The following is a 57,671-nucleotide window of genomic DNA, read 5'->3' on the forward strand; positions in this document are numbered from 1 at the left end:
GAGAAGATGGACTTGCTTATATATGCAAATTATTGATTTGCGAAAAACGCTTCAGCTCTTTCCAAATCTACTTCCTGTTCAGGAGTTAGATCATATTCTTCCTCTATTGCATCTACTGGGCAGACAGCTTTACAAGCCCCGCAGTCGATGCAAATGTCGGGATCGATGAAAAATTGGTCCGGACCTTCTGCTATACAATCAACAGGGCAGACAGTCAGACACTCTGCAGCTTTTTCATCTTTACATGGACTCGTGATAACAAAAGCCATCGAGATATTCCTCCTTATATATGAAGAATTCTATGTTCAAGAATTCTATAATTATATTTAATAACACCCAGGCGTCTTTGGCAAGGAAAGGAACCCGAATGTCGTTCAGCTTTCCATCCTATATTAACACAAGCCGAAAAGGTAGAGTAACCCATATGCTATCGCTTTTACTGATTTATTAAAAGAAAAAACCCTTGCCTTAATTAGCAAGGGTTTTCAGATTAAAAATTAAAATTATCGGAAATGGCGGCATAAAACTAGCAAGACATCCAGACGATATCCAGATTGGTGAGGTAGTCCGCAATACTGAAGAAGATTTCTTTGTAGTTGAATGCTTTGACGACTCCAAGAATACTTGTTTAATTAGTGACGCCTGCCGTTTGCAGGGAGTGTTGGGAAAGGCTTTGACAGCATTCATGGAAACATTAGATCAATATAAACTTGGTGACCTGATTATCAACAAAGACCACTTACAGTCTTTGATGACTCATTCAGCATCTGCAGACAACAAGCCCTGAAAATTTTCAGGGCTTCTTTAGTAAAAAAAACACCTTATCCGATTCCGAATAAGGTGACAGCAAATTTTATTTGTTTTCAATTAAGTTATTCTTCTTCGTTAACTGGCTTTCCATTGGATAAACCAATGTGTTGTTCTTTGCCAAGTTCACGTGCAATCTTGACTGCGTCCCATAGTGTGGGGAGCATCAATAAAGATACAGGAACGGCTGTGACTACAATGGAGTTCTGGATAGCCGTAACGCTTCCCGGATCGATCGCTAATAAAATAGTCGATAACACACCGAATAACAATACCCAGAAAACGCGAATCCATTTTTTCGGCCGGTCATTACCCGTTAGCGTCACTGCCACTGTATAAGAAATAGAGTCTACGGTCGTCGCGACAAATACCAGCGTGACAATTAAGAAACCAATTGCCAGCCATAAACCTAGCGGCATTTGATCCATGATCGCCATAACGGCAGCAGGCATTCCGCCATTACTCAAAGGATCAGAAATCACGCCGGGGTTACTCAGCTCAGCTTCGATGCCGCTTCCGCCTACAACGGTAAACCAAAAGTTACTCACGAGCGGTGCCACAACTGCAACTGCCAGTACTAATTCACGGATAGTTCTTCCACGGGAAATGCGGCTAATAAAAATTGCCATCATTGGCCCGTAACCGAGGAACCAGCCCCAGAAAAAGACTGTCCAGGCTCCTAGCCATGCCTGGTCGCCCTGGTATGTTGACATTGTCAGCAGGTTTTGCAAATGGAACCCCTCTGCTGAGATGAATTTGTTAATGATAAACATCGTTGGTCCGACAATCAACATCACGATTGCCAGGAAAACAGTCAATCCTACATTCATCCGACTTAAAAACTGGATCCCTCTGTCTACGCCTGTGGCTACTGATATAGCCGCTATCACAACTAACACAGCAATAACAATGATATTGGTAAATAGTGTATTAGGCACACCAAATAAAGAGTGCAATCCATAGGTAAGCTGCATTCCCAGGAAACCGATAGGTCCCATTGTTCCCGCAGCCACCGCTACGATGGAAATAATATCAGCAATGCTGCCTACAATACTTTTACGGAATATCTTTTCTCCAAATAGTGGATATAACATAGCTCTAGGTTTCAGCGGAAATCCTTTATGGTAATGGGCATACATTAAAACAATGGTAGCCAGAGTTCCTAATATTGACCAAGCCATGAATCCCCAATGCATGAAACTTTGCGCTAAAGCAGGTTCCACCCCTGCCATACTTGAGGAATTATCGTTAAACAACGGGGGGTTATTGATAAAGTGATACATTGGTTCTGAAGCCGCCCAAAAAACGCCGCCACTGGCCATTAATGTACATAATATCATCGCTACCCAGCGGTAATAACTATTTTCTGGTTTAGCTTTGTTTCCCAACCGCACTTTACCGTATTTAGAAACTGCCAGACCTAACCCAATAAGCAAGTTCGCCAATAGCAGCAGCTGCCAATACGATCCGAAATACTTGGCAGAAACGTTAAAGGATGCGGTGATCCAATTTCCTACCCTGTCTAAATCCATTAATGATAAAAGGACAAATAATATTATTAATCCTCCACTTACTATAAAAACGGGGGTGTCCGTCTTGTTTGTCGATATCTTCTTTTCTTGTCGCACTTTTTTCCTCCTGAATGTAAGGAGCAAGTGCCTACAATAATGTTCCCTCTCTCTCTATCTATCATTGCAGACCATTTGATGGGGAATTATTCTCTTATAGTTATAAAGAAAAATGCTATTTAAAAATCGAATAATTTTTCAAGTCCGAAAACCATCGGCTTGCTCTCTGTATTTTTACTACGAATGAAGTTACATTAAATTATTTCGATTTTCAACCATACAGGAAAACGGTTCACTTCCTTTCTTATCTTGCCAAATACATTTAATATTATAAGTTTATTTTAGAATTAACGTCAAATAAATAAATAGGTAAGGGAACAGTCTTTTTGAATGAAAGCGGATTAATTTAGTCAATTATTAAGATACCGCTACCAGAAAAAACTTATCCAGCAGTATTTGCCGGATAAGTCTTCCAGGTCAAAAAGAAATCGAATTGGATGCTTGCAATGCTTTTAATTCTTCCTTCAAGAACGCCGCCATTTCCAACATGCCGTATTTTCCTGCTTTGGCTTCTGCCTCCGAGTTATAATTCGTATTTGTGTTTACATCATAGGTGAAAATCTCACCGTCCTGGTTATAGATGAATTCAATACCGGCTATGCGGATGTCGTTTTCAGCAAGGAATTGCTCGTACCTTTCAATCACTGATTCGTTAAAGTTATCAACAATTTGAAACTTCGCCTTTTCCTCAGCTTCTCCGCCGGCAGGGCAAAACAAGTCATTCACTTTGCACGCATCAGCTGGGCACAGTTCAAAACCTTCCGAGGTATCGACCTGAACCGCATATAAAAATTTTCCGTTAACAAACTCGCACCTGGTAATATACGGATCGGGAGCTTTTATATATTCCTGGATCAAAGTAATTCCATCTACCGGTTCATCAAAATCCGGGCCTTGCACATAGTTTTTTAATCCATCAATCGAATGGAACAACTGGACTCCAAGACCTTTCCCTGCCCGGTTATGTTTGGTGATAAAGGAAGAGGCACCCAGCTTTTCGGCCGCTTCAATAATCTGCTGTTTGCCGACAGCTGCCAACGTTTTGGGTGTGCGGATTCCTGCTTGATTCAACGCCATGTACTGATTAATCTTACTAAGTTCAAGACGTAATGCCCTGCTTCCATTAATAACCGTTCGCCCGTGGCGTTCCAGCCAAGCAAGCACACCTTCTGTCAGTTCTGGCGCATAACGATGATTGCGAGTATGGGAAGAAGCACTGATTCTGCTGTAAAAAATCCCCTCCGGAGGTTCTTCAGTTAAATCAAGCACCCCTTGGTCAAGAAACCATTCTTCATAGGGAACATCAAGCTCTTCCAATCTTCTTGTCAAATGCTCTGTCCACTCATTGTTTTCATGGATAACGTAAACTTTGCTCATTAATGATCTCCTCACTTTTGTTTGTCCGTTGCTCTATACCTGCCAAACGCCTTTTTCGCTATTCTTGTTACGATAATAATTGTTGTCTTTTTTCTTCAACGAGAGGCATGACTTGTTTAGAGAATCGTTCCATCTCTTCCAGCTGTGGCGAAAATTGTAGCAACAACAAGTCTAGCCCGGCTTCCTCATAAGCAGCAATTCTTTCTGCAATTTGCCCGGGAGTTCCAACTAAATGAGGGCGCAGTCCACGGTTGGATACCGAATAGTCATTCCATTTAACCTGCTGTTCCAGCTGTGACTTGCTGACAAAATCTTCGTAGCCTGCATAACCCGCTGTTTCTTTCACATCAGTGATTCGCTGCCATTCCCGAAGTGCTTCTTCCTCCGTATCACGGCAGATAATGTAAGCAGCCATACCGAAAGATTGAAATTCCGGCTTTCCCGCTTCTTCGCGTTTAACCTTCATTTCGGCAATCTTGCTGGCAATTTCATCGATAGTGCCGCCATGCATTACGTAAGCATCACAATTATCAACAATTGCCTGCTTGCCACGGTCGCTTTCCCCGCCAGCATAAAGGATCGGATATGGCTTTTGCACTGGCTTAGGAGCAAGCTTTGCGTTTTTCACCTGATAATAATCGCCCTCATAAGAGAACGTCTCTTCCTGCCACATGCCCTTTAGTACCTCCAAAAACTCCTCGGTCCGATCATATCGTTCATCATGGGCTGTAAAAGCTCCTCCGTATTGTTTGGCTTCCTCTTCCCACCAGGCAGATACAACATTCAGTGTAAAACGGCCGTTGCTAATATGATCAATATTGGCAGCCATTTTAGCGGTAACAGCCGGATGATGGAATCCCGGCCGGACAGCTGTCATGATTTCTATCTTCTCGGTAACAGCCGCAAGACCGGCAGCAGTCGACCATGCCTCCAATGAATCTGCATCAGTGCCTTTGATATCGTTTAAATATAATTCAGCAATCAAGGTAGTATCATAGCCCCACTCTTCTGCTGATTGAACTACTTGTTTTGTATACTCAAAAGTGGGAGGCATGCCTTCATCTTCCACATTTCTTAACCATCCACCAAATACCGGCAGCCAAAATCCATATTTCATCTTTTCTCTCTCCTCTATCCATATACTGTTCTGTTTTATCCACCAAGATCGATTTGCCTTGAATCATTGTGATTCCCCACATATAAAGGGTTCCGCTTCTTAAAAAAGCCTTCTTCCAGAGAGGAAGAAGGCTTCTTGTCGATCTGCTTCTTATCTCTCAGAGTCATCCAACTCTGCAGGAATTGGCACCTTCCTGATTAAATCAGTGGGTTGCCGGGCTTCATCGGGCCTTTCCCTCCGCCGCTCTTTATAAGAATAATTATTTGGTTAAAGTAATCTTATCAAATAACTCGGGTTTATGGCAACTAGAAACTTTGTAATTTCTTTAGTGAAGGAAAGAAGCAGTCTACACAGCAGCTGCTTCTTTCCAGTACTTACACAGACCGGTACCGATTTTTAGGCTCTTTCGTATAAATCCGCTGGTACCTGATTAATAAACCTGCAGCTATCTCCTAAGGAAAAAACAGCCAAGTGGTGCATCGCTCTCGTACAAGCCGTATACAATAAATTTCTTTCTAAATCCCGACTGTATTGAGTTGCAGAAGCGTTATAGATAATTGCCGCATCAAATTCTATTCCTTTGGCAAGGTAGGCTGGAATGACAAGTATACCCTTTTGGAAGGTGTATGCTTCCTCATCCATCAACTTGATATCGAAAATTTCTTTTAGCATTTGATACGCTTCCCGGCTTTCCTGCATTGTCTTACAAATAACGGCTATCGTTTGATAGTCTTTATCCACATATCGTTTCAATTGTTCCCTGATTGACTGGTGGAGCTTGTCTTTGTCAGCGACTTCTGCAACGGTTGGCTTCTCTCCTTCTCTATTGAACGCTTCGATAATATCGCCGCCAGGCATGAATGACTTGGTAAACTCTGCAATTGGTTTGGTGGAACGATAGCTTCTCGTTAACGTGATACGTTCATGGTGCTCTTCCATATCTGCAGATAACAAGGTCGGCTCCTCACTAGCATGAGCATAGATGGCCTGGTTTATATCGCCTAACAGGGTCATTCTGCTATAAGGAAAAATCTCCTTAAAATAAGCAAACTGAAACGGAGAATAATCTTGTGCTTCATCAATGAAAATATGTCTTATCGTTCGGTTTACTTGAAAGCCAATCAGCTTATTATAGAAGTATAAGTAAGCGGCGGCTTCCTCCCAGGTTAACGTTTTCGCAGTCAAGTAATCTAAAGACTGACGGCAAATCTCCGCCCAATTTTCTGGAAGGTCCACTTTTCGCCTGCCGCTCTCTCTTTCCATGAATAGCTTTCTGTAAGTCTTTTCCGGATTAACAAAGCGCATACGCTTGATTTTCGCCTTAAGAGGATAGAAATTGTCATCAATGATTTTCTTACGTAATAACTGTTCTTCCCTGACAAAGTCATAATACGGATCATCCGACAACTCATCTTCTTCCTGTAATTTTTTATAGACTTCGAGAAAATCTTCTTTTTCAAGAAGCTGTCCTTCTTCCAGCACCCAATCCTCTGAAAGCTGTTGCCGGCTATATTTATCCACTTCCTGTAACAGCCATTTGGCCGTTTCCTCCATTTTATTGGGCAAGGACATAGCTGCATCTAACTGATAAAAATGATCAGCTATGGCCTCCTTGAGAATGATTACTTCTCCACGGAAAACAATGTTTCGGAACTCCACCCCATCTGTCTGTAATTCAGCGACAAATTGGTCAATTAATTTCTTGTATCCAAGACTGGCCTTAAAAGTCATGGCAGCTACCCGGATATCATACTCTTCTTCATCCATTGCCGATAAATAGTATTCCATCTGGGCAAATGGTGTTTCGATATCGAACCTGCCGCCTAATCGTTTTTCCAAGTATTCGTGGAAGGTAGTCTGCTGCATATTTTCTTCGCCCAGCTCCGGCAAAACAGTGGCTACATAGCTATTGAAAAGCGGATTTGGCGAAAACAGCACCATATTATCAGATGATAATACTTCGCGATAGCGGTACAGCAAATAAGCCACCCGCTGCAAGGCAGCTGACGTTTTACCGCTGCCGGCTACCCCTTGAACAATCAATAAATCATTCTTTTCATTGCGGATAATTTGGTTTTGTTCCTTCTGGATCGTAGCCACAATGCTTTTCATCTGGGTACTGGCATTATGGCCAAGCACCGACTGCAGCAAATGGTCCCCGATTGTCAGTCCCGTATCAAACATCCCTTTTAGCTCACTGTTTCTTATAATGTATTGTCGTTTTAGTTCAAGTTCGCCAGTTATTGTCTCATCCATTGTTTGATATTCCGCTCGTCCAGGTGGATAGTCATAATATAAGCTGGAGATAGGCGCACGCCAGTCGTAGACCAAAAAGTCTTCTTCCTGTTCATCCATTAGCGATGCAATCCCTAAATAAATTTTGTCTGTCTGACTTTCGCCGTCTGCCTGAAAATCAATCCGGCCGAAATAGGGAGACTCTTTCAACCTGGATAAGGTTTTCAGTTGTTCGCTAAGCTGTCCATGGCTTCTTTCTCTTTCCGACAATAGCTCAGCCTGTTGTTTTAAACTGGCTTGTGTTTCAATAATATCGTCCGGTTCATCCAGATTTACCGTAACGTCTTCCCAAAAGTTTTTGCGGAGATCAAGTACTCGATCTTTGATACCGCCCTTTCTTTCCTCCAGCTCTTTTGCGGTCGACGAAATGACCGCTATCACTTCATCAAGTCGCTCTCTTTCCTGCTTCCAATCTTTTTCATCCAAGACGGTCACACTCCTATTGGCATTCCCAAAATTATACTTGTTCCATTCTTCCCTGTTTTCTGCCTACCATTCTAACGCACCTGCTAATAGCTGATAACCCTCTAGCTTATCTTCAAAATAATAACTCATCGCTGCCAGCATGAATTCTTCTGTGCCGTACTCATCGCTTAATTGCTGCAGCTGCCGTAAGATGGTATGAGGCGAACCCACCAGCATTCGCTTGCGGTTTTCCCTAATATGCTGCAGTTCATATGGTGAGAATTCGTATTGGGCAGCTTCTTCTGGAGGAATAATCCCTTCACCAGCTTCTCCTCTAGCTATCCGCAGCATTTGCAAGTCCATGCTTCTGGCCTGCCACTCTGCCTCTTCATCCGTTTCAGCACATACCATAAAAAAGGCTGCCAGCGCTTGAGGCTGTTGTTGAATCGTCGAGGGCCTGAACTGGCGTTGATAGCTTTGAACAACTGACCCTCCATGCTGCCCGCTGATAAATTGGGCAAATGCATAAGAAATCCCTTGGCCTGAAGCAAGACCGGCACTGCCCCCGCTTGAACCTAACAGCCACAGTTCCGGAACAGTGTCAATTTCCGGCATTGCTTTTAATCCGCGATAGCGGTGGTTTTCATTTGTTGACCCGGTCAAGTAATGAATCAGATCTTCAATTTGTTGAGGATAGCTATCCCCATGAGAATGGTTATTTTCCTGCAACGCCATGGTTGCTAATGGTATTCCGCCTGGTGCCCTGCCAACGCCTAAATCAATGCGTCCTGGATAAAGTGCTTCCAACAGACGGAAGTTTTCGGCCACCTTGTAAGCACTATAGTGCGGCAGCATCACACCACCGGAACCTATCCTTATAGTAGAAGTGTTAGCAGCAATATGTGGGATTAGCACCTCAGGGCTTGAGTGGGCAAGTGTCTCTAAATGATGTTCCGATATCCAGAACCTGTGGTATCCCAATTGTTCGGCTGCTTGGGCTAATGTAACCGTATTGGCTAATGCCTCCCTCGCATTTCCTCCACGGGGGATAGCAGATTGATCTAATATGCTTAAACGTACCAAGTAATCTCCTCCAGTCCTAATAAAAACAAAAGCGGAAACGGCAGTTTTGTTATATATCCAGCCATTCTTTCACAGGAAAAATTTTTGCCATAGTCAGTTCCTGTTTCTTTTGGTAATAAGTATTAGTTATTGTAATATCGTACAACTGAAAATATGTATTTTCTAATTTCTTGCACATACTTCCTCTATACGCTACCGCCATTAGAAATAGCAAAGACGGCTGCCTTTTTATATTTAGCCACATATGAATGAATTTCCTTCATCGATTTTCCTCCGTTTTTTGCCTTGGGGTTATTATACGTTATTGCGGGAATCGTTAGGTGGGAAAATATTCTATTTTGCTGTTTAATTTAGGAGTCCGCTTACTTTTTTTCAGGATAATCCTGCTGTTATTGCAAATTTCTTTCTATTTGATGGTCCATCCGCTAATATATTTAGTGTTACGAAATATTTGGAAAGAAGTGATTTGTCATCACCAACCAAGAGAAAACTGCGAAAAGAAATTTAAGCATCATGTGGTTTGCCAACTTTTTTATCGCGGGAAGTATCACCATGGTGTTACCGTTTATCTCGTTATATATTGAAACGCTTGGGAATTTTTCTAGTAAATACGTGCAGAATTGGTCCGGCTGGACCTTTGGAATAACCTTTGTAGCCGCTTTTATTTTTTCGCCCATCTGGGGGAAAATCGGCGATCGTTATGGAAGAAAACTAGTATTGGTCATATCAGCTGTCGGTCTATGCGTTTCCGTATTCCTAATGGGATTTGTCACAACTGTTTGGCAGCTGTTTTTTTTGCGGTTGTTTATGGGGGTCTTCACTGGATTTATTTCCATGTCCCAGGCACTAATTTCCACCCAAACACCTAAACATATAGCTGGAAGGGTTCTGGGCACCCTGCAGACAGGAAGCATCACCGGCAGTTTGATGGGACCCTTGATTGGCGGATTGTTAGCTGATTCCCTTGGCTATGCTGCTACCTTTAAAAGCATTTCCATTGCACTGCTAATCTCTGCCGTGCTTGTTTTAACAGGGATTAAAGAACAAAGAATCAAAGAAGCCGGCAAGCAAACGACCTTTTCCAGCAGGGAAGTTTTGCTGCATATCGTCCGCCACCCGATGCTATTAATTGTTATGCTGATTTCCATGTTTGTGCAGATTGCCCATTTCAGCATCCAGCCAATCTTGTCTCTATATGTAGGGGAATTACATGGACCGGTTAATTTAGCCCTTTTTTCAGGTATTGCTTTTTCAGCAGCAGGTCTTGGCAATTTGTTAATGGCGAGAAACTGGGGGAAAATCGGAGACCGTGTAGGTTATATAAAAATTCTTGTGTTTTTACTATTCATGGCAGGAATCGTTTATTTCCCGGGAGCGTTTGTCACAAATATTTGGCAGCTGGTCATTTTAAGATTCTTCCTTGGCGTCGCCATCGGCGGAATTATACCGGTGCGCATCGCATACATCCGGCAGGAGGCACCTATTTCTATGCAGGGAGAAGTGCTGGGCTACAATACGAGCATCCGCTTTTTCGGAAATATGATTGGCCCCGCCCTTGGCGGTATGTTGTCCGGTTATTTCGGCTTTTCGTCGGTATTCTTTGTCACTAGCAGTTTACTAGTGTTAAGCGGATTCGTTTTGCTAGCGACGATGTATCGCCATCCAGCCTTGTCCAGGCAGCATTCCCATTCTCATTGAGTAGCAGATATTGAATTTTAGTAATTAAAAACAACAGCAGCCGGCTGGAATCGGCTACTGTTGTTATTCTCCATCCATTGAAAACTGCTGAAAAATAGTATCACGCTGGTTCGCGTATACTTCTCTTCCGGCCAGCAAATTAATAATATGAACATTTCTTTGGACAGATAACCCGAGATTGGTAGCTCCCGCTCCGTGGGAGTGTTCCAAGTTGGTCAACACAAAAAATTGATTTTGGCGTGGTTGCTTAAAGGCAAGCTGATAATCACGCATGACCCGGTACCGTTTATCATCCTCCCATTCGATTTTCGCTGCGTACCGATTATTAAACCATTCGGGAACCGCCGGCTTATAGCCAGTAGCAAAAATCACCTTTTCTGCAGGATAATCAAATGTCTTATCCTGCTGCCACTGATGGCATGTTAGCTTGTACCCGCCCTGTGCAGCAGTAAGAGCGGTAACTTCTGTTAGTGGTTGAATCGTAACCGGTAATTTCCTCCCACCGTGCGATTTTTGATAGAGGGTGTTGTAAATTTCCGTTAATGTGTCTGGATCAATGCCTTTTCGCAGCTTATCCAGCATAGTCAACGTTTCTATGCGCTGGCTAAAGGCTAAGGAATGAAAATAATCCACATAATCAGGGGAGAAAAACTCCTGCCCTAATTTCGCTTGTTCTAACTGAAACAAGCCAACCGATCTGGTGAACAACGTTAATTGAAAGCTATGATTATCCAGTTCCTTCAACAAGTCCAGGAATACCTCCGCTGCACTTTGGCCAGAGCCAACGATTGCAATACTGCCTGACTCAACCAACTTCTCTTTTTCATCCATATAACTGCTGGTATGAACGACATCTTCCCGTGGATAATTGTCATCCATGGACTTAGGAACCACAGGTCTGCTGCCTGTGCCCATTACTACATGGCGGCCATATACGGAAAAACGTTTCCCGCTGCCTGTGTCTTCTATTACTGCCTCATAACAAGGTTGATCGTCATCCACGTGGTCCACCACATCTATTACTCTTGAACGAAAGCGGAGATTACCAAGTTTGTTGACCGCCCACCGCAAGTAATCGTTATATTCTTCGCGGGGGACCTCAAACTTTTTATAAAAATAAAACTGGTACATCCTATTTTGCTCATGCAAATAATTCAAATATGTAAAACGGCTGGTCGGATCAGCAAATGTCACCAGGTCTGCCAGAAATGGAACTTGCAGTGTCGCCCCTTCAAGCAGCATCCCCGGATGCCATGCAAATTGCTCCGATTCATCAAAAAAAACCGCTTCAAGCTCCGTCTTCTCCAGCAGGGCTGCCAATCCAAGATTATATGGGCCAACACCAATACCTATTAAGTCATATACCTTTTCCATATTCACCACTTCCTTATCACATTCGAGTCTACCACTAAATCTTCAATTTATTCTTTATTTGTAGTGGATGAGACTTCCGGCCTGTCCTGCCTCCAGCATTGTTCCAGAACGATTACCAGGATTGTCCCTACCAGCAAACCGTTACTGGCGAGGTTTTGAATTAACAACGGCAGCTCCGCAAATACTTCCATCGGCAGAAACATACTGCCAATTCCAAATAAATAAGACACTCCGATAATTGTCAGACGACGGGAGTCTAGTTGCTCACTGGCAATATTGCTCAGTCCTAACCCCATTAACTGGACAAACGTCGCCAGGATGGCTGCGTTGGCAATTGGTGCGGGAATCCCGGAAATCCAGGCAACGATTGGCGGAAAGAACGCTACCAGGATCAACAAGCCTGAGGCAAATAAAAATGGCTGCTTTCGTGTTTGACCGGTCATTTTGATAAATCCGGCCGATGTTGCCAAAGGCACGTTGGCTATAGCTGAAAACACCCCTACCAGCCCATGGTTTACACCAAGAATAGCGCTTCCTCGGTTGATCTGTTTGCTTGAGTAAGATGCTTTTCCATAAACGGACTGACTTGTCGCCACTACAGAAGCCACAACATTGGAAAGTAAAATAACCGCAGTAATAAACGCGATTGGCACCACACTCCAATCCATACGCGGAGCCCCCCAGGCAAACCATTCAGGTAAAGCAAACCTGGTCATGTTCGTGGTTTCCAAGGGAGTATTGCCAACAAAGATGCCATAAGAGACCCAGCCAATGACTATACCAATCAACACTGCATAATTGCCGAGCCAGCCCCTTGCAAATATTGAAAGGCCTAATACAATAAAAAAGGTGATAAATGCTATAATTGCTTCCGTCCCATGGATTGCCTCAATCTTCTGTTGAATGCCAAGCATTCCCTTTAAAAAAGTTCCGCTAAGCTGCACGGTCAATAAAAACAGAAAAGAGCCTGTCACCAATGGGGTAAATAATGGAAGCAGTTTTTCGGCCAGCCGGAATGCTCCAAACAGTATGAGAAATCCGCCAGTAAACAACATAGCTGTTTCCACCGATTGCAGTGTCTGTCCAGCATTCATCCCCTGCTGTGCTCCAGTAACGGCCATCACAGAAAAAATACTAATCCACAGTCCAGCAGGCCCTTCCATAATTGGTAAACGGTGGCCAACCAAGCCTTGCAGCAAGGAAGCAACTCCTACAATAAAAAAAGTCCGCTGCATCAAGCCGGCAACTTCAGTAAAATCCATTTCATATAATGAGCCGATGACGATCGGCAATGCAACGGAACTAGCAAGCAAAAAAATAAACCATTGCAATGTCTCCAGCCCCGTTTTCGATATCGCCATTTTCGAATAAACCATGTCGACCTCCGCTCCTCAAGCCAAAGATTCAGGTGATATAGTTCTTACCTATCATAATAGGAAAAAGCCGCTATCGTCTATCATAGCGGCTTTTCTCTAGTTATTTGTTTAATTGAATAACCCTTTAATCCCATTAATCAACCGTTGGAAAAAATCGGCTACTCCCTGCCAGAATCCTTCATTGCCGGCCACTTCATCCAGCTTTGAACGAATATCGCTGGCAATATCGTCTAACTGGCCGCGCACATTATCAAAGTCAATATTGATATTCCGCATTTTTTCAAACAGATTGGTCAACATAGCTTTATCTTCTTCACTTAGCTCTATGTTAAGCTTATCCAGCTGTTCCTGGACAATCTGTTCTACTTCTTCTTTAGTAGCAGGATTTTGTTCAGCAATCTGCTGTTTAATTTGCGTTAGCAGTTCACTTACTTTTTCCTGATCCATCCCTTCGTTATCAGCCAGATCAGTTGCTACATTCAACTCTTCATTTGCCACTTCCATACGGTCTTTATCTAAGCTTTCACCTTCCACGTTGAATGCTTTATATATACCCGTCAATGCAGAGTGACCGGTTACTTTCTTTGGGGAAGCAACATCCACCACTGCATTTTCCACGCCAGCGGTCAATAATGCATTTGCATACATTTCATTCGTAACTTCGGTAATATTCTCAGAATTAACCACGTTGATTACTAACCCGCTTCCTTCTTCCTTGCGAGTGATTTTGGCAGATGAAAACATCCGTGAATTCGGATCTCCATCAATATAATTAACAAGGTCTTCTGCTGTGACAGTATATTCATCGACCATTTCAGGGTCATCGACATCGAGCAAGCTTCTGACTTCTTCCTTCTGGGCCTCTGTCAATGTTTCTCCATAAACGACCCGCGGCACTCCAAGTTTTTCATTAATAACTTCACTACTGTCTTTTCCATTGCCCTCACTAGCAAATACACTTGAACCCGTCATACTTACAAAGCCTATGACTAACATCAAAATAAACGATAATTTAAACCATTTGCTCATTATGTGTTGATTCTCCTTTTTGGAAATCGATTAATTATGGTTGTCCCATCATTATTATTATGCTCGTTTTCTTATAATATGGGAAGTTATTTGTGAAACTGCAGAGACAATTCTGATAGCAGCAACGGTTTCTACTATACCAACATTTCTAAACAACTGAATCGGCCTTAGGTTGTATTTTACAGATTGCAGTTTTCAGAAACTCCGATTTGCCAATACAACCACCAAAAGAGGTTGGGACAAAAGGATAGTGGCCAAAGCAAAAATCGAACGATGATTCGAAATCCTTCACATTCGAACTCGTTCGATTTTTCTTTGCTCCTGTTTTAATATAACCTGACGCCCTAGTGACGACTCTATTTTTTCCTTCGAACAAGTTTCAGTGCTTCACTTGCCCCGGCGGAATACTTCGCCTCCCGCGAGCACGGCCTCAGCCTCCCTGAAAAATAAAGGAGCCGTTTTCTGCGTGCGCTGAGTCGCTGCCGAAGCGTTCCTTGTCCTCAGAAGCGTAAACGGCTTCTCCCGGGGGGCATCAGACTCGTGCTGATTCTCCCTGAAGTCTGCGTATGACACAGTACACAAACTTTCAGCGGAGGAAATCCACGGAGACTCCTGCGGGAGGAAAGGCCTCGGTGAGACCCCGCAGAGCGCAAGCTCGAGGAGGCTCACCAGCCGCCCGCGGAAAGCGTAGTGTATTTCCGTAGCGCAATAATAGCGCTTTCCGATACTATTAAGGAATCACCTACTGTTACATCGCCATTTACACCCATGCGTCATCAATTAAATACTTTAAGATGGCCTTTTAAACCTTCATATGCTGTTATCGTTCAGTTATTACAAATGGAGGTATGTTATGGCCACCCTCTTTTTCCGGTTATTCTCTTACTGCCAAAACATCCATTTCAATCCGGACATCCTTTGGCAGCCTGCTTACTTCTACCGTAGCTCTCGCTGGGTAAGGCTTGCTCAGATACTTTGCATACTCTTCGTTAACCTTGGCGAAATCCTCCATGGAAGTAATATAAATCGTAAACTTTGCGACATCTGCAAACGTTAACTCAGCCTCCGACAAAACGGCTTGGAGATTTTTCATCACTTGGTTTGTCTGCTGTTCAATCCCATCAACAACCTCTCCTGTCGCCGGATCGATCGGAATCTGGCCAGAGACAAACACAAAGCCGGCAGCTTCAATCGCTTGGGAATAAGGACCGATTGCCTGTGGGGCTGCATCTGTTTGAATTGCCTTTCTACTCATGGACTGCTCCTCCTCTGAATAATTGATTTTCATATTCCCAGTCTACCATAGTCAAGCCTTAACAATAAGCATGGCTGAAACTGCATGTTACAATAGAAAGAAACACTGTATAAACGAGGAGGAAATATCATGGATAAAGTGAATGTCGGCCTTGTCGGCTACGGTTTTTCTGGAGCTGTGTTTCATGCGCCTTTATTGAAGGTTTCCGGGCAATTCGAAATAACCAAGGTGTTAACCTCCCGATTCAGCGAAGTCGGAAAAGATATCGGCGCTGTTGAGGTAGTCGATAAACTGGATGAAATACTCGACGATAAAACCATTGAATTAGTGATTATTACGACACCAAACACCCTTCATTATGATATGGCCAAGCGCAGCTTATCAGCAGGCAAGCATGTTGTACTGGAAAAACCGATGGTCCTCACCAGTAAGGAAGCGCAAGAGTTGATCGACTTAGCCAAACAAAACAACCTGATGCTGAGTGTTTACCAAAACAGACGCTGGGACAGTGACTTCCTGACGGTCAAAGAATTAATCGATAATGAAAACCTGGGAACAATCAATACGTATATCGCCCACTATGACCGCTTCAATCCGGAACCGAACTATCAATGGCGCGAGCAAAAACAAAAAGGATCAGGCATGCTATATGATTTAGGCTCCCACCTGATTGACCAGGCCCTTCATTTGTTTGGTGAACCGCAAGAAGTATTCTGCGACCTCTGGAACCAGCGCGAAGCTTCTTTAGTCGATGACTACTTTCATATTATTCTCGGATACCAGCGAATGCGGGTAATTTTGCACTGCGGCTCTATTGTCAAACAACAAGGACCGAAATATTTGATCCATGGCAGTAAAGGCAGCTTTATTAAATACGGGATTGACGGCCAGGAAGCAGCGTTAATTGCCGGAGAACTGCCAGATAATAAAAATTGGGGAGAAGACAAACCGGAGTGGTACGGCACCCTTTACGTAAATGAAGCTGGACAGGAAATGGAAAAACCAATCAAAACCATTCCGGGAAATTACCCCGCTTATTATCAAGGCATTTATAACTGCCTTCGCCACGGAGCAAGTAACCCTGTGCCTGCAGAAGACGGGCTGCGTACGATAAAGCTACTTGAAACAGCAGTGAAAAGCAGTAAGGAAAAAAGTGTAATCAGACTTTATTAATAAATCATCCTGGTTTTTCTCCGGCCAAAATTGGATATAGAATCAAGACAATCCCTTAACAGGAAGGAGTAAAAATAATGAATAAAACCTTTCATCTCAATACGGACAGTCATTCCCAAATGATTGATATTACCAGAGAGCTAGAGCGCTGGATTAAAGATGAAAAAATCGAGGAAGGAATATTAATTGTCTCTTCCCTTCATACAACTGCCGGCATAACGGTAAATGAAAATGCTGATCCAGACGTTAAAACAGACTTTCTGATGAGGCTTGATGAAATTTACCCGTGGGAGCACCCCAATGACCGCCATGGCGAAGGTAATACTGCTTCCCATTTAAAAACCAGTACAGTAGGCCATGCCCAGACATTAATTATTTCAAATGGAAAACTAATGCTAGGAACCTGGCAAGGGGTTTACTTCTGCGAGTTTGACGGGCCGCGTTCACGGAAGTATGCTGCTAAAATGATCGCTGATAAATATTAACAGGCTGTCGAGACTCTCGACAGCCTGTTTCTTTTTAGCTTGTCATATTTGCAGCTCGCTTACAGCCTTGCTTAAGTCCTTATGGACGACATAGTCAAACTGTTCATCCATGGGGGTAGTTTCCCGGTTAATCAACCCTGAAGGGATTCTATAGCTGCGGGCATAAAGCGGAAGCAGATTAAAAGGAGATACAAGCAGAGAGGTGCCAAGCACCAACAAAAAATCGGCCTTTTCTACAGCTGCTTCTGCTTCTTCATGCTGGGTGATGGGATCGCCGAACAGGACAATATCCGGTTTTAAGACGTCTCCGCAGCCACGCTCTAAGCACCGTGGAATCTCCTGATTCATGACATATTCCAAATCATATTTCCGTCCGCAAGTCAGACAAGCTGCTGTATTTAAGTTGCCGTGATACTCAATTACATGGCGATTGCCAGCCATACTGTGAAGCCCGTCTACATTCTGTGTCACAATGGAGATACGTTTGCCCGCCTCCTGTTCCAACTCACGCAGAAAAAGATGCACATGATTGGGTACGTAATTCTTTAACAATTTCAAGCGGAAGATCTGTTTGTACTTTAACCAGAAGTCCTCCGGATTATCATGGAAGTAATCTCTGGACATGTAATATTCCCGGGAGTGATCTTCTGTCCAAATCCCTGTTGCTGAGCGGAAATCTGGTATTCCGCTTGCCGTGGAAACCCCTGCTCCGGTTAAAACCGTGATGGAGTCAGCTTGTTTCATTTGGTTCGCAAGACTTCTTAACTGATTATCCAACCGAAATACCCCTTTTCACTGATGACATGGCATTATCTTATAACTAAATATTGCTTTCTGTAAATAAAGGGGCACTCTAACTAACAACCTTATCGTGATTTATTTTTACTTATCATATCGAGGGCTACCGCAGCCAGAAGCACCAAACCCTTAATCGCCTGCTGCCAGTCAATCCCGATTCCAAGAATAGACATTCCATTGTTCAATACACCCATGATTAATGCTCCGATGACTGCTCCAACCACTGTTCCGACACCTCCAGCTAATGAAGCCCCTCCAATTACAGCAGCAGCAATTGCATCTAATTCAAATAGGTTTCCAGCCTGCGGAGTAGCAGCGTTCAGCCGGCCGGCAAAAATTAATCCGGCTAGTGCCGACAATATTCCCATATTAACAAAAACCCAGAAAGTTACCTTTTTAGTCTTGATTCCTGACAGCTGTGCCGCATGGGTATTCCCCCCTACAGCGTAAATATGACGTCCTGTAGTTGTATTATTCATATAAAAACTATAACCGATAATCAGCAATAGAAGAATGAGTAATACATTAGGTATCCCGGCATATAAAGCTAACACATATGAAAATACTAAAATCACTAAAGTGATCAGAACTAGCTTACTAATAAATAAAGGCAAGGATATAATATTATAATTAAACTTCACATAGTCTTTTCTAAGTTTCCATTCATTGATTATATAGAGAACGGCTGCAATGGACCCTAGAAGGAGTGTAAGCAGATGGACGGTCTGCCCCCCTAAAACGTCTGGAAGAAAGTCTGAACTTAATGTTCTCAACCCTTCCGGGAACGGGGCCAGCGTCCTGCCTCCCAGCACAATTAAGGTTAATCCTCTAAAAATCAACATACCTGCCAGCGTAACGATAAATGCAGGAACATTGACGTAGGCAACCCAAAAACCTTGCCATGCTCCAATCAGCGCTCCGATCAGCAATGATAAAATCACTGCCATCGCCACAGATATATCCAGGCTGATCATGAAATAGGCGGAAATAGCCCCAATAAAAGCTGCGACAGATCCTACCGATAAATCAATTTCCCCTGTGATAATGACCAGAGTCATTCCAATTGCCAAAACGATGATATAACTATTTTGCATAATAATATTCGTGATATTTAAAGGAGTAAGCAAAATACCTCCTGTTAATATCTGAAAGAGTAAAGCAATGCCAATTAAAGCAATAACCATTCCGAACCTTCTGATATTTTGCGAAAACAATCCTTTTAACTCTGTCATTATCGAGACCTCCTGCCACGAGTCATATAAGTCATGAGTAATTCTTGATCAGCATCTTTCCTATTAAATTCTCCTGTTATATTACCTTCAGATAATGTATAAATCCGGTCACACATGCCCAGTAATTCTGGGAGCTCAGATGAGATCATGATAACCCCTTTACCATCGACGGCAAGTTCGTTGATTATTTTATATATTTCATTCTTAGCACCAACATCAATGCCTCGAGTCGGCTCATCTAAAATTAAAATATCCGGATCTGTAAAAATCCATTTTCCCAATACCACTTTTTGTTGATTTCCGCCGCTCAAGTTCACTGTTTTCTGCTCAATGTCAGGCGTTTTAATATTCATCGTTTCTTTTAATTTCTCAGCTTCCTTTACCTCTTGATGTTTATGTAATACTGTTTTATCGGAAATCTTGCGTAAATTGGAAAGAGTCAAATTTTTCCGAACACTGTCATTTAACACTAATCCATATTTTTTTCTATCTTCAGAAACATAAGCCATACCATTTTCAATCGCCTGGTTGACATTGTTTATTTGTACTTCTTTTCCATCTTTCACAATCTGCCCGCTAATACTTTTCCCATAGGATTTTCCGAAGATGCTCATCGCCAATTCGGTTCGCCCAGCACCCATTAATCCGGCAATCCCGACAATCTCACCTTTCCTCAAATGAATGTTGACATCATCAAGCATTTTATTGGCAGGGTTTTCTGGATCAAACACATTCCATTGTTTAATTTCCAAAACCGTTTCACCTATTTTCGCCGTTCTTTCCGGATAAAGATCGTCCACATCTCTTCCGACCATTCCTTTTATTATACGGTGTTCGGTGACTGCATCTTTGTCCATCGACAGCGTCTCAATCGTTTTTCCATCCCTTAAAATAGTGATATTATCAACTACTGCCATTAACTCATTCAGCTTATGGGAGATTAAAATAGAAGTAATTCCTTGCTTTTTAAATTCTACTAACAAATTTAGCAAATTCTCACTGTCCTCTTCGTTAAGAGCAGCAGTAGGCTCGTCCAGAATCAGCAGCTCCACTTCCTTCGATAACGCTTTAGCTATCTCAACAAGCTGCTGCTTACCTACTCCTATATTCTTTATAAGTACTTGAGGATTGATTTGGAGCCCCACCTTGTTTAAAAGCTTTATCGTTGCTTCCGTTGTCTTATGCCAATTGATCACGCCCTTATTGGTTTGCTCGTTGCCCAAAAACACGTTTTCCGCTATGGAAAGCTCCGGTATTAAAGCTAATTCCTGGTGAATAATTACTATCCCCAGGCCTTCACTTTGATTGATGTTTTTAAATTCGCATTTTTTCCCCTTAAAAAAAATATCCCCTGAATAACTATTAGAAGGATGGACACCACTCAATACCTTCATCAACGTCGACTTCCCAGCACCATTCTCACCAACCAACGCGTGAATTTCTCCTTCTTGGACCTCTAGGTTTACGTCATCCAATGCTTTGACTCCAGGAAACTCCTTTGTGATATTCTTCATTTTTAAGATTGTGGCGGTCATTCGCTTATCACTCCTGCAAAAGGATATAGATGACTTAGCTGGCAGCTAAATCATCTATTTGCTATCTTTTTACTTTAACGCTTCTTCTGTATAGTAGCCTGACTCAATCAGCACTTCTTCATAATTGGCGGCATCTACAGAGACAGGTTCAACTAGATAAGAAGGGACTACTTTTTCCCCGTTATCATAAGTTTCTGTATCGTTCACTTCAGGTTCTTCCCCTTTTAAAACCGCGTCAGCCATGGAAACAGCTTGTTCGGCTAGCGTTCTTGTATCCTTAAACACAGTTTGCGTTTGCTCGCCTGCTTTAATCGATTTAATCGAAGCAGTTTCTGCATCCTGACCGGTAATGATAGGAAGCGGTTTATCGTCAGTTCCGTACCCGACCGCTTTTAAAGAGGAAATAACTCCAATACTAATGCCATCATACGGTGAATAGACTGCATCTATGTTCTTGTCTGAATAATGCGCACTAAGGATATTATCCATCCTTTCCTGCGCCTCTGATCCGCTCCACCGCAGTGTTGCTGCTTGACTGAAGTCAGTTTGGCCGCTTGGCACAATCAGCTTTCCTTCATCAATATAAGGCTGGAGAATAGACATAGCGCCATCCCAGAAAAAGTAGGCATTATTATCATCCGGAGATCCCCCATACAATTCGATATAGAAAGGACCCTCTTTGCCATCAGCAAGACCCAACTTTTCCTCTAAGTATTTACCCTGCAGCACACCGACCTGAAAGTTATCAAAGGTAGCATAATAACTGACATGATTGCTGTTCATGATCAGTCGGTCATAAGCAATGACAGGGATATTAGACCTCTCTGCTTGTTCTAAGACATCTGTCAAAGCTTCACCATCAATGGAAGCAATAACCAATAGATCGACACCTTTTGTTATCATGTTTTCAATTTGTGAAACTTGATTTTCAACAACATCCTCTGCATATTGCAAATCAGTTTCATAACCTAGTTCCTCAAACTGCTCTACCATATTTTCTCCGTCGCGGACCCATCTTTCCGAAGACTTTGTAGGCATGGCAATTCCTACTGTTTTGTCCCCTTCACCTTCGCCTCCTGCCGTACCGCTGCTTCCGCAAGCAGTTAAAATAAATACCAGGACAAGTGCAGCAAAAAATAGTTTCTTCATTCTTAATCCCCCTCTTTTTTCCTTTTAGCGAGGTTACCCGCCAGCAAATATAACGCTTACAAAAGTATAATGGTAGACTTACCCACCACCTTGCAAAACTAACAACAACTTGTACGTACATAAATTATAAAATAAGCGCTTTCAATATGCAACAAATTATTGGCTTAATTTTCAAATAACGACAAAAAACCTTAATTTAGAGGAGTTTTTACAATGAATACAACAAAAAATACGAATAAGTTGTACGTACTTGTAAACTCATTCGCATCTACTTGCCTATTATTCTACTAACCGAATAGTTTTGGTCCCTCGTCAGGAAAGGCTTCCTTACTGCCCGTTTCTTAGAAAAAATGATTGCGTCTTAAATGGACCCGTCACTTGAATGATACACGAGCGGTGATCGCTTTAATTTATTGATCAAAAACAATCCTGTACACCTGTTACGTAACTGATAAGCCTCGTTTAAGCTTGCCTGTATGAAGGAATCGGGGAGACCAAGCTCTTCGACAGATGCCGGACCCCCGGCTGTTTTCAAAAAATTTTGTAATTGATCCGGCTCCGGCAGCTCCTCTATCGCGGCCTTTATTTCCGGCCAATGTTCATTTAATTGCTGCTTATATGGTGAATTTCCCGGAATAGTGTCAATGCTCCATTGCTGTGCCCATCGTTTATACATATCAGTAACAATGACGGCCGCTACTCCTACCTTTGCTCCATGAAGCAATTGTTTTGCATCTCTTTTCAATAAATTGATTTCCCAGTGGTGGGACAGATGGTGCTCCCCTCCCGAGGCGGGCCTTGAGTGATTGAGCACTTGCATCACCAATCCTGATTCAAGCAGGGAATGAATCAGAACAGTTAAGCCCTTTTCCTCTCCTTTACCTATTTGTTCAAGGTTGGCCATGCACTTCTCCAATGATTGTCTGGTCAACTCGGCCGCCAATGGATGATAGGGTTCACCGCCAATTAAGCTGGAAATCTTCCAATCTAACAGCGATGTATATTTTCCTAATATGTCGCCTGTTCCAGCCGCATTAAGCTCCTTAGGCGCCTTCATTAAAATTCGTATATCAGCAAACACAGCAATCGGAGCAGTAGTTTGAATGGTTTTTTTTATCCCTTTGAGAATCAAGGGGGCGCCCTTTGAAGTAAAGCCATCTACTGAAGCTGCCGTTGGCACAGAAATAAACGGCTTATTCATTTTACAGCTGACAAACCGGACAATGTCATGAATAGTTCCTGTTCCGACAGCCAGGATAGCGTCGGTTTCCTCCGTAGTCCCGACCATTACCTCAATGATTGTTTCTTCATCTGCAAGTACCTGTCCATGTTTGTTTGCCGGCAATAGCACCACATTGGCTTCAATCGCTTCTTGTTGGAGCACCGCCGCTAACTCACTCCCAGCAGCCTCCATTGTATTACTGTCTGCTGTCAGTACAATGCGGTTAAAGCCAAGAGATTTTAAATAAGCAGGGATGGAGTAAATGGAGTCTTTCTTTACTTCGGTCAGCGGCAATTCTACGTTACTATCCTTCACTTGTTTCACTAATTGTTTTATCTCATTCAAGCTGCATACACTCCCTTTTATTACTATAAAAGTTCCCTGGCAAACCTCACTACTAATCCCTGATTGATAAAACGACAACCGATTTGGCTGGCAAATGGATCTTCAAGCTGTTGCCATCCTTTGTAAAATCTTCAAAGGCAGCCGGCTTTACCAGGTCTGGCTCTTCAAACGTGTTTCGGGCATTGATGGTATCCGCTGTTAAAACCCGCCCCTGTACCTTTGCGGGCTGACCGCCCCGCAAATCAACGGTTACATCTGCATCCTGAGAGTAATCCATATTACATAAGCTGACATGGACATGCCCCTGGTGATTTTTTGAAGCGGATACGTTTATCCGCGGAAAAGCCTCTTCGCCGCAGTTCAGCGCTTCCACAGAAGCATCTACAAGCAGCCTGGCTGCTCCTTGATGAACTTTGAACATTTCAAACACGTGATACGTAGGAGTTAGCAGCATACTATCACCATCTGTCAATATCATGGCCTGCAGGACATTGATTGTTTGGGCAATATTAGCCATTTGGACGCGATCCGAGTGATTATTAAATATATTTAAACTGACACCAGCCACAAGCGCATCTCTTATCGTGTTCTGTTGATAAAGAAAGCCTGGGTTCGTGCCCGGCTCGACATCGAACCATGTCCCCCATTCATCAATGATCATTCCCACCCGCTTTTCCGGATCATACCGATCCATTATCACGGCATGCTTGCTAATCAATTCATCGATATGAAGCGCCTTTTTCATGGTTACTTGCCATTCATCACCGGTAAAATCTACAGCAGATCCTTTACCTAGCCAAAAGTCGCCTGGTATTGTGTAATAATGAAGGCTCAAACCATCCATTAAAGAGCCCGCCTCTCTCATCATTACTTCTGTCCAACGATAGTCATCAACGTTAGCACCGCCTGCTATCTTGTATATGTTGTTATCTCCGTAATTTTTCACAAACGTTTGATAACGCCGGTACAAATCTGCATAATATTCCGGACGCATATTCCCGCCGCAGCCCCAACTCTCATTTCCTACCCCAAAATAATTCAGCTTCCAAGGATCCTTTTTTCCATTTTCCGCCCGCCAATTGGCCATAGGTGATTCCCCATTAAAGGTGATATATTCCACCCATTCTGACATTTCCTGGACAGTGCCGCTTCCAACATTTCCGCATATGTATGGTTCGGCACCTAGCAACTCACACAAAAGCATAAACTCATGCGTACCAAAATGATTGTTTTCTACTACACCGCCCCAATGGGTATTTACCATACGCTTGCGGTCTTCTCTAGGACCTACGCCGTCTTTCCAATGATATTCATCGGCGAAACACCCGCCCGGCCATCTAAGCACCGGAATATCGAGCTTTTTCAGTGCTTCCAGTACATCATTTCTAATCCCTTTTGTATTAGCAATGGCGGAATCTTCTCCTACCCAAATGCCTTCATAAATACCCCTTCCCAAATGTTCAGCAAAGTGTCCGTATATATTTTTATTAATGGTTGCCTGTTCGACGTCCATATTTATGATCACTTTATTCATTTGCACCACTTCCTTTCCACTGTATCCTGGTTTCCCGCCACCCTCACTATGCTATTAAGCGCTAATTCACCGTTCATTGTTCCTGCAAACGGGCCATAACCCACCGGGTATATACAGCAGATTACGACATTCTATGGTCTACCTTGGCAAAAATCTGCAATGCAAACCACATCCAACAAACAGCTGTCAGGCTTACCGTAAAAAATGGAATAATTCCCGGGAATTCTAATGAAAAATAGATGATGGCACATAGAATTAGCCCGCTGGTAAGCGTGTAATGGATTTTAACAAATCCTATGATAAATGCATTCTTTAAATGTTGAAGACATGTTCCTTTATAGTGGGCCAGCAATGGAAAACACCATATTAATGTAATCGCATAAAAAAATAATAGTACATAAAAAGCAAAGGGGACGACTATCGATAGTTCCCCTTCTGCACCACTGATAATTCGGAAATTCAAATAAAGTACGCCGCCTAAAATAGAGATAATCCACCCGATTATATTGGCAGGAATAAAGTCCTGCCAATATATTTTTTTGAAAGTCTTCCAGATGGAAACCTCATAATCTCCCATCAGCCATTTCCTGGTGATACCGAAAACTGCTGCGGTAGCAGGAAAAATACCAAATATAAGCAGACCGGCTAGAGAATAACATATCCATAAGAGATTAACGACAACTAGTCTTGTTATCCAATGAAGAATGACATCAAGCGTGGAAATGACTCCTCTTCCATTCATGGTTAATGACCACCTTTTGGTTATTTACCCTTTCACTCCGCCAACGGTAAGACCCTCCACAAAGTAGCGCTGGAAAAAAATAAACAATATCAGAATCGGCACAACTGTCATAACAGAACCGGCAATCAGAATATCATAATTATTCCCGTACGGTGTCAGTAGTGTGGCTAAACCGAGCGGCAGCGTAAACATATCATTTGATCTTAAAACAATTAAGGGCCATAAAAAGTTATTCCAGCTGCCCAGACCTTGTAAAATCCCCATAGCTGCGAAGGATGGAAGCATGAGCGGCATCATGATTCTGAAAAATATTCCATACTCTGTTGCTCCATCTATTCTTGCGGAGTCCATTAACTCCTTCGGCAGCCCGAGTGCATATTGCCTGAAAAAGAAGACCGCGATTGGAGCAACCACCATTGGCAATATGACAGCTGTATAAGTATTTATTAACTTAGTGCTGATCATTAATTGATAAAGCGGCAGCATTAATATTTCAAAAGGTACCATTAATATAAACAAGACCAGGATGAAAAAGAAGTTTCTTCCTTTGAAGTCATAGACCGCTAATGCATAACCAACCATAGAGGAGAAGAAAAGCGATAATACAATGGTGACAGCAGAAATCACCAGACTATTTCCATACCACTGCCAGTAATCGGCAGCTTGCGTGAATATAAACTGATAGTTATTTATATTTAATGTATTTAAATCAAATGTTAAACTGATGCCATCTCTCATAAGAATGGAAGAAGGCCTGAAAGAGGATATCAGCAAGCTAATGATGGGAAATAAGGCAATGAAAGATATCACAAAAAAACTAATGTTAACTATCCACTTTAGCATTCTGTTATTACGTTTATTATTATTTTTCATCTACTCATCTCCTTTTTTGAAAGCTCCAGTGAGAATAAGCTGGATAAAACTAATAACAAAGATAATTAACATCAGAATCACACCTATAGCTGCTCCAAACCCCATGTTATTTTGCTGGATCCCTTGTTGATAAAGGTAACCGACAATAGTTAATCCGATATTGCCTGGTGAACCGGCTTCCCAGAATACAAAGCTTTCTTCAAACATACGAAACCCGTTAATGATCGTTATAGTGGTAACAAAAATGGTCACCGGCTTTAAAAAGGGCAGAGTTACAAACCGAAACTTTTGCACAGCCGTAGCGCCATCTATATCGGCTGCTTCGTATAACTCCTTAGGCACATTTTGCAGGGCAGCAAGGAAATATAAAATATTCACACCCATCCAGCGCCAGGAAGTTAGCAAAACTAGTAAAAACATGGCAGACCAGCTTTCATATCTCCAATCAACGGAGCCAATACCCAGCCAGCCAAGAAATTGGTTAGCGGCTGCTGTATCGGTTTCTCCGAACATTAATCGAAAGACCATCCCGGATACAATAATAGAAGCTAATGCCGGAACAAATAAGGAAGCTCTGAAAAATGTTTTAAATTTTACTAGACTTGAATTGAGAAATGCTGATAGCAAAATCGGGACTGCTACCAAAATTGCGACGGTCATCACAACGTAAACCGTCGTATTAAATAAGGCCCGGTAGAATGTTGGGTTAGGAATTCTTGCATAATTTTCTAATCCGATAAACGTTACCTGACCAGGCAATATACTCTGAAAACTCATGATGATAGCCTGAATAGCTGGGTAAAGCGATAGAATTAAAAAGGAAATCAAAAAGGGAGCTACAAATATATATGGAGCTACTTTTTTAGAATTTAAAAACTTAAAAAACTTGTTTGGGCCTTTTTGGGCAGAGTTGGGACGTTCAGGCCCCCGTTTGCGAAGTTTGAAATTATCCGATCCGTTCACAGGCTCTATAGTTTTTTTCGCATTTGCAGAGGATGGCGACATAGAAAACTCTCCTTAGGAAATACTTTTATTCACAGACTTTTTCGATTGTAAATGCAGCTTATCAAGCGACTTCCACAAGGTATCCCTTATATATCTTTCTTTAAACGGATAACATTCCATGATGTTTTAGGCAATATTATTTCAAGGGCACCATCATCCACTTTGGAATTCCCTTTTCCATGAGGGACGACCGCTTGCTTTGCAGCCGTGTTAACTGCTTTCAAGTCGTCATTTTCCAAAACGGTATGTCCAATGATTCGAAAATTTTCAAAGCTTCTTATGTCACACGAAAGAGGTATTGATTCCTCCAAATGCTTATTCACCATAAACAAAGTGAGCTCTTCTGCTTCTTCATTATAAACAGCAGCGCAGTCAATGTAAGGAACATCTGTGAAATCTTTGCTGTCATACTTTGGAGAGGACAAAATTGGTTTTAGGGATACACCCCGTCCATAAACAGATGTATGCATGTATGGGTAATAGATCGTCTGCTTCCATGCACGGCCGTTATTCTCCGTCATAATTGGAGCAATAACATTCACTAGCTGTGCCATACAAGCCATCTTCACTCTGTCAGCGTGCTGCAAAAAAGTAATCAGCATACTGCCAACTAAGAGGGCATCTTCAAAATTGTACACATCCTCTAATTGAGGCGGCGCTATCAACCAGGGCTCCAGTTGTTTGTCAGCCTCACTCGAATGGTACCAGACATTCCATTCATCAAAGCTTAGGTTTATCGTCTTCTTACTGCGGTGTTTTGCTTTTATATAATCACAAATGGAAATAACTGTTTTTATAAAGTGATCCATATCTATATTTTTTGCCAAGTAATTCGCTGGATCATTCTCATGATTCCCGTAGTATTGATGCAGCGATATATAATCAACATGCTCATAAGTGTGATCTAAAGTAGTTGCTTCCCACTCTGCAAAGGTAGGCATTTGGGTATTAGAACTTCCACAGGCCACTAATTCAATCGATGGATCAACTAAACGCATGGCTTTCGCAGTCTCCGCAGCTATTCTTCCATATTCATCTGCTGTTTTATGGCCGATTTGCCACGGGCCGTCCATCTCATTGCCAAGGCACCATGTTTTAATATTGTGGGGAGCTTCATATCCATGCGACTTCCTTAAGTCACTCCAGTATGTTCCTCCTGGGTGGTTAGTATATTCTAAAAGATTTCTGGCTGCATCAATACCTCTGGTTCCTAAATTAACTGCCATCATTACTTGAGAATTCACTTTCTGTGCCCAGTCAGCAAATTCATTTGTGCCTACCTCATTTGTTTCGATTGTCCGCCAAGCCAGCTCCAAGCGCCGGGGACGATCGTTTTTTGGCCCAACTCCGTCTTCCCAATTATAGGCTGACACCATATTACCGCCTGGATATCTGATAATTGGGACTTGCAGCTCCTTAACCAAATCGATAACATCCTTGCGAAATCCCTGATCATCCGCCTCCGGATGATCAGATTCATAGACTCCTCCATAAACCGCTCTGCCAAGATGCTCAATGAATGAACCATAAATTCGCTCATCCACCTTGGCGATCTTATAATTTTTATCTAAAATCATTTTTGCTTTTAATGGGGCTGACAATACTACCACTCCTTTTTTCGTATTTTTTCTAGGCAGCTTAATATTTGTACGTATAAGCACTTCTGGAAGCAGACGGCCAATGAAAGTCCTTTCACGAGATATCAGTAAGTTGCAAGATACTTTTCATACCTCGCAACTTATTATTGGTTATTGGCTTTCCACTGCTTCTTGAGCTTTTTTCAGTGCCTCTTCTGGCGTTTGTGACTGTTGCCTAAGCACACTATCAAATACATTCGTGTTTATTTCTGTTGCCACGGCAGGAGTCCGGGGGGTTATATTGACAGCATTGATTTCTTCTCTAACCCCAAGCAACGTATCGAAGATTTCATTACTGAAATATTGGTAATACTTGTTATCCTCTAATAGTGCAGGATCCTCCCAAACCGTCCAACGAGGCGGGTCAAAACCTAGTACTTCCCATAGGGCGATGTTAGCCTCTTCAGTGAGCTTTGCATACGCTAAAAATTCCTTGGCTAACTCGGGGTGCTCGGTTTGGTTGGTGGCAACCGTTCCTGTCCCTCCCATACCGGCAGAACGGTTTCCGCCTTCTTCCCAAGCCGGAAGCGGGCGAATTGCCATTTTTCCTGATAACTCGGGCATATAGTCAAGGAATCGCCCCATATACCACATCGGCATTACTAATGAGGCAGCTCCGCCTTCATTCATGTAGGAATAAAATTCTTCGGCATGAGGCTCTCCGCCTGGCGTCAACTCGGCAATTTCATGTTCATAAATCATATCCTGCAGAAATTGAAGCGTTTTTATATTTGTTTCATTTGCAATGGTCATGTCGCCCGTTTCATTAGCAAAGTCGGACCCCTGTTGCGATATCATCGACCAATAGGGGATATAGTCCGCAGTAGGAACAGTAGTCATAACTGCATCCGTGTTGGCAACTACCTGTTTACCCGCTTCCACGTAATCATCCCATGTCTTGATTGAATCAATATCAACGCCAGCTTCATCCATGATTTCTTTGTTGTAATACATCACAGTCGCGCCTACATGAGTAGGCATGCCATAATATTGGCCGTCCTTAGAATAAACCTCAAATCGAGATGCAATAAAGTCATCGATTACCGGTTCTACATATTCATTCATTGGCAACAGTTGTGGCTCGCCTGCCAGATAATTAGGAAACCGGCTGATTTCTATATCGACAATATCCGGAGCTCCTTCCCCTGATTGCAATGCCAGCAGCAAGTTGTTATGCATCTGATCATATGGAAACGTTTCGGCAGTCAGTTTAATCGGTTTATCGGGATACTCTTCGTTCCAACGCTCTACGGCATCCTTAAAAAAGTCCATATGAAGCTCTGTGAATGTCCAATAGCTCAATTCGGTTGCTCCTTCAATATCTTCACCGACAACTTGGGTTTCTTCCGCTCCCTGGGAGCTTGATTCCTCACTATTACAACCCACTAAAAACAATGCAGCCAGACCAAAGATCATGAACATTAAGTAATTGCTCTTCATTATTTTCCCCCCTGCTCTTAATTGATAAAGCGCTTCCATTATTTTGTTATGCATATCCCGCTAAATGACACCACCCCCTGAATATTCTTTGGTACGTAAAGACAGCGCTTTCATAAATGAAGAGAAAAACAGCTCGCCCCTGCCTTCCATGCCACTTATTAAATGACTTCCAGAAAAACCTCATCTTCCTTAAAATTTGTACGTATAAGTGATGCTAGTTTGATTATATATAAATCTTCCAACTTTTACAATAACTTTTTCAACAAATAAATCGACGATATTTTAAAACGCTGATTAGATACATACCGCAATTATTTTAAGTGCTGCGATTAAACAAAGACACACTCCTTCTCTGTCTCTGCATTCCCCGCAAGAATGAAAAAAAGCCCTTCAAAACAACCGGCACTTTGTCTGCACAAGTTTTCTGAAAGACTTTCCGTTTCTAACTATGAAGTTATTTCTTTTTCTTTCTTTAACTCTGCTGTAGAGCTGCGAATTATTAAGTCAGGCTCAAACACATAAGTGCTCATCTCTTCATTTGCCCTTTTGCTGCCTTTTTTACTTTTAATCAAGTCAACAATCATTTGGCCTGCTTTTTTCCCCATCTCTGTCTTCGGGTGTGAAATAGTCGTGAGCTTCACTTCGGAAACCTGGGCTAAAAACGAATCATCATAGCCTACGATAGATATATCTTCCGGTACACGCAATTTCTTTTGCCTCAGTACATCCAGCAGCTTAATAGCCAATTCATCGTTATAACATACAATTGCAGTCGGCAATGAGTTATCTGCAGACAACAGATCCTCCAGAAAGCTGATAGGCTTATCGTCCTTTTCATCGGTATTATACATGAGTATATTTTTGGGGTTCACAGAAAGCTGATTTCCGCGGTGCGCCTTTAAATACCCTTTCATCCGAAGCGTTCCCTGAATATCATCTGTCTTAAACAAGCCTACAATTTCTTTATGGCCCAATCGGATAAGATGATCGGTTTGAAGATATCCGCCTCTTTCATCATCCATAACGAGGCTGACAGGTTCTAACTCATCATAATAGGCATTAATCATAATATAAGGGATCTTTATGTGTTCAAGGTTTAAAAAGTAATTTAAATTTGGGTTGGAATAGGCACTTTTAGTAGGCTCAATAATTATTCCGTCGAATTTTTGTTCTATCATTCGCTCCAACAAAGCCCTCTCGTTTTCATGGTCGTTGTTGGTGCTGAATAAACTGACTTGATATCCCTGTTCACTTAGATAGGATTCCGCCCCTCGAATAATGGAAGGAAAGATGTAATCGGATATGTAGGTAGTAATGATTGCTATATTTTTTTGGGGATTTTTACTTCGATTATCTTCCAAAGACCGGTCTGCACAAAAAGTGCCTGCTCCCTGCTCGCGATACAACCAGCCTTGATTCACCAAGTCGCCGATTGCTAAACGAACCGTATGGCGGCTGACATTGAATTGCTTCATTAACTCGCTTTCAGAGCTTATTTTTTGGTTTGGCAAAAAAGTGCCATCCATTATTTTCGTTTTAATGGCTTGTTTTACCATGTTGTGTTTTGTCTCCATGTGAACACCTCTGTTATTCTAAATATCCTGGTTAAGTTATTCGTATAAGTAATCCTTGCCAGTATACCACCTCTCAACCAGCAAGGCTATGCTCTCAAATTAAATATTCTTTTTTAAGGCAAAAAAAAAGCAGAGAATAGATGAACAGTACTCTCTGCCTCGAATCCTTATTTTAAGTTATTTCCAAATCGCTTCATTCCATTTCAATTCATTTCTAAATTGGCGAAGCTTTGTATCTGAATCGATTACTACACACTCTATTTGAGCCATTTCCGCAAAATCATGCAGTTGTTCGGTAGATACTTTGAAAGACAAGACTGTATGGTGGGCACCGCCCGCATAGATCCACGCTTCTGTCGCTTCACTTAATGATGGCTGTGGCTTCCATAGAACCTTCGCTACCGGGAGGTTTGGGGTCTTGATCTTCGGCTGCTCCGCAATCACTTCATTAACGACCAACCGGAATCGGCCGCCGAGCTCGACAAGCGATGCATTAACAGCCCGCCCTCCTTTTCCGTCGAATACCAGCCTGGCAGGATCCTTTTTATTTCCCATACTAAGCGGGTTAACAACAATTTCCGGTTTCGTTGCTGACACAGTTGGACAAATCTCCAGCATATGTGAACCTAAAATCATTTCATTTCCCGGCTCTAAATGATAAGTATAATCCTCCATAAAAGAGGTCGCTTTATTGTTTGCAATGATTTTCATAAAGCGCAGCAGAGCGGCGGTTCTCCAGTCTCCTTCTCCTGCGAAACCATACCCTTCTGCCATCAGGCGCTGGGCAGCTAATCCTGGCAGCTGCTCCATACCGTGCAAATCTTCGAAATTGGTTGTAAATGCTGAATACCCACCTGAATGCAAAAATTGCTTAAGGCCAAGCTCAATCCGTCCTTGTTCTTTGATGGCTTTGGTGGTGGTTTCGTCCTGATCGATTGTATATAACTCCTTATATTGTTCATATAATTGGTCGACTTGTTGATTGCTGATACTATTAATAACTTCCACCAAATCTCCGATGCCATAATAGTCAACCGACCAGCCAAATTTAATTTGAGCTTCCACTTTATCCCCATCTGTGACAGCTACATTCCTCATATTGTCTCCAAACCGGGCTACTTTAATATTTTTGCTTTCCGAAACAGCGGCAGCTGTACTCATCCAGTCACTAAGTTTTTTAAAAACCTGTTCATCTTCCCAATATCCTACAATGACTTTTCTGGGAATATTCATTCTGCTTCCTATGAAGCCGAATTCTCTGTCACCATGGGCTGATTGATTTAAATTCATAAAGTCCATATCAATTTCCTTCCATGGGATATCACGGTTAAACTGAGTATGGAAGTGCAACAGCGGCTTTTGCAGACTGCTAAGTCCCGCTATCCACATTTTGGCTGGTGAAAAGGTGTGCATCCACGTGATTAATCCTGCGCAATGTTCATCTGCATTTGCTTCAAGCATTAATCTATGGATTTCTTCTGCTGTCGTAAGTACAGATTTGAATACCAGTTTAAATGGCAGCCCGTCTTTTTCGTTTAATTTATTGACCATTTGTATGGAATGACTTTTCACTTCAGCGAGTGCTTCATCCCCGTATAAGTGCTGACTCCCAGTAACAAACCAGAATTCATAGGTTTTCGATACTAACATTTATGCCCCTCCTCCAACTTCCTTGAACGCTTATTTTTTAATTAGTCTTCATGGTAACTCTTGACTTGGCATGTGCCTTAATCGTTTTCAGCCTCTTCATGACATTATTTTCTCCACGGCCAAAGTGTTCATGAAGCCGGCTGTACTCTTGATAGAGCTTTTCGTACATTTGGACATTATCAGGAATTGGCTCAATAAACTCTTCTTTCACACGCCCCATCCTATCCGCAGCTGTGACAATTGAATCAAAACCTCCGTTGTCACCGCCTGCCGCCACAGCACCAAACATAGCGGCTCCTAGAGCAGGAGTCTGCTTGGAGTCAGCAACTTTAATCGTCCGATTGGTAACATCCGCATAAATCTGCATCAATAACCGATTCTTCTGCGGTAAGCCGCCGCATGCATACAGCTCTTCCACGGGCACACCATTATAATGAAAGGCATCGACAATTTTTCTGGTACCAAACGCAGTTGCCTCTAGGAGAGCGCGATAAATCTCCTCAGGCTTTGTTTGCAGCGTGGCTCCAATAAGCAAGCCGCTTAGTTCGGTATCTACTAAGACAGACCTGTTGCCGTTCCACCAATCCAACGCAATTATTCCTGTCTCGCCCGGTTTGTAGTTAGCTGCTTGCTTTTCCAGCCATTGGTGTACCCCCATATTCGCTTTTTTCGCATCTTCATACACATATCCCGGAACTGCTTTGTCTACAAACCAGGCAAAAATATCACCAACAGCCGATTGCCCTGCTTCATATCCATAAAATCCAGGGATAATGCCATCTTCCACTACTCCACACATGCCCTCTACATCTCTTTCTTCCATACCAAGGAGCATGTGGCATATAGAAGTGCCCATCGCCATCACCATTTTTCCCGGTGATACTACTCCCATTGCAGGGACAGCCGCATGAGCATCGACATTTCCTACCGCTACAGCTATACCAGGTGTCAGACCGGTTATCCGGGCAATGTCTGGAGCTAACCCACCAGCAGCAGTTCCCAGCGGGACAACGTCTCCGCGAAGTTTTGTTTTCACTACATCCTTCAAACGGGGGTCCAGTGCCTCAAAGAAGGCCTCGCTTGGATAGCCATCTTGTTTATGCCAAATCGCCTTATAGCCTGCTGTACAGCTATTGCGTTTCAAATTATTTGTGAGCTTGGAAACCACCCAGTCAGTGGCCTCTACAAACTGGTCTGCCTTTTCATAAATATCCGGAGCTTCTTTTAAAATCTGCCATATTTTGGCAATCATCCATTCTGAAGAAATTTTCCCGCCATATCTTGGCAGGAACCTTTCTCCACGCTGTTCCGCAATTTCGTTTAGTTGTGTGGCTTCCTCCTGGGCCGCATGGTGTTTCCATAGCTTCACCCAGCTGTGCGGGTTGTCTGCTAACTGAGAATCAGAGCATAAGGGGTTTCCTTCTTTGTCAATTGGCAGCATTGTGCAAGCTGTGAAATCTATCCCGAGCCCGATAATATCTATTGGGTTTACCTGCGAGGTTTTTAAAATAGCAGGAATTGATTTTCGCAGTACTTCTATATAATCATCTGGATGCTGTAAAGCCCACTCCATTCCCAGCTCCACTCCTGAAGGAAGATGTTCAGTAATTACTCCATGCGGGTAAGGTGTTACATGGTCTGCAACTTCCGTTCCGTCCTTAAGCGAAACGAGCACCGCCCTTCCCGATTCTGATCCAAAGTCTATACCGATTGCATATTTCTCATTCATCGTTATTCCTCCTCTATTTCTGGCCGTAATACGCATTTACTCCATGTTTTCGCAAGTAGTGCTTATCTAAAAGAGCCTGGTCCATTGCCGAGACATCAGGATTCAACTGAAACGTATGTAACGCCATCTTGGCTACCTCCTCCAGTACGACAGCATGATGAACGGCCTCCTTAGCATTTTTTCCCCAATTAAAAGGGGCATGGCTATGCACCAAAACACTCGGCACCTCATTGGAGCTGATATGCTGAAATGTTTCAACAATGACGTTGCCTGTTTCCAGTTCATAATCCTGTTGAATTTCCTGATGTGTCATTTTCCGAGTACATGGAATGCTCCCGTAAAAATAATCACCGTGTGTCGTGCCAAGGGGGGGAATTGCCTTTCCCGCTTGCGCCCAGCTGGTCGCCCATGGGGAGTGTGTATGGACGATTCCACCTATATCAGGAAAATTTTTGTACAGGACAAGATGTGTCGGTGTATCTGAGGAGGGCTTTAAACTCCCCTCGACGATATTTCCTTGCAAATCGACGACCACCATATCTTGTACGGTTAAGTCTTGATAAGCGACACCGCTCGGTTTAATTACTACTAGCTGTTCTTCTCTGTCGAAACCGCTTACATTTCCCCAAGTAAAAGTGACCAAACCTTGTTCAGGTAATGAAAGGTTCGCTTCTAACACTTCTCGCTTTAATAATTCAAGCATCTATACAACAGCCCCTTTCTGGACAAACGTCCATCTTGTACGTATAAGTTGTTATTAACTTTATAATAATTTAAATCGTACGTACAATCAATACATAATCACTATTTATTAAAAAAAAGAGGAAGAAAGCAAGTACTATATTTTTCCTTTTAGCCAAGAGAGGTGATGGGGGATAAGTTAGTCAAAAGCGAATCCAGAGGTTATAAACTTGTATGAATAATGGAGGCTGATAAGAGACACTGCTATTTGGACCGAAAAAAATGAGGTTGGGACAAAAGGATAGCAGCAAAAACAAAAATCGAACGATGATTCGAAATCCTTAGGATTCGAACTCGTTCGATTTTTGTTTTTCTAATGTTTAAACTAACCTGCGGCCACAGTGACAACTCTATTTCTTCCTTCTAACAAGATTGGATGCTTAAAGTGGTGCAGGCAGCATACTTCGCTCTCCGTGGGCACGGCCTCCTCAGAAGCAGAAACGGCTTCTTCCGGTGTCTTCAGACTCGTGCTGTTCCCACTGGAGTCTATGTATTCTGCTTACGCTGGTGGGCTGTTCATCACTTGTATGACGACCGTGATCTCAAGTAAATCTTAAGCATTTGGGTTTTATTGGTTGAAAACCGTACGCAGACTTTCAGCGGAGGAAATCCACGGAGACTCCTGCGGGAGGGAAGGCCTCGGTGAGACCCCGAAGAGCGCAAGCTCGAGGAGGCTCACCAGCCGCCCGCGGAAAGCGTAGTGTATTTCCGTAGCGTAGTACGAATGGTTATCCGATACTATTAAGGAAACACCTACGGTTACATTGCCACTTATATCCTTTACGTTATTCATCGAATGCTTAGAGATGGTCTTTTAAAATTTCATAGCTGTTATCGTTAGTTTTTTGCAGGTGGATGTAAGTTATGTCCCAACCACAATGATTTAATGTGGAAACTTTTTATCTCGTTTTCCTTTATGTTTTTCCCAGTCGATAATAAAGCCGTTTGCTTCTAGCTTTTTGTAATAACCATCCAAGTGTTCAGTCATTTTCTCGGCTTTTTCTGCACTAATTACACCAAATTCTAAGTATTTGTTGATAATCCCTTTTCGTTTATCAAGTAAATCTTGATAAAGAATTGCCAGTTCCTTCTGCTGCCCTTCCGTCAGCTCCACCTTTTTTTGCGTTCCCGTATCCTCTTCTGCTTGAATCTCCACTGCTCCCAACAAAGAAACAGTAAGTGCCAAACCCAACGCCAGCCAGCTTTTCAAAAATCGTTTCATCATATTGCCTCCCATCTATGTGTTTGTCTATACTTTCTGCCTTCGTCTAAATAATATACAAAAAAACTCCGCAAGAACGTATCATGCGGAGTTTGGGCTCTTTATTTCAGCAGGTTGACGACCATTCGCCCTTGTGCCCTGCCTTCTAAAATCATGTTTAGTGATTCAGGTAAATCGTTTAATGTGATTTCTTTCTGAATATGTTCAGCTAATCCCTCTGGTTTTAAGTCATCGGCCAGCCGCTGCCAAACTTTCTTCCTAGTCTCCATTGGACAATTGACTGAATCGACACCAAGCAGCTGAATACCTCGGCTGATAAATGGAAATACCGCTGTTGGCACATCAGTACCGCCGGTCAATCCACTAACAGCTGCAGCTCCTCCATACTCCAGCTTGGTCAGCAATGAGGCTAACTGTTTACCGCCAACCGGATCGACAGCACCGGCCCATTCCTGTTTATCAAGCGGCCGTATCTTGCCGTCAAAAACGGCTTCTCTTGAAACAATTTCATTAGCCCCGATTTTCTGAAGAAACCCATGCGAGCTCTCTTTTCCTGTACTTGCCACTACATGATAACCACGCTTTGCCAGCATCGCAATGGCAGTACTGCCAACACCACCGGTAGCACCAGTTACTAGTACTTTTCCTTTACCAGGATGCAATCCACTAGCCTCCAGCTGCTGAATCGACAGCGCGGCAGTGAAACCAGCAGTCCCTAAAATCATTGCCTCTTGCAAAGTCAACCCATCTGGCAGCGGTACAATCCAGTCTGCCGGTATTCTTGCATATTCACTATATCCTCCATAGTGGCCGGTTCCGATTTGATAGCTAGTGGCAATTACTTGGTCGCCTTCCTTGAACCTGCTGTCAGTCGATTCAACTACTTCCCCGGATAAATCAATTCCCGGTACCATCGGATATGATTCCACGATTTTATTATCCGCTGTATTAGCTATACCATCTTTAAAATTAACACTTGAATAATGAACCTTTATCAATACTTCGGCATTAGGCAGGTCTTCCTTTTGAAGTGTATCCAATCCTGCAAAAAAACCTTCGTCCGTTTGATTCACCTTATAGGCCCGAAAATGTTCGTTCATGTTTTTAACTCCTTTCCCTGCTATGCTTTTCCTATGTGTTTTCACTTCTCGCCATCCAGAAAACCAGTCATCCAGGAGATAAACGGCTTTCCGGAATATCAGTCTATTCTTAGGCCTGTCCAAAAAAAGAGAAATCCAGGTCGAAAAAAGAAACCAACACGCAGCCATAGAAGACTACGTATTGAAAACAAACTTCACATCCGGATGCTTATATACAAGTTCAAAATCTTCACTGTCCCCTAAATTATTATATAAGTCTTCTGGCGAAAACCAAAGAAAATCGTTTTCTAATTTATAGTCCGCGCCATAATAATAACTAAGCCAAATCAATTTGGAACAATAGATATACTCCCACGGGTCATCCAGTGAAGACGATAGACTGAACGAGAAAACAGGTGAACCCTGCCCTTTTTCCTTGAATTCATTCAAATATTGTTCTGCATAACCGGCCGCCGCCTGACCTGCCTGAGTTGATTTTGGCCGAAAATGGGCATGCACCGGATGTTTCACCAGGAATTGCTGGATGGTATCCTTCCGTATTGCGGGATGCAAACCAGGCGATTCAATTACATGGTCCTTATCAACCACTAGTGCGGAATGCCCTACATACCCAGTTTTGGCCTGATTGACGTTATCACTTGCCACCAGAATATCGCCAGGAAGGAAAGTCCGTTCCCTATAATTACCTGCATGAACAGAGAAATGATAATGACTGCCACTAATAAGGGATCCTGTCTGCCAATCATAGGCAACTATTAGTAACTGATGAGGACCATTACGCAGGCCGCCTGTATCTAAATAAAAGCGTCTTCCCTTTAGATGAATTGCATGTAATGACTGATCGATATAACTATAATAAACAAAGCCCTGGGAAGCCAATGTCGTTTCAACCTTAATGATATCTTCCATTTGAGTTAATTGAAAGAGATTTGTCATTTTACCACCGCCCACAAATATTGTATTCATGGGCAGGAAATCTGTGCCTGCTTTTACGAACTCACCCAGCTTGTTTACGGTTGATTTTTTTCACGATTCGTTTAAACAGGGAGGAATGATAGATATAGTCAAAGGCCGTGCTAATCACAAGTCCATGCAGGATAACCCCAAAGATTGTTAAAATAACTACGGTCACATGGCCGACAGGGGTAGCAGGATCAAACCCCCCCTGGCCAAAAAAAGTAAGGCTCATCAGGCTTCCAATCATTGCTTCCCAGTAGCTGGTCACTTCTGGTTCAAATGAATAAATAGGAATAATAGAAATAAATACAATTACAAAAGTACTCGTAAAAATAACACCTAAATGCTGGCGCTTAAAGAATTTAATAAAGGGCATGGTGTAATATTTGGTGATTGTCTTTAAACGTAATAAATGCAGGATACGGGCGAAGCGGGCAAACTGAAAAATGGCATCCAAAGGAATTACCGCAATGACAAGAAAAGGGTTGCTTTTGATAAATTTCCATTTGTTTTCACTCTTCTTCAGCCGATAAACAAAATCAGCAAAGAAGATAGCCCAGGTAACCCATACAATGTACCCGCCATAATCATTATTTTTCCATATGGTAGCTACGGAGAAGGAAGCTAACATAATCATAAAAATCTCGTACACCATTTGCTTTTTATCTCTATTATTAAAGATGTCCATTTGTTTGGCCCCGCTGTTCTAGAACTAGTAGTCTTTACATTATAATAAAAAATCGGAAAGGATAAAAACGCTAGCCACTTCTGATGCGGCGGCACTTCATTTTTGGATGGCAGTTTTCTCTGCATATAAAAAAGCTTGAGCTCCTTTCCTCAAGCTTTTTAAATGAATGTTTAAAATACAATCGTTTTATTTTTATGGACAATGATCCGGTCATCCAACTGCCATTTAACGGCCCTTGCCAGCACGCTTCTTTCGATAGACTGGCCGATTTTTTTCATATCCTCGCTGTTATCCCGATGGTCGACACGACTGATATCTTGTTCAATAATCGGTCCTTCATCCAGATCATCAGTTACAAAATGAGAGGTCGCGCCGATTAATTTTACACCGCGTTCGTAAGCCCGTTCATACGGCTTTGCCCCCACGAAAGCCGGTAAAAAGGAATGGTGGATGTTAATAATCCGGTGCTTTTGGGCTGCCACGAAATCAGGGGTAAGAATTTGCATATACCTCGCCAAAACAATAAAGTCGATTTGGTAATCCTTTAACAATTGTAATTGCTTTGCCTCGACTTGTTTTCTTATGTCTTTATTAGCCGGAATATAGTAAAACGGGATACCCAATGATTCAACGATCTCCCGCGCCTGTTCATGGTTACTGATAACTAAAGGTATGTCAGCGGTCAAGTCACCGCTTTGCCACTCCCAAAGCAATTCTCTTAAGCAATGTAATTCCTTGCTGACGAAGATTGCCATTTTTTTAACTTGGTAAACATAACTGAACCGCCAGTCCATAGCGAATTGCTTCGCTATTGGGATGAATTTTTCTTCTAATTCTTCTTTTTTACTGTCTAAATCACCGGCTTCAAATTCTATCCTCATAAAGAATTCCCCACCTTTAGGATCAGTGGTATATTGACTCGACTCGATAATATTAGCATCATGCTGATATAAGTACTCTGATACAGCCGACACAATTCCCGGCTGATCCGGGCAATGAATGAGTAAGCGGGCTTTATTCTGGCGGAGCTCCTGAAAGCTATCGATTTTTTGCTGTCTAATGTTCTTCACGAAAAGATCCCTCTTTTTATTAGTCTATACCCTATATAGTGTACTTTAATTGGACAATATATTTAAGTAAAAGGCCGTGAACCCCGCAAGCCAATTTTATTTTACGCAAAACACCTTCTGCATCACTGAATAAAACGCGTCTACTTCCTCCTTATTAGTCGTTAACGGAGGCAGGATGCGAATCACTTGAGGGCCGGCAACTAAAATTAACAGACGATGCTCCCGCGCTTTTGTAACATAGTCGATTGCATTGCCCTTTACTGCTATTCCCTGCAGCATACCTTTTCCGCGGACTTCTTCTATTACATCAGATTGACCTTTCAGCTGTTGCAGCTTTTCCACTAAGTAGCTGCTTAGGTTGATGGATTTTTCTAAAATACCGCTTTCGACAATATGAGAGACCGTTGCCAAACCGGCTGCGGCAGAAAGCGGATTACCCCCAAACGTACTTCCATGTGTACCAGGAGTAAATGCCTCTGCTGCTTTTTCATTGGCAATAACTGCACCGATGGGAATCCCGCTTCCCAGCCCTTTTGCTATGCTGATTACATCAGGTTCTATCTCGTATTGTTGATAGGCAAACAACGTTCCTGTTCTGCCGATGCCTGTTTGGATCTCATCAATCATCAGTAAAATGTCATTTTCCTTACAGATGGCAGCAAGTTTCTTGACCCAATCGAAATCAGCCGGTACCACACCGCCTTCTCCCTGGACGAGCTCTAATAAAACTGCGCACGTTTCACTGGACACAAGTCCATCTAAAGCCTTGTCATCGTTATAAGGTAAATAACGGAATCCTGGTGCCAGCGGCGCGAATCCTTGCTGGATTTTTTCCTGTCCGGTAGCGGCTAACGTTGCCAGCGTTCTGCCATGGAAGGAATTAGAGAATGTAACAACTTCGTGCGCATTCGTCTTTTTAACTGCTTGCGCGTATCTTCTAGCCAGTTTAATAGAGGCTTCATTTGCTTCTGCACCACTATTACAGAAGAAAACTTTATCACCGAAACTATTTTTGACCAGTATCTCTGCGAGTTTTTCTTGAGAAGGGATGTGATAGAGATTAGAGCAATGCCATAAATCCTGGAGCTGCTTTTCCACCTGATTTTTGACAACATCCGGCGTATGGCCAAGATTACAGGTAGCAATACCAGAAGTATAATCGAGATATTTGGCTCCTTGCTCATCCCATACATAGCTTCCCTTCCCCTTAACAAGAGTGAGCGGAAAACGATTATATGTAGGCATCAGCATATCTTCCCTGGAAGTTATCGTTTGTTTAGACATATCCTGCCTCCGTATTTAGCATGATTTTCGTTCCTATTTCTTCACCTTTTGCAAAGGCCATTAAGCTGTCTGGATCCAACCCATTTAAAATAGCCGCTTCAGGCACTTGGTTTTCCAGCGCCCGTAATGCTGAACGAACTTTTGGGATCATTCCGCCTTTGATTACTCCGGCAATAATTAATTGTTCGATTTCATTGCTTGCTGCCTGGTGGAGTACCGCCTGTTCCCCATCCTTGTCTATCAGGATGCCGGGTATATCACTGATAAAACACAGCTTCGCTTTCAATGCTTCGGCGATCGAAGCCGCTGCAACGTCCGCATTGATATTATATTTTTGGCCGGTGCTATCCATTGCTATCGGAGAGACCACCGGAATAAACTCTTTGGCAGCAAGATTGTCTATCACTGTGTCATCAACAAATGCAACATTTCCAACATAGCCTAAGGAGCCATCTCCAGCTGGGACAGCCGTCAATAGCGATCCATCGATTCCGGATAAGCCAAAACCGCTGCCGCCGGCCTTATATAAATTTGCCACGATTTGCTTATTCATCGTGCCGCTGAGGGCCATTTCCACTACATCCAGGACCTCCTCTGTGGTAACTCTAAGTCCATCTATAAAACTCGATTTCACACCTGTTTTTTCTAATAATCTTGAAATTAGAGGGCCGCCGCCATGGACAATAACCGGCTGAAAATAACCATGTCTCTGTATCTTTGTAATGTTTTGATAGAAGGAAAAAGGCAATTTTTCGAATACACTCCCGCCACACTTAATAACAAGGTAATTCATTGTAATCCCCCTTTATGTGCGGTAAGAAGCATTGATACGCACATAATCGTACGATAGGTCACAACCCCAGGCAATTGCTTCCCCGCTGCCTGCTCCCATATCCGCAAAAATAATGACCGTATCCTGCATTAAATGGGACTTTGCTTCTGCTTCATCAAAAGCAACAGGCATTCCTTCATTTACTACTTTTACACTTCCTATTGAAATACTCACTTTGTCCGGATTTACCGGCTGGCCGCTATAGCCAATTGCTGTAATTAACCTGCCCCAGTTCGCATCTGCTCCATGGATAGCTGTTTTGACAAGGTTGGAGGAAATGACAGACTTGCTGATTGCCTGAGCAGCTTGATCTGTTTCCGCTCCTGTAACATGGACCTCTACTAATTTGGTCGCTCCTTCACCATCCCGGGCAATTTCCTTAGCGAGATTCTCACAGACGATTGCCAGTCCCTTTTCAAATAAGTGCCATTCAGGATGGTCTTCGTCGAGCGGAGAATTGCCCGCAGTTCCATTGGCCATTGCCAATACCATATCATTTGTACTCGTATCGCCATCAACCGTTATCATATTGAATGATTTGTTAGTGATATTTTTTAAGGCAGCTGATAAAGCACTAGCATCCACATCAGCATCTGTTGTGATGAAACTGAGCATGGTCGCCATATTAGGGTGAATCATTCCAGATCCTTTAGCTGCACCGCCGATTGCTATTGTTTTGCCTTCTATTTCGATTTGGACTGCTGTCCCCTTTTCCCTGGTATCGGTCGTAAGAATAGCACGTTCGAATCTGGAAACATGGTTGTTTTCCTGTTGATGGATTTGGTCGATTCCCTGCTTTATTTTCTCCATCGGCAGCAGTTCACCGATTAGCCCGGTAGAAGCAACTGCTGTATGGCTTTCCAACACTCCAAACGCTTCTGCTCCCCATTTTCTCATTTCATAAGCATCGTTAAGACCCTGCTCCCCGGTACAAGCATTGGCCACCCCGGAGTTTACAAGCAGTGCTTGGATTTTGCAGCCAGTAGAAATACTTTCCTGTGTCACCTTTAATGGTGCCGCCTGAAAAGCATTGGTTGTATAAACCCCTGCTGTAGCGGCAGGTACTTGTGAGTATATCCAGCCAAAGTCCAATTTACTTTTTCTGATTCCGCAATGGACACCCCCGGCAGTAAACCCCTTAGGAGTGACCACATTCCCTTCTGGCAAAATTGTAACTTCTTCCTTAACTAATTGCTTTGCATACTCTGCCATCTTTTCGCCCTCCTTAAGGATAAATAGGTAAGTAATTCAAACCCGTAGATGGTTCCCAGCCATTCAATAGATTCATATTTTGCACAGCCTGGCCGGATGCGCCTTTCACTAAATTATCGATTACGGATACAATCGTCAGTTTCCCTGTTCGTTGATCTGAATAAAAACCCAAATCACAAAAATTACTGCCATATACCTCTCGCGTTGCCGGCAGTTCTCCTTCCCTGCGGACACGGACAAAAGGGTGGCCATCATAAAAAGCTGTATAAGCTTCGATAACTTCTTTCGTAGAGATTTCTTCGATGGCATTTACATAAATTGTACTCATGATTCCTCGTGTCATAGGGACTAAGTGAGTGGAAAACGCTACTTTCAGCTCTTTCCCAGCCTCGATTTGTAATGCCTGTTCTATTTCAGGGATATGTTTGTGCTGTCCGAGCTTATACGCTTTTAAGTTTTCATTCATTTCCGGGTAATGAGTGTTTAAGGAGGTGCTTCGGCCCGCTCCAGAAACCCCTGACTTAGCATCAATGATGATCGATTGGGGATCAACCATGCCGTGATTTAAAGCCGGAATTAATCCCAATAGGCTGGCTGTCGGATAACAGCCGGGATTGGCAATCAATTCTGCATTTTTTACTTCTTCTGTGTATATTTCACTTAACCCATAAACGGCCAAATCCAAGTATTGCTGTTCTGCTGCTGACCCTTGATACCAATCTTGATAGACTTGAGAAGATTTCAATCGGAAATCCCCGGACAAATCTATACATTTTATACGCTTAGCAAGAAAACCCGGAGCCAGTTTTTTGCTTATCCCTGGCGGAGTAGCGAAAAATACAAGCTCCACTCTTTCCGCCAGCTGGTCGATATTTAATGTTTCCAGCGGTTCGATAACAAGGTCTGTTACATGCGGATACACGGAATCCAAACGCTCTCCGCTCTGCGAATGAGAGATGATTGCCTCTATTTCTGTATACGGATGATTATACAAAAACCTTATCAGTTCAATGGCACCATAGCCAGTACCGCCAATTATCGCTACTTTCACAATAAAAATTCACTCCCAGCAATACAATTAGTTGGTAAATAATTATACTTTATAATGCATTTTTATACAACAGTGGATTTTATCTTATTTTATGTTTTTTAAATGTTGCAGCAGCAAAGAATATTAAATTGTATGGTAAAAAAAGAAATTCGTTCACTACACCCGTTTTACACCGCTGCATTTGACCAATGGGGTATTCGGATAAGCAAAAGCATTCCACGAAAGCAAAACAAATTGAATGTTTAAAATGAACAGAGCATTTTCATAAGGAATGCTCTTTTATCTTGTCCAGGAAGAAAGTATGGCTATATAACAATAATATTATAATAAAAAATAATAATAATTTATTGCAATACGATAAATGTCCTGTTAAAATCAAATTGAAATTCAATAGGAGAGGTGCTTTTTATGAAACGAGGAACAACACTTTTTTTAAAGTTAGCTGTTTTTTTGATTGGTACTCCAGTTCTTGCTTTGTGTATCTTTTTGTTGCCTCAGATAGCGATGGAAGCAATTGAACAAGCGCAAAAAGGTGCAGAGTTGGCTTATGTAGTGTTTGGCATTTTAATAGTTATGTATGGATCTGCGATACCGTTTTACTTAGCATTGTATCAAGCGTTAAGACTTTTAAGTTATATTGACAAGAACCAAGCTTTCTCGGAATTATCTGTAAGAGCACTAAAAAAAATCAAAAATTATGCCCTCATAATCAGTGGCTTGTATGTGGTAGCCCTGCCATTTGTCTATATCATAGCGGAGTGGGATGATGCTCCGGGTCTCATATTAATCGGAATGGTCTTCATTGGTGCTTCATTGGTTATCGCGGTTTTTGCTGCCGTTCTCCAGAGACTTTTACAGGAAGCTATTAAAATAAAATCCGAAAATGATTTAACGGTCTGAGGTGATAAAATGGCGATTATAATCAATATTGATGTGATGCTGGCAAAAAGGAAAATGAGCGTAACGGAACTCTCGGAGAGGGTTGGAATAACGATGGCTAATCTTTCTATCTTGAAAAATGGAAAAGCAAAAGCGATTCGCTTGTCCACTTTAGAGGCAATTTGTAAGGCGTTGGATTGCCAACCGGGGGATATTTTAGAATACCGGAGCGATCAAGACACACAAGATTAACAAAGCGGGAACAGTGACATGAAAAAGTATTTGGTGGTGGAACCTATGTATCTAACTCTAAATCTATTTAGCTACTATACTAATCAGGAGTTACATTTATTTAACAAACACGTTCGGAGAAACAAATCATGAAAGCACTGAAACAACTTGTTCATTTTGGTTGGGAGCAGGCCCTGTCATGTTTGTTTCCTGTCGTTATTTTTGCCTCCCTGGCTTTTACACAAATTATTCCACTTCCCTTCCTGCCACGGTATGACTGGCTGCTTATCATCTGCCTCCTGATGCAATGGGCCATGGTGCGTTCTGGGTTAGAAACAAAGGATGAACTTAAAGTTATCACCTTGTTTCACCTTATCGGCCTTGCTCTTGAACTTTTCAAGGTACATATGGGCTCCTGGTCTTATCCAGAGGAAGGATATTTCAAGATTCTTGGAGTACCTTTGTATAGCGGATTTATGTATGCAAGTGTAGCGAGTTATCTTTGCCAGGCGTGGAGGAGGTTAAAGGTTGAACTGGTTAAATGGCCATCATTTTGGTTAGTAGTGCCTCTAGCAGCTGCAATTTATTTGAATTTCTTCACCCACCATTATTGGATGGACGTTCGTTGGTGGTTATCCGGACTTGTCATTATCGTCTTTTGGCAATCATGGGTCGCGTACGAGGTTGATGGAATTCGTTACCGTATGCCACTCGCCCTTTCTTTTGTGCTCATCGGATTTTTTATATGGATAGCCGAAAATATTGCCACGTACTTTAGAGCCTGGGAATACCCAAACCAAACCGAAGCATGGAGTCTCGTTCATCTAGGGAAGGTGAGTTCATGGCTATTGTTAGTGATTGTAAGCTTTCTTATCGTAGCGACGTTAAAGCAGGTGAAGGGGAAAATCCCACAAGGATAGACACTAGTCATTTTCATAACTGTTTAGAACCTTCCGTTGCATGCCCAGCCCCTTTACAAATGGCTTTTCCTTTGTTTCGTAACTTCACCGTGTCATCATTCCGAAATAGTTTATTTAAGTAATTCTCTACGGCAAATTACTTTATGATCTAGAGGGGATATTTCCGGTAGATATGCTGCATGTTATCCATATCCAGCAAATTTTATCGTATTGTATAATAGGAAAAGAGAGAGGTTGGGTCATAAACATACATCCACTGGCCAAACTGAATGATAACAGCATATGAGGTTTTGAAAGGCCATTTTTAAGCATCCGATTGATGACGAAAAGGATATAGGTGGCAATGTAACAGTAGGTGTTTTCTTAATAGCATCGGATAACCATTAGTACTACGCTACGGAAATACACTACGCTTTCCGCGGGCGGCTGGTGAGCCTCCTCGAGCTTGCGCTCTACGGGGTCTCACCGAGGCCTTTCCTCCCGCAGGAGTCTCCGTGGATTTCCTCCGCTGAAAGTCTGCGTACGGTTTTCAACCAATAAAACCCAAATGCTTAAGATTTACTTGAGATCGCTGTCGTCATGCAAGGGATGAACAGCCTATCAGCGCAGGCATACAAGGAAGAAATAGAGCTGTCACTGTGACTACAGGGTATATGAAACATTAGCAAAGAAAAAACGAACGGGTTCGAATGCTAAATTCGAATTATCGTTCGATTTTTGCTTTGGCCTATATCCTTTTGTCCCAACCTCTACTTATTATGTGAAAAACAGTGCTTTGTCACTGATGAATTTAGGAGTGAGTATGTGCCGGATTTAAAAGACAAAGTCATTCTAATAACAGGAGCCAATCGGGGACAAGGGAAAGCTATTGCTCAACACCTTGCCGCATTAGGAGCTAGGGTAGGAATTGGTGCTCGTAGCTTTGAGGCGGCTGAAAAAGTTGCTAAGTCAATCGGAGAAAAGCACGCATTTCCGGTTCAGCTGGATGTTACACAAGAATCAGATTGGAAAGCAGCAGTCGATAAGGTGATCCATAAGTTTAACAAGATTGATGTGCTAGTCAATAACGCTGGCGTGCTAAAGCGTAAGCCTTTTACAGAAACAACGCTTGATGACTATCAACAGTTGATGCATGTTAACCAGCTCGGAGTGTTCATGGGAATGCAGGCAGTTATCCCCCAAATGGAAAAGCAGCAAAAAGGGTCGATTGTAAACAATGTATCGATATCTGCTTTTGCTCCGATTAGTAAATCTTCTGCTTATGCCGCAACAAAAGCCTCGGTGGTCGCAATGTCCAAAGCCGCAGCTATCGAATTAGGACCTAAGGGAATTCGTGTGAACATGGTCCATCCTGGCGGGATTGAAACAGATATGGTCAAGCAAGGTATGGATGTTCCTGCTTATTACGACTCGGTGCCTCTGGGCCGGATTGGACAACCAATTGAAGTTGCCCGGGCTGTAGCATTTTTTGCCTCTGACGAAAGTTCTTACTGCACAGGTACTGAAATGGTAGTGGATGGTGGAATGACGTTAGGTAATGCGGATCAGTAATAAAAGAAGAAGCATGATACAACTATCATGCTTCTTCTTTTTTCACGCTTTATCATCGATTTCCAGGCATTATCTTTAACCCGATATAAAGAGATAATGGCGGAAACCGGAGAGAATGGGAGTATATGAATATAATATCCTTTAAGACTTTGTAAAATTTAAACTGTACGAACAAGAAAAATCAAATCATCAAATATGGTGTTTGAGTATGACTCTTAAGAAAAGATATAGTATTTATAGATGTGGATTGAGGAATAGTAATGCTACATAAAAAAGTGAAATAGGTAGGCATCAGGCAAAAACTAAAGGAGTGTTTTACAACATGTTTGATTTTAAATGGAAAAAACTTGGGGCGATTGCTGGTCTATCCTTAGCCCTTGTAACAGCCGGATGCGGACAAGAAGACGATAATAGCGGCGAAGATGGCCAGTCTGATACTAGCGCAAATGTTAGTCAAGAGGTAGAGCACACTATTACTGGTATTGAGCCTGGAGCCGGGATTACCCAAGCAACCGACAAAGCTTTAGAGAAATATGAAAACCTTGCTGGCTGGGAACAAGAAAAATCATCTACTGCTGCAATGTTAACAGCCTTAGGTGATGCTATTGAAAATGAAGAGCCAATTGTCGTTGCCGGATGGTCTCCTCACTATATGTTCGCTAAATGGGACCTAAAGTACTTAGAAGATCCAAATGGAGTATACGGTGATGTAGAGAACATCGCAACAATAGCAAGACAAGGCTTAAAAGAAGATATGCCTGAGGCTTATACGATTCTTGACAACTTCCATTGGGAACCAGAGGACATGGAATCGGTTATGCTTGCTGCACAAGACATGGATTTTGCAAAAGCTGCTCAACAGTGGGTAGATGAAAATCAAGATATGGTTGATGAATGGACAGAAGGGGTAGAACCTGTAGATGGTACGTCGATAGAATTAGCGCTAACTCCTTGGGATACCGAGCGTTCTTCCGCCAATGTGGCGAAAATTGTATTAGAGCAACAAGGATACGATGTAAGCCTTACACCAGTTGATCCGTCTGTTGTATTTGAAGCCATTGCAGCAGGCGATGCAGATGCATCCCTTGCTCCGTGGATGCCAGCAACGCATGGTGATTTCTATGCAAAGTATGAAGACAAATTCGAAGACCTGGGAGAAAACTCAACAGGTGCTAAAATCGGTCTTGTTGTACCGTCCTATATGGACATCGATTCTATTGAAGAACTTGAACCTGCAGAGTAAAACAGTAAACAAATACTCCTCTTCTAAAGGGGAGTATTTGTTTTTTTGGGCTCTAAAAATTGTCTACTCATGAGTAACGCAAACTCCAACAGAGATATTTGGGATGTCGTAAATAGTTGTAATAACAGTATTTGCATGGAATGTTGACTGCTTTTTTCAAATTATTACCACATGTGCCTAGTAAGTGTTACGATGGAAAGTGAAACATACATGGAAAGGCGGGAGAACAAATGGCAAATAACCAGGAAATTCAGTTAGTAAAAAGACCAGAAACTACCCCGACAGATGAACACTTAAAAATCATTGATACAACGATGCCAAAGCCGGGGGACGGTGAGGTGTTGATCAAAACCCTTTATGTCTCAGTCGACCCATATATGAGGGGACGAATGAGCAGTGCTAAGTCTTATGTGGAACCATTCGCATTGAAAGAAGCAATTAGTGGTGGTGTGGTTGGCCAGGTGATCGAATCTGAATCAGAGAAGTTCCAAGCCGGTGACTTTGTATCAGGAACTTTACCTTGGGCAAGGTTTTCCACGGCACCGGAAAACAGCATCCGAAAAATTGATCCAAGCCTTGGTTCTCTTACTGCTTCATTGGGCGTACTTGGAATGCCCGGGCTTACTGCGTATTTCGGATTGATTGATATTGGTCAGCCGAAACAAGGTGAAACAGTTGTTGTCTCAGCCGCTGCTGGGGCGGTTGGTTCATTAGTCGTCCAAATTGCCAAGCTTTATGGAGCTTATGTGGTTGGTATCGCTGGTACAGACAAGAAAACAGCTTTCCTTATTGAACAGTTAGGCGCTGATAAAGCAATTAATTATAAGACCGAGAATGTGGGCAACGCGTTACAAACGGCTTGTCCAAATGGAATCGATGTTTATTTCGACAATGTTGGCGGAACAGTGTCCGACGCTGTCTATCCCTTACTAAATGACCATGCGCGTATCCCGCAATGTGGATCTATTGCTACCTATAACGATCCGAACGCACAAGGCCCACGGCTGCAAATGCACATTGTCAAAGCAAGGGCCTTAATCAAAGGGTTTATTGTGAGTGATTACCAAGCCCAATTCAAAGAAGGATTGACCAAGCTCTCTAATTGGTACAAAAACGGACAACTCACTTATCGGGAAACGGTAAGGGAAGGCTTTGAACATATTCCCGATGCTTTTTTCGGTTTATTTGAAGGAGAAAATATCGGCAAGCAGTTAGTGAAGACGGCAGATCCGGAAGAATAAAAAAGGAAAAATAAAGAAGTGGTTGGGCCATATCATAAGTTCATTTCCAAAACACCGAATGATAACAGCATAGGAAGGTTTAAAGGAACACCTTCAAGCATTCGGTTGATGACACAATGGAATATAAATGGGGATGTAACAGTAGATAATTTCTTAATAGTATCGGTAAATGCTAGGACTGCGCTGCGGAAATACACTACGCCTTCCGCGGGCGGCTGGCGAGCCTCCTCGAGCTAGTGCTCTGCGGGGTCTCACCGAGGCCTTCCCTCCCGCAGGAGTCTCCGTGGATTTCCTCCGCTGAAAGTCTGCGTACTATTTTCACCAACAGCCGTTTCAACGCAGGCAGAATACGTAGACTCTAGTGGGAATAGCACGAGTCTGAAGACCCCTAGAAGCCGTTCCTATTTCTGAGGACAAGGAACGCTTCGGCAGGCAGTACTCTTCGCAGATCTTTATTATCAAGGAGGCTGAAGCCGTGCTCGCGGCAAGCTGAGTATTCTGTCGGTGCAAGTTTAAGTAGACTAATGTAATCGAATTGCATCCTGTAATTTTGTTCAATTTTTGTCTTTTTATAAGCAATTGTGCACATGTTCATCCTATCACTCTTGTATTATAATAAAGTATACATTTTTAGTTAGACAGAAAGAAGTTGATCACGCTGAAAAAAATACTAATCCTTGTTCCTGCCTTCTGCTTGGCTGGAGCCTTATTTTTATGGATAATCGGTGAATCACAGTCTAAAGCATCAGATAAAAAGGTAAAGGCTCTGACACAGGAGAGCCCGAAAATTATAGAAACAGAAGCTGCTTTCCAGATTAATGGCCAACCAGTTAGAAGCAATGTATTAGGAAGGCAAGGGAAATATTACCTTCCTGTCGATCCTATTTTGGCTTTTGAGGGAACCATGGAGATAGATTATGATCATTTCTTACGAATAGCGACAGTGACACAAGAAGAGGAGACGCATCATTTCTCTCAGCTTCCTGCCAGTAATCAACAAGAACGAGTGGAGGCGATTTTCAGTCAAACGACTGGAATGCAACAAGTCATCACATACGATAATCAAATATATGCGACACCTGCTTTTCTAAACCAGCTGGATTTCCTGATAAAAAAAGAGGAAGGCGAGGATGCTCCTCTGTTTAGCATAGATATCCCTGAGGAAAAAGCTGAACTGCCATTAGACGTCCCATTGATGCTGCAAATGGCAGCGCCGCGGCTGTATAACGGCTGCGAGGTTACCAGCCTGGCGATGATTCTCGATTATCATGGCATTGAAGTCAGCAAAAATGAATTGGCAGAAAATATTGAGACAGTCCCATTGAACTATGGTAATGGATTAAAGGGAGATCCTAACGATGGTTTTGTCGGCAATATGGCGGATGGGCCAGGATTGGGAGTTTATCATGGACCAGTATGGGAGTTGGCTAAGCAGTACGTCGGCAACAGGGCAATAGATTTAACAGGCAGCGAAATCGAAGCAATCTATCAATCACTAGATAAAGGGCAGCCTGTATGGGTCATTACTACTTCCTCTTTTGCGCCGGTCAACAGCTTTGAGGCATGGGAAACACCTAATGGAGAAGTAGAGGTTACCTTTGCCCTTCATAGTGTAGTTGTGACGGGTTATGATGAGGATTTTGTCTATATTAACGATCCCTATGGCGGGAAAAATAAAAAAGTCGACAGAGAAAATTTTGAGAATGCCTGGGTACAAATGGGGAGACAAGCAATCACCATTACAAATTAACACTCTTTTTTTTGTTCGCCCAGGAGCGGTTGGGACATAACATACATTACTTGCTATGAAGCTTTAAAAAACTATTTTCAAGCATTTGAGTGGAAAATATATGGGGATGTAACAGTAGGTGTTTCTTCATGCATTTAGCGGATAAGCTTTAGTACACCGCGATCTAAAGCAAATCATAAGTATTTGTATACTGCTGAAAACAGGACGCAGGCTTTCAGAGAAGGAAATCCACGAAGACTCCTGCGGGAGGAAGGCCTCGGTGAGACCCCGCAGAGCGCTAGCTCGAGGAGGCTCACCAGCCGCCCGCGGAAAGCGTAGTGTATTTCCGCATCGGTCATCTTGCAAGGTAGTAAGAACAGCCCATCAGCGCTGGCAGAATACATATACTCCAGTGGGTCAGCAGGTTAAATGAAGCATTAGAAAAGAAAATCGTTCGATTTTTGCTTTGGTCGCTACACTTTTGTCCCAACCTCTTTTATCTTTTGATTTATTCGGTAATCGCCTTAACGATATTTTCCATAGTTCCAATCTTCTCAATCTCCATTGTTACCCGATCGCCGGCTTGTAAAAATTGAGGAGGATCCATGGCGAAGCCAACCCCATGTGGCGTCCCCGTTAATATTATATCTCCCGGCTCAAGAGTTACCAAACTGGAGATAAATTCAATAATCGTAGGTATATCGAAAATTAACTGACTAGTATTGGAAGACTGCCTTGCCTCACCATTAACGTATGACTTGATTGACAGATGGCCGGGAGCAGTAACTTCATCCGTTGTCACCACCCATGGACCGATAGGGGTGCTGTTGTCTAACGTCTTTCCTTGTAGCCATTGCGGAGTCCTTTTTTGCAAATCGCGGGCCGATATATCATTGCCAATGGTATAACCTGCTATATAATGATGGACATCCTGCTTTTTCACCCGGGCAGCTTTTCTGCCGATTACCACCGCTAATTCCACTTCATAATCTAACTTTTCGGTAAAAGGCGATTTTTCAATACTGTCTTCCGGTCCTATCAATGCATTAGCAAATTTAGCGAATAACACCGGATACTCAGGTAATTCACTTTTCATTTCCTTGACGTGGTCGGCATAGTTTGTGCCGATGCAAATGATTTTTGACGGATTAGGAACAGGCTGTTCCAGCTTTACTTCATCGAGCGCGAATTCTGCGTTGGCAACAGGATGGATTTTTACATATTCTATCGCTTCTTTGCCGCGTTGAATTGCCGGCAGGCCTTCCTTAAAAAACGCAGACGGCCGGCTTGGCAGCAAATGGTGCGCCTGCTCTGTACCATGCTTGGAATGACTGAAGTGCCGATAAGCCTCCTGCAAATCTATGATTGAATTATTAATAACTGCGCCAATCCGGGCGTCGCCAAGCTTATCTTTGTACGTATAACTGGCTAGTTTCATCCTCTTATCTCCCCTTGCCTATTTTTTATATTATTAATCCTATTATAGTGGAGAAGCGGATACAATAAAGCACTCATCCTTAAAAAGATGAATGCTTTTCTTTCTTACTGGACCAATAAATCAATAAATTCCTCATAAGATTGCACCTTCAATAATTTTTGGACAAGACTGGCGTCATCGATCACAGTTCCCAACAAGTCGTACATCGATTGTAAATCAGCTGTACTGTTTTTTTCCACGCTGAGTAAACAGACAAATTGGACACGCTTTTCGCCCCACAACACTGGCTTCCTTAAAGTGCAAAATGCCAAAAAAGTTTGATTGGATTGCGGGGTAATCGGATGCGGGACGGCTACTAAATTCCCGAAGGCCGTAGGAGCCACCGCTTCCCGCTCATAGACTGCTTCCAGGAAGGTTTCCTCCACCAAACCTCTTTCTGCCAGCTTGTCGGCTAAAAATTCCAATACCTCCTCTTTTGTTTCAAAGTTTTGGTTAAGGAACATTTGCTCTTTTCTGAAGTAATCATATATACTCTGTTTATTATCGATGACAAAGCCTTCTATTTTTTTCAAGTCGGCATCGCCAAGAATAGTATTGACTACGATGACAGGAACCGGAAGTTCCTCCTGAATCGGTATCGAACTGACGACAAAATCAATGTTGTGGAAAGAGGCCGCATTCAATTTATAGTACTCTGTCGTATCGACAACATTCAATTTTTCACCGAATTGGGATTTAAGTTTATAAAATAGTAATCGGGCACTCCCCATCCCCGAAGCACAAACAACCAGGCAGCGTTTTGGACCTGTTTTGATTTTTTGCCTTTCAATTGCCGCGCCGATATGAAGCGCCAGATAACCAATTTCATTTTCATCGATTTTCGCACCGGTATGGTCCTCTAAAGCAAGACCGGCAATGATTCCAGCTTCAAATGCCAGCGGATAACTGGTTTTGATGTCTTCCAGCATTGGATTTCTTATATTCATTCCATATTTATACCGGTTGATTGCCGGCTTCAGGTGAAGTCCGAGACTGATAATCAACTCCTGGTCCTGCTTAATCCCCAATCGCAGCTTGTTTTCGATTCTATCAAGGGCGGTCATCACTACCTGATAGACATCATCCTCCACTACCTGTTCGATTTCCACGCTCGTCTGGTTGATCATTTTCGTACCGAGTAAATGAATGGCAATATAGGCGATTTCTGTCTGGGGAAAAGTCACATTCAGCCGGCCTTCGACTCGTTCTACAATCTTCCTGGCCACTTCAAACTCTTTTTTGTCGAGGATGTCATCCAACTCTTTGTTATATAATGATACGTGATAACCATTTTTAATTCTTTGATAAGCAATGGCAATATGGATAAACAAATTATTAATAGCAATGTCGGATAAGGTGATTCCATTTTCTTTAATTTGATTCATAATAATTTTCCAAATGGATGACAAATCTTCTTTTGCCAAGGAAGACAGTTGAGAATTAAGTAGACTTTCTCCTACTTCTTCGCTGCGGTCAAAAATATACTCCGCCATGCAGAAACGCAGTTTCACTTCACTGCCAGTCGCTTTCAGCCCGTAATTGGGCCTGCCCTCTAGGGTAATGTCATAGTTATTGAGGATTTTTTTGGCATTTTTCAGGTCATTTTGAATCGTCGATTTGCTAATATGCATTTCATCAGCAAGGTCATCCAGCTTTAGATAGCCTTCCGCCAACAGTAACCTTTTAATTAAATATGCTGTCCGCTCCTCGGGCAGGCTGGGAATCGATGTCTCGTATTCCGCTTCCTCCTGAAGTACATCCTGTAAGTATTTGCGGAAATTCTGGTCATCGTCGATGACCAGTTTATAACCAGTCCCTCTTATCGATTCAACACCTGCTCCGTTTTTAGACAGCACTGCATCAAGAAGCTTTACATCTTCTCTTGTTGTCCGTGAAGTAACTTGGTTGATATTTGCCAGGTAATCACTCGTCAAAGGAGAACGCGCTGCCATCAATTCACGTAGTATAGTCATCATTCGGAAGTTCATCATATCGCCTCCTCTCTCACTACCTTGTGCTGCTGTTTCATTGTAAGTCCTTCCACGAATAAAAGGCTCTGATATTAATCAGAACCTCTCAGCTGATTTACTCAGTATATATAAGGAATATCACTTTATTCATTTTTTGTTTTTCTTCATTATACTACGATTTTAAAAAACTGCGGTAAATAACGTCTGTGGGCTTCCAGCATTTCATCGAGTATTTGCTTGGCAACTGTATCTGAAGGCACCAAAGGGTTGATGGTCATCGCTAATAAGGCTTGATGGTAATCTCCCGTTACCGCGGCCTCTGCTGCCGTCCGTTCAAATGACTTGATTTGCTGGACAAGTCCTCTTACAGCTATTGGCAGCTCACCGACGTGGATTGGCTTCGGACCTTCTTTCGTAATCACACAGTTGACTTCCACTGCAGAGTCATCCGGAATCCCGGCAATCGCTCCATTGTTCCTTGTATTTACAGGCTGGATATCCCGTTTGTCATTATAAATTGAATGAATCAAACTGCAGGCGGCATCGCTGTAATAAGCGCCTCCGCGCTCCTCAAGCTGGGGCGGTTTATTGGAAAGGTCTGGATCGCTGTACAAGCTGAACAAATCTTTTTCCAATTGTTGAACCACCTCTGCACGGGTTCCTTTCTCGCTTAAATCCTGCTGCTCCTGTTCAAGCATTGTGGCCG

The 57,671-nt window shown here is 42.6% G+C and carries 48 protein-coding genes and 1 riboswitch (1 of these 49 only partly in view); of the genes, 11 read left to right on the plus strand and 37 right to left on the minus strand.

Translation table 11 applies throughout. The features are described from left to right. Window positions 1-29: 29 nt before the first annotated feature. Entirely contained in the window at window positions 30-269 is a 240-nt protein-coding gene (locus tag BLR93_RS10455; RefSeq protein ID WP_093214093.1) for a ferredoxin family protein, read from the minus strand. 251 nt (window positions 270-520) lie between these two features. Between BLR93_RS10455 and BLR93_RS18500 the strand changes: the two genes are divergently transcribed. Continuing rightward, a complete protein-coding gene (locus tag BLR93_RS18500; protein ID WP_425440942.1) occupies window positions 521-787 on the plus strand; it encodes an RrF2 family transcriptional regulator in 267 nt (88 codons plus the stop codon). An 85-nt stretch (window positions 788-872) separates the two neighbouring features. On the opposite strand, the gene BLR93_RS10460 is transcribed toward BLR93_RS18500, so the two are convergent. From BLR93_RS10460 to BLR93_RS10480, 5 genes are all read right to left on the minus strand, one after another. After that, on the minus strand, window positions 873-2,435 hold the full coding sequence (locus BLR93_RS10460; protein ID WP_093214095.1) for a BCCT family transporter: 1,563 nt from the start codon (window positions 2,433-2,435) through the stop codon (window positions 873-875). Between the two features lie 417 nt (window positions 2,436-2,852). Beyond that, complete coding sequence (locus tag BLR93_RS10465; RefSeq protein WP_093214098.1) at window positions 2,853-3,812, minus strand: ATP-grasp domain-containing protein; 960 nt, start codon at window positions 3,810-3,812, stop codon at window positions 2,853-2,855. A 67-nt stretch (window positions 3,813-3,879) separates the two neighbouring features. Next, the gene (locus BLR93_RS10470; protein ID WP_093214100.1) at window positions 3,880-4,929 is read right to left on the minus strand and encodes an LLM class flavin-dependent oxidoreductase; all 1,050 of its coding nucleotides are present in this window, start codon (window positions 4,927-4,929) and stop codon (window positions 3,880-3,882) included. A 147-nt stretch (window positions 4,930-5,076) separates the two neighbouring features. After that, window positions 5,077-5,185: riboswitch (SAM riboswitch) on the minus strand. A 140-nt stretch (window positions 5,186-5,325) separates the two neighbouring features. Beyond that, complete coding sequence (helD, locus tag BLR93_RS10475; RefSeq protein WP_093214102.1) at window positions 5,326-7,659, minus strand: RNA polymerase recycling motor HelD; 2,334 nt, start codon at window positions 7,657-7,659, stop codon at window positions 5,326-5,328. 54 nt (window positions 7,660-7,713) lie between these two features. Continuing rightward, window positions 7,714-8,712 carry an LLM class flavin-dependent oxidoreductase gene (locus BLR93_RS10480; RefSeq protein ID WP_093214104.1) on the minus strand — a complete coding sequence of 333 codons (999 nt, stop codon included), beginning with the start codon at window positions 8,710-8,712 and terminating at the stop codon, window positions 7,714-7,716. Window positions 8,713-9,225: 513 nt separating this feature from the next. On the opposite strand from BLR93_RS10480, the gene BLR93_RS10490 reads away from it, so the two are divergent. Then, on the plus strand, window positions 9,226-10,410 hold the full coding sequence (locus BLR93_RS10490) for an MFS transporter (RefSeq protein ID WP_093214109.1): 1,185 nt from the start codon (window positions 9,226-9,228) through the stop codon (window positions 10,408-10,410). 63 nt (window positions 10,411-10,473) lie between these two features. Here the strand turns inward: BLR93_RS10490 and BLR93_RS10495 are convergent, their stop codons facing one another. The 4 genes from BLR93_RS10495 to BLR93_RS10515 form a co-directional block, all read right to left on the minus strand. After that, the gene (locus tag BLR93_RS10495; RefSeq protein WP_093214111.1) at window positions 10,474-11,784 is read right to left on the minus strand and encodes a lysine N(6)-hydroxylase/L-ornithine N(5)-oxygenase family protein; all 1,311 of its coding nucleotides are present in this window, start codon (window positions 11,782-11,784) and stop codon (window positions 10,474-10,476) included. Between the two features lie 47 nt (window positions 11,785-11,831). Continuing rightward, on the minus strand, window positions 11,832-13,160 hold the full coding sequence (locus BLR93_RS10500) for a purine/pyrimidine permease (protein ID WP_245690117.1): 1,329 nt from the start codon (window positions 13,158-13,160) through the stop codon (window positions 11,832-11,834). A gap of 108 nt (window positions 13,161-13,268) precedes the next feature. Beyond that, a complete protein-coding gene (locus BLR93_RS10505; RefSeq protein WP_093214113.1) occupies window positions 13,269-14,189 on the minus strand; it encodes a DUF1002 domain-containing protein in 921 nt (306 codons plus the stop codon). Between the two features lie 874 nt (window positions 14,190-15,063). Beyond that, entirely contained in the window at window positions 15,064-15,444 is a 381-nt protein-coding gene (locus tag BLR93_RS10515) for a RidA family protein (RefSeq protein WP_093214118.1), read from the minus strand. A 129-nt stretch (window positions 15,445-15,573) separates the two neighbouring features. Between BLR93_RS10515 and BLR93_RS10520 the strand changes: the two genes are divergently transcribed. Both BLR93_RS10520 and BLR93_RS10525 read left to right on the plus strand, forming a co-directional pair. After that, complete coding sequence (locus tag BLR93_RS10520) at window positions 15,574-16,617, plus strand: oxidoreductase (protein ID WP_093214119.1); 1,044 nt, start codon at window positions 15,574-15,576, stop codon at window positions 16,615-16,617. Between the two features lie 77 nt (window positions 16,618-16,694). Then, window positions 16,695-17,102 carry a secondary thiamine-phosphate synthase enzyme YjbQ gene (locus BLR93_RS10525; protein ID WP_093214122.1) on the plus strand — a complete coding sequence of 136 codons (408 nt, stop codon included), beginning with the start codon at window positions 16,695-16,697 and terminating at the stop codon, window positions 17,100-17,102. A 42-nt stretch (window positions 17,103-17,144) separates the two neighbouring features. Here the strand turns inward: BLR93_RS10525 and BLR93_RS10530 are convergent, their stop codons facing one another. The 24 genes from BLR93_RS10530 to argC all read right to left on the minus strand — a co-directional run bounded on the left by BLR93_RS10530 (window position 17,145) and on the right by argC (window position 45,724). Next, window positions 17,145-17,879 (minus strand): NAD-dependent protein deacylase, encoded by a 735-nt coding sequence (locus BLR93_RS10530; RefSeq protein WP_093214125.1) that lies wholly within the window; start codon window positions 17,877-17,879, stop codon window positions 17,145-17,147. Between the two features lie 89 nt (window positions 17,880-17,968). Beyond that, complete coding sequence (gene mmsB, locus BLR93_RS10535; protein ID WP_093214127.1) at window positions 17,969-19,132, minus strand: multiple monosaccharide ABC transporter permease; 1,164 nt, start codon at window positions 19,130-19,132, stop codon at window positions 17,969-17,971. Further along, window positions 19,132-20,667, minus strand: coding sequence for a multiple monosaccharide ABC transporter ATP-binding protein (mmsA, locus tag BLR93_RS10540; protein ID WP_093214130.1), 1,536 nt, complete (start codon window positions 20,665-20,667; stop codon window positions 19,132-19,134). The genes mmsB and mmsA overlap by 1 nt, the downstream gene beginning before the upstream one ends. Before the next feature lie 69 nt (window positions 20,668-20,736). Continuing rightward, window positions 20,737-21,816: a multiple monosaccharide ABC transporter substrate-binding protein gene (chvE, locus tag BLR93_RS10545; RefSeq protein WP_093214133.1), complete on the minus strand. Its 1,080-nt coding sequence runs from the start codon at window positions 21,814-21,816 to the stop codon at window positions 20,737-20,739. A gap of 361 nt (window positions 21,817-22,177) precedes the next feature. Next, a complete protein-coding gene (locus BLR93_RS10550) occupies window positions 22,178-23,383 on the minus strand; it encodes a sn-glycerol-1-phosphate dehydrogenase (RefSeq protein ID WP_175559319.1) in 1,206 nt (401 codons plus the stop codon). A 52-nt stretch (window positions 23,384-23,435) separates the two neighbouring features. Continuing rightward, entirely contained in the window at window positions 23,436-24,917 is a 1,482-nt protein-coding gene (locus BLR93_RS10555; RefSeq protein ID WP_093214139.1) for an alpha-N-arabinofuranosidase, read from the minus strand. Window positions 24,918-25,038: 121 nt separating this feature from the next. Next, entirely contained in the window at window positions 25,039-25,659 is a 621-nt protein-coding gene (locus BLR93_RS10560) for a YesL family protein (RefSeq protein ID WP_093214142.1), read from the minus strand. 24 nt (window positions 25,660-25,683) lie between these two features. Continuing rightward, window positions 25,684-26,532, minus strand: a complete 849-nt coding sequence (locus tag BLR93_RS10565) for a carbohydrate ABC transporter permease (RefSeq protein ID WP_175559320.1) — start codon at window positions 26,530-26,532, stop codon at window positions 25,684-25,686. Further along, complete coding sequence (locus BLR93_RS10570; RefSeq protein ID WP_093214145.1) at window positions 26,533-27,537, minus strand: carbohydrate ABC transporter permease; 1,005 nt, start codon at window positions 27,535-27,537, stop codon at window positions 26,533-26,535. An 86-nt stretch (window positions 27,538-27,623) separates the two neighbouring features. After that, complete coding sequence (gene arfA / locus BLR93_RS10575) at window positions 27,624-29,138, minus strand: arabinosylfuranosidase ArfA (protein WP_175559321.1); 1,515 nt, start codon at window positions 29,136-29,138, stop codon at window positions 27,624-27,626. A 147-nt stretch (window positions 29,139-29,285) separates the two neighbouring features. Beyond that, the gene (locus tag BLR93_RS10580; RefSeq protein ID WP_093214147.1) at window positions 29,286-30,614 is read right to left on the minus strand and encodes an ABC transporter substrate-binding protein; all 1,329 of its coding nucleotides are present in this window, start codon (window positions 30,612-30,614) and stop codon (window positions 29,286-29,288) included. 446 nt (window positions 30,615-31,060) lie between these two features. Next, window positions 31,061-32,188, minus strand: a complete 1,128-nt coding sequence (locus tag BLR93_RS10585; RefSeq protein ID WP_093214149.1) for a GntR family transcriptional regulator — start codon at window positions 32,186-32,188, stop codon at window positions 31,061-31,063. Between the two features lie 177 nt (window positions 32,189-32,365). Then, window positions 32,366-33,838 (minus strand): L-arabinose isomerase, encoded by a 1,473-nt coding sequence (gene araA / locus BLR93_RS10590; protein ID WP_093214151.1) that lies wholly within the window; start codon window positions 33,836-33,838, stop codon window positions 32,366-32,368. A 37-nt stretch (window positions 33,839-33,875) separates the two neighbouring features. Continuing rightward, complete coding sequence (locus tag BLR93_RS10595) at window positions 33,876-35,567, minus strand: ribulokinase (RefSeq protein WP_093214154.1); 1,692 nt, start codon at window positions 35,565-35,567, stop codon at window positions 33,876-33,878. 13 nt (window positions 35,568-35,580) lie between these two features. Continuing rightward, window positions 35,581-36,270, minus strand: coding sequence for an L-ribulose-5-phosphate 4-epimerase (araD, locus tag BLR93_RS10600; RefSeq protein ID WP_093214156.1), 690 nt, complete (start codon window positions 36,268-36,270; stop codon window positions 35,581-35,583). 921 nt (window positions 36,271-37,191) lie between these two features. After that, window positions 37,192-37,530 (minus strand): YckD family protein, encoded by a 339-nt coding sequence (locus tag BLR93_RS10605; protein WP_175559322.1) that lies wholly within the window; start codon window positions 37,528-37,530, stop codon window positions 37,192-37,194. A gap of 101 nt (window positions 37,531-37,631) precedes the next feature. After that, on the minus strand, window positions 37,632-38,630 hold the full coding sequence (locus BLR93_RS10610; protein WP_093214159.1) for an NADPH:quinone oxidoreductase family protein: 999 nt from the start codon (window positions 38,628-38,630) through the stop codon (window positions 37,632-37,634). A 174-nt stretch (window positions 38,631-38,804) separates the two neighbouring features. Further along, window positions 38,805-39,566: a hypothetical protein gene (locus BLR93_RS10615; RefSeq protein WP_093214161.1), complete on the minus strand. Its 762-nt coding sequence runs from the start codon at window positions 39,564-39,566 to the stop codon at window positions 38,805-38,807. A gap of 61 nt (window positions 39,567-39,627) precedes the next feature. Next, window positions 39,628-40,275 carry a hypothetical protein gene (locus BLR93_RS10620; RefSeq protein ID WP_245690118.1) on the minus strand — a complete coding sequence of 216 codons (648 nt, stop codon included), beginning with the start codon at window positions 40,273-40,275 and terminating at the stop codon, window positions 39,628-39,630. Between the two features lie 170 nt (window positions 40,276-40,445). Then, window positions 40,446-41,345, minus strand: a complete 900-nt coding sequence (purU, locus tag BLR93_RS10625; RefSeq protein WP_093214163.1) for a formyltetrahydrofolate deformylase — start codon at window positions 41,343-41,345, stop codon at window positions 40,446-40,448. A 96-nt stretch (window positions 41,346-41,441) separates the two neighbouring features. Beyond that, window positions 41,442-42,629, minus strand: coding sequence for an acetylornithine transaminase (locus BLR93_RS10630; RefSeq protein ID WP_093214166.1), 1,188 nt, complete (start codon window positions 42,627-42,629; stop codon window positions 41,442-41,444). Then, window positions 42,622-43,422: an acetylglutamate kinase gene (argB, locus tag BLR93_RS10635; protein WP_093214168.1), complete on the minus strand. Its 801-nt coding sequence runs from the start codon at window positions 43,420-43,422 to the stop codon at window positions 42,622-42,624. The genes BLR93_RS10630 and argB overlap by 8 nt, the downstream gene beginning before the upstream one ends. A 12-nt stretch (window positions 43,423-43,434) precedes the next feature. Then, window positions 43,435-44,673 (minus strand): bifunctional ornithine acetyltransferase/N-acetylglutamate synthase, encoded by a 1,239-nt coding sequence (argJ, locus tag BLR93_RS10640; RefSeq protein ID WP_093214171.1) that lies wholly within the window; start codon window positions 44,671-44,673, stop codon window positions 43,435-43,437. A gap of 13 nt (window positions 44,674-44,686) precedes the next feature. Then, on the minus strand, window positions 44,687-45,724 hold the full coding sequence (gene argC / locus BLR93_RS10645; protein WP_093214173.1) for an N-acetyl-gamma-glutamyl-phosphate reductase: 1,038 nt from the start codon (window positions 45,722-45,724) through the stop codon (window positions 44,687-44,689). A 408-nt stretch (window positions 45,725-46,132) separates the two neighbouring features. Between argC and BLR93_RS10650 the strand changes: the two genes are divergently transcribed. From BLR93_RS10650 to BLR93_RS18505, 7 genes are all read left to right on the plus strand, one after another. Beyond that, window positions 46,133-46,624, plus strand: a complete 492-nt coding sequence (locus tag BLR93_RS10650) for a DUF2975 domain-containing protein (protein WP_093214176.1) — start codon at window positions 46,133-46,135, stop codon at window positions 46,622-46,624. 9 nt (window positions 46,625-46,633) lie between these two features. Beyond that, complete coding sequence (locus tag BLR93_RS10655) at window positions 46,634-46,855, plus strand: helix-turn-helix domain-containing protein (RefSeq protein WP_093214178.1); 222 nt, start codon at window positions 46,634-46,636, stop codon at window positions 46,853-46,855. A gap of 128 nt (window positions 46,856-46,983) precedes the next feature. Continuing rightward, window positions 46,984-47,754: a DUF817 domain-containing protein gene (locus BLR93_RS10660; RefSeq protein ID WP_093214180.1), complete on the plus strand. Its 771-nt coding sequence runs from the start codon at window positions 46,984-46,986 to the stop codon at window positions 47,752-47,754. 804 nt (window positions 47,755-48,558) lie between these two features. Beyond that, window positions 48,559-49,305, plus strand: coding sequence for an SDR family NAD(P)-dependent oxidoreductase (locus BLR93_RS10665; RefSeq protein ID WP_093214182.1), 747 nt, complete (start codon window positions 48,559-48,561; stop codon window positions 49,303-49,305). Window positions 49,306-49,627: 322 nt separating this feature from the next. After that, complete coding sequence (locus tag BLR93_RS10670; protein WP_093214184.1) at window positions 49,628-50,548, plus strand: glycine betaine ABC transporter substrate-binding protein; 921 nt, start codon at window positions 49,628-49,630, stop codon at window positions 50,546-50,548. A gap of 230 nt (window positions 50,549-50,778) precedes the next feature. Continuing rightward, entirely contained in the window at window positions 50,779-51,789 is a 1,011-nt protein-coding gene (locus tag BLR93_RS10675) for an NADP-dependent oxidoreductase (RefSeq protein WP_093214186.1), read from the plus strand. Between the two features lie 649 nt (window positions 51,790-52,438). After that, the gene (locus BLR93_RS18505) at window positions 52,439-53,539 is read left to right on the plus strand and encodes a C39 family peptidase (protein WP_425440935.1); all 1,101 of its coding nucleotides are present in this window, start codon (window positions 52,439-52,441) and stop codon (window positions 53,537-53,539) included. 487 nt (window positions 53,540-54,026) lie between these two features. Here the strand turns inward: BLR93_RS18505 and BLR93_RS10690 are convergent, their stop codons facing one another. From BLR93_RS10690 to BLR93_RS10700, 3 genes are all read right to left on the minus strand, one after another. Beyond that, window positions 54,027-54,956, minus strand: a complete 930-nt coding sequence (locus BLR93_RS10690) for a fumarylacetoacetate hydrolase family protein (RefSeq protein WP_093214191.1) — start codon at window positions 54,954-54,956, stop codon at window positions 54,027-54,029. A gap of 104 nt (window positions 54,957-55,060) precedes the next feature. Beyond that, window positions 55,061-56,983: a BglG family transcription antiterminator gene (locus tag BLR93_RS10695; RefSeq protein ID WP_342720488.1), complete on the minus strand. Its 1,923-nt coding sequence runs from the start codon at window positions 56,981-56,983 to the stop codon at window positions 55,061-55,063. Window positions 56,984-57,132: 149 nt separating this feature from the next. After that, window positions 57,133-57,671 carry the final stretch of a 6-phospho-beta-glucosidase gene (locus BLR93_RS10700; protein ID WP_093214195.1) on the minus strand. Its footprint extends 781 nt past the window's final position, so only the last 539 of its 1,320 coding nucleotides appear in the window; its start codon lies beyond the right edge, outside the window; its stop codon occupies window positions 57,133-57,135.

Origin of the sequence: Sediminibacillus albus (assembly GCF_900101125.1) — a bacterium.
In the GTDB taxonomy this organism is placed as follows: Bacteria; Bacillota; Bacilli; order Bacillales; family Amphibacillaceae; genus Sediminibacillus; species Sediminibacillus albus.

Coding starts and splice junctions, on each gene's coding strand:
- BLR93_RS10650 (WP_093214176.1), top strand. CDS start 46,133: ATGAAACGAGGAACAACACTTTTTTTAAAGTTAGCTGTTTTTTTGATT.
- argJ (WP_093214171.1), bottom strand. CDS start 44,673: ATGGCAGAGTATGCAAAGCAATTAGTTAAGGAAGAAGTTACAATTTTG.
- BLR93_RS10465 (WP_093214098.1), bottom strand. CDS start 3,812: ATGAGCAAAGTTTACGTTATCCATGAAAACAATGAGTGGACAGAGCAT.
- BLR93_RS10580 (WP_093214147.1), bottom strand. CDS start 30,614: ATGAAGAGCAATTACTTAATGTTCATGATCTTTGGTCTGGCTGCATTG.
- BLR93_RS10515 (WP_093214118.1), bottom strand. CDS start 15,444: ATGAGTAGAAAGGCAATTCAAACAGATGCAGCCCCACAGGCAATCGGT.
- BLR93_RS10505 (WP_093214113.1), bottom strand. CDS start 14,189: ATGAGCAAATGGTTTAAATTATCGTTTATTTTGATGTTAGTCATAGGC.
- BLR93_RS10595 (WP_093214154.1), bottom strand. CDS start 35,567: ATGAATGAGAAATATGCAATCGGTATAGACTTTGGATCAGAATCGGGA.
- BLR93_RS10470 (WP_093214100.1), bottom strand. CDS start 4,929: ATGAAATATGGATTTTGGCTGCCGGTATTTGGTGGATGGTTAAGAAAT.
- BLR93_RS10615 (WP_093214161.1), bottom strand. CDS start 39,566: ATGACAAATCTCTTTCAATTAACTCAAATGGAAGATATCATTAAGGTT.
- BLR93_RS10570 (WP_093214145.1), bottom strand. CDS start 27,537: ATGTCGCCATCCTCTGCAAATGCGAAAAAAACTATAGAGCCTGTGAAC.
- BLR93_RS10520 (WP_093214119.1), top strand. CDS start 15,574: ATGGATAAAGTGAATGTCGGCCTTGTCGGCTACGGTTTTTCTGGAGCT.
- mmsA (WP_093214130.1), bottom strand. CDS start 20,667: ATGACCGCCACAATCTTAAAAATGAAGAATATCACAAAGGAGTTTCCT.
- BLR93_RS10660 (WP_093214180.1), top strand. CDS start 46,984: ATGAAAGCACTGAAACAACTTGTTCATTTTGGTTGGGAGCAGGCCCTG.
- araD (WP_093214156.1), bottom strand. CDS start 36,270: ATGCTTGAATTATTAAAGCGAGAAGTGTTAGAAGCGAACCTTTCATTA.
- BLR93_RS10500 (WP_245690117.1), bottom strand. CDS start 13,160: ATGGTTTATTCGAAAATGGCGATATCGAAAACGGGGCTGGAGACATTG.
- BLR93_RS10670 (WP_093214184.1), top strand. CDS start 49,628: ATGTTTGATTTTAAATGGAAAAAACTTGGGGCGATTGCTGGTCTATCC.
- mmsB (WP_093214127.1), bottom strand. CDS start 19,132: ATGACAGAGTTAAAAGGATTGTTTTCGCAAAATATCAGAAGGTTCGGA.
- BLR93_RS10675 (WP_093214186.1), top strand. CDS start 50,779: ATGGCAAATAACCAGGAAATTCAGTTAGTAAAAAGACCAGAAACTACC.
- chvE (WP_093214133.1), bottom strand. CDS start 21,816: ATGAAGAAACTATTTTTTGCTGCACTTGTCCTGGTATTTATTTTAACT.
- BLR93_RS10605 (WP_175559322.1), bottom strand. CDS start 37,530: ATGAAACGATTTTTGAAAAGCTGGCTGGCGTTGGGTTTGGCACTTACT.
- BLR93_RS10690 (WP_093214191.1), bottom strand. CDS start 54,956: ATGAAACTAGCCAGTTATACGTACAAAGATAAGCTTGGCGACGCCCGG.
- BLR93_RS10555 (WP_093214139.1), bottom strand. CDS start 24,917: ATGAATAAAGTGATCATAAATATGGACGTCGAACAGGCAACCATTAAT.
- araA (WP_093214151.1), bottom strand. CDS start 33,838: ATGTTAGTATCGAAAACCTATGAATTCTGGTTTGTTACTGGGAGTCAG.
- BLR93_RS10490 (WP_093214109.1), top strand. CDS start 9,226: ATGTGGTTTGCCAACTTTTTTATCGCGGGAAGTATCACCATGGTGTTA.
- BLR93_RS10525 (WP_093214122.1), top strand. CDS start 16,695: ATGAATAAAACCTTTCATCTCAATACGGACAGTCATTCCCAAATGATT.
- BLR93_RS10610 (WP_093214159.1), bottom strand. CDS start 38,630: ATGAACGAACATTTTCGGGCCTATAAGGTGAATCAAACGGACGAAGGT.
- BLR93_RS10560 (WP_093214142.1), bottom strand. CDS start 25,659: ATGAATGGAAGAGGAGTCATTTCCACGCTTGATGTCATTCTTCATTGG.
- BLR93_RS10585 (WP_093214149.1), bottom strand. CDS start 32,188: ATGGAGACAAAACACAACATGGTAAAACAAGCCATTAAAACGAAAATA.
- BLR93_RS10565 (WP_175559320.1), bottom strand. CDS start 26,532: ATGAAAAATAATAATAAACGTAATAACAGAATGCTAAAGTGGATAGTT.
- BLR93_RS10695 (WP_342720488.1), bottom strand. CDS start 56,983: ATGAACTTCCGAATGATGACTATACTACGTGAATTGATGGCAGCGCGT.
- BLR93_RS10630 (WP_093214166.1), bottom strand. CDS start 42,629: ATGTCTAAACAAACGATAACTTCCAGGGAAGATATGCTGATGCCTACA.
- BLR93_RS10455 (WP_093214093.1), bottom strand. CDS start 269: ATGGCTTTTGTTATCACGAGTCCATGTAAAGATGAAAAAGCTGCAGAG.
- BLR93_RS10620 (WP_245690118.1), bottom strand. CDS start 40,275: ATGGACATCTTTAATAATAGAGATAAAAAGCAAATGGTGTACGAGATT.
- BLR93_RS10655 (WP_093214178.1), top strand. CDS start 46,634: ATGGCGATTATAATCAATATTGATGTGATGCTGGCAAAAAGGAAAATG.
- BLR93_RS10495 (WP_093214111.1), bottom strand. CDS start 11,784: ATGGAAAAGGTATATGACTTAATAGGTATTGGTGTTGGCCCATATAAT.
- argB (WP_093214168.1), bottom strand. CDS start 43,422: ATGAATTACCTTGTTATTAAGTGTGGCGGGAGTGTATTCGAAAAATTG.